Source organism: Streptomyces sp. NPDC050674, from assembly GCF_040654575.1.
Taxonomy (GTDB): Bacteria; Actinomycetota; Actinomycetes; order Streptomycetales; family Streptomycetaceae; genus Streptomyces.
In genome coordinates this window covers 1-55294 of the sequence record NZ_JBFAIG010000013.1, presented here as the reverse complement: position 1 = coordinate 55294, position 55294 = coordinate 1, and the positions used below count along the sequence as shown (strand labels likewise).

Here is a 55294-nt window from a genome sequence, read left to right as displayed (position 1 = left end):
AGTACGGTCCCGGACTGGTGCTTCATCGCCAGACTGCCACCAGAACGCCCGTGAAGGACGGCGATCCACCAAGATATGCATATATCTGTCGCTCGAAGCGGTGAACTCTGCGACGCGAGACCGTATTTGGGTGGCTCGGAAGGAGTAAGGAGGAGCCCATGCAGCACGGTCCCGCGGTACGCCGCCGCAAACTGGGCGCCGAACTGCGTGCGCTGCGCACCTCTGCGGGGCTCACGAGCGGTGAGGCGGCCCGGCTGGTGGGCTGGCACCAGTCCAAGGTCAGCCGGATCGAGACGGGCACGAGCGGGGTGAAACCGGCCGATGTTCGGTTACTCCTCGACGCCTACGGCGTAGCCGACACCCAACTGCGCGACCTGCTGCTGGTGTTGGCCGGCGGCGACGCGAGCGACGGACGCCATCACTGGTGGCACGCCTACCGTGGGGTGCTGCCGCCGACCTACCGGGACTTCATCAGCCTGGAGTCGCAGGCCGGCACGATGCGCACGCTGGAGACCACGGTGGTCCCGGGCCTGCTCCAGACGCCCGAGTACGCGCGCGCGGTGACGCGGGCGGCGGTGGAGGGGCTCGCGGAGGACCGGGTCGACGCGCTGGTCGAGGTGCGCCTGGCCCGGCAGGACGTGCTGCGCGCGAACCCCCCGCTGGAACTGAGCGCCGTCCTGGACGAGGCGGTGCTGCGCCGGGAGGTGGGCGGACCCGGGGTCATGACCCGCCAGCTGGAGCGGCTGGTCGAGGCCGCCCGGCTGCCCCAAGTGCGCCTCCAGGTCCTGCCGTTCGCCGCCGGGGCGCACATCGGCGTCACCGGCCCTTTCGTTATCTTCTCATTTTCGAGCACTTCTGATCTGGATGTGGTTGTTCTCGACCACTTGACGAGTAGCCTCTACCTCGAACGGAAAGAAGACCTCCAGGCCTATACGGAGGCCTTCAACGCCCTTCAGATCCACGCCCTTTCGCCCGAGGACTCGTTGGATTTCATCGCCGGGACAGCCACCGGCGCGTAAGGAGGCACCATGCGTGCACTGCCTCGTCACGTCCCCTCAAGCAGCGAACTGCACGGTGTGCGGTGGTTGCGCAGCAGCTACAGCACCGGCGCGAACAACTGCGTCGAGACCGCGTGTCCGGACGCCCCGCCGTGGGCCGGACTGCTCGCCGTGCGCGACTCCAAGGACCCGGCCGGACCCGCGTTGCTCTTCTCGCCGGAGAGCTGGACGGCGTTCACGGCCGGGATGGACCGAATCTGACCGCGTTCGATCGATACGTCATCGTGCGACGCACGGCCGTGTCACGCCGACTCATGGCCGCGTCTCGCCGATCAGCCGTACCGCGCCTTCGATCTGCTGACCGGTCAGGTCGGCGCGAGCGGTCAGCCTGAGCCGTGAGATGCCGTCGGGCACGGAGGGAGGACGGAAACACCCCACGGCCAGGCCCGCCGCGCGGCACCGTGCCGCCCAGTTCACCGCGTCCTGCGCGGAGGGCGCGCGCACCGAGACCACCGCGGCGTCCGGACGTACGGCCTCCAGGCCCGCGGCGGTCAGGCGTGCGTGCAGTTCGGCCGCCACCGCACGGGCCCGCGCCGCCCGTTCCGGTTCCCGGCGCAGCAGCCGGAGGGCCGACAGGGCCGCCCCCGCCGCGGCCGGGGCGAGTCCGGTGTCGAAGATGAACGTCCGGGCCGCGTTGACCAGGTGCTCGACCACCCGGGCGGGGCCGAGGACGGCTCCGCCCTGGCTGCCGAGCGACTTGGACAGCGTGACCGTCGCGACGACGTCCCCGGCGCCCGCGAGTCCGGCCGCGTGCGGAGCTCCGCGGCCGCCGTCGCCCAGGACGCCCAGGCCGTGGGCGTCGTCGACGACCAGCCCGGCACCGCGTTCCCGGCATGCCTGCGCCAGCGCGGCGAGGGGGGCCGCGTCGCCGTCGACCGAGAAGACCGTGTCGGACACGGCGATCGCGGTGCCCTCGTGCGTCGACAGGGCCTTGCGCACGGCGTCGGGTTCGGCGTGCGCCACGACCTGGGTGGTGCCCCGGGCCAGTCGGCAGCCGTCGATGAGCGAGGCGTGGTTGCCCGCGTCGGAGACGATCAGCGAGCCGTGCGGCGCCAGCGCGGTGACGGCGGCGAGGTTGGCGGCGTACCCGGAGGAGAAGACGAGGGCGGCCTCGAAGCCGCAGAATTCGGCCAGTTCCCGTTCGAGTTCCGTGTGCAGTTCGGTGGTGCCGGTGACCAGCCGGGAGCCGGTCGAGCCGGCGCCCCAGGTCCGCGCGGCCCGGGCCGCGCCCTCGGTGACCTCGGGATGGCGGGCCAGCCCCAGGTAGTCGTTGCTCGCCAGGTCGAGGAGCGGTGAGGCGGCCGGACGGGGGCGCAGAGTCCGTACGAGTCCGGCGCGGGCACGCAGCTCCGCCTGCTCGTCGATCCAGCCGAACGCCATGGGTGGTCCTCCGGGGGAATTTGTAGGCAGTGCACAGACACTAGCGGGACGACCAGCAGGTCAGTGTGTGGCAATACCCACACCTCGAAGCGACTCTGTTGTACGAAGTCTCCTTTGCCCCGGGCGCCTCCGTAGGACAGGATCGGCTTCCATGGACCTGCTGAACACGCTGGTGGACAAGGGGCTTCGGCGCGAGCTGCCGACCCGCGACGAGGCACTGGCCGTCCTCGCGACGTCCGACGACGACCTGCTCGATGTGGTGGCCGCGGCCGGAAAGGTGCGGCGGCACTGGTTCGGCCGACGGGTGAAACTGAACTATCTCGTCAATCTCAAGTCCGGCCTGTGCCCCGAGGACTGCTCGTACTGTTCGCAGCGGCTGGGCTCGACGGCCGGGATTCTGAAGTACACCTGGCTGAAGCCCGACCAGGCGTCCGACGCGGCGGCGGCCGGGGTGGCCGGAGGGGCCAAGCGGGTGTGCCTGGTGGCCAGCGGGCGCGGTCCGACGGACCGGGACGTGGACCGGGTCTCCGAGACGATCAAGGCGATCAAGGAGAACAACGAGGGCGTCGAGGTGTGCGCCTGCCTCGGGCTGCTCTCCGACGGCCAGGCCGAGCGGCTGCGCGAGGCGGGCGCCGACGCCTACAACCACAACCTCAACACGTCGGAGGCGACGTACGGGGAGATCACCACGACGCACACCTACAAGGACCGCGTCGACACCGTGCACAAGGCGCACGCGGCCGGTCTGTCCGCCTGCTCCGGGCTGATCGCCGGCATGGGCGAGACGGACGAGGACCTCGTGGACGTGGTCTTCTCGCTGCGTGAGCTGGACCCGGACTCGGTTCCGGTCAACTTCCTGATCCCGTTCGAGGGCACCCCGCTCGGCAAGGAGTGGAACCTGACCCCGCAGCGGTGCCTGAGGATCCTGGCGATGACGCGGTTCGTCTGCCCGGACGTCGAGGTGCGCATCGCCGGCGGGCGCGAGGTCCATCTGCGCACCATGCAGCCGCTCGCCCTGCACCTGGCCAACTCGATCTTCCTCGGGGACTACCTCACCAGTGAGGGCCAGGCCGGCAAGGCCGATCTGGAGATGATCGCGGACGCCGGGTTCGAGGTGGAGGGAACCGGCCAGGTGACCCTTCCGGAACACCGGGCCGCCGGGGGCTGCCACGACGGGGGCGGCGTCTGCGGTTCCGGCGGCACAGGCTGCGGCTCCACCGAGGAGGAGCCGCAGGTCGCCGATGCCCGGACCGGCGCAGAACCGCGGACCGACCTGGTCGCCGTGCGCCGCCGGGGCGCCGGGACGGACCTCGCGCCCAATGCCTGAGCCGGCGGTCGCCGAGCTGCTGGAGCTCGACCGGCGGCACGTGTGGCATCCGTACGGCCCGATGCCCGGACGACAGGAACCGCTCGTCGTGGAGTCGGCGAGCGGGGTGCGGCTGCGGCTCGCCGACGGCTCGGGAGAGCTGATCGACGGGATGTCGTCCTGGTGGTCGGCGATCCACGGCTACAACCACCCGGTGCTCAACGAGGCCGCGCGCGAGCAGCTCGGGCGGATGAGCCACGTGATGTTCGGCGGGCTCACCCATGAGCCCGCCGTGCGCCTGGCGAAGCTCCTTGTCGACATGTCGCCCGATGGTCTGGAGCACGTCTTCCTCGCCGACTCCGGGTCGGTGTCGGTCGAGGTCGCGGTCAAGATGTGCCTTCAGTACTGGCGTTCGCTGGGCCGCCCCGGCAAGCAGCGGCTGCTCACCTGGCGCGGCGGCTACCACGGCGACACCTGGCAGCCGATGTCCGTGTGCGACCCCGAGGGCGGGATGCACGACCTGTGGACCGGGGTGCTGCCACGCCAGGTGTTCGCCGACCCGCCCCCCGCGGAGTACGACGAGGCGTACGCCGGGCACCTGCGGTCGCTGATCGAGCGGCACGCCGGCGAACTGGCCGCGGTGATCGTCGAACCGGTGGTGCAGGGCGCGGGCGGGATGCGGTTCCACTCCCCCGCGTATCTGCGGGTGCTGCGCGAGGCGTGCGACGCGCACGACGTGCTGCTGGTGTTCGACGAGATCGCGACCGGGTTCGGCCGTACGGGCGCGATGTTCGCGGCGGAGCACGCGGGGGTGACTCCCGACGTGATGTGCGTGGGCAAGGCGCTGACCGGCGGTTACCTGACCATGGCGGCGGCGCTGTGCACCGCGCGGGTGGCCGACGGCATCTCGCGGGGCGAGGTGCCGGTGCTCGCGCACGGCCCCACCTTCATGGGCAACCCGCTGGCGGCCGCCGTGGCCTGCGCCTCGATCGAGCTGCTGCTCGGGCAGGACTGGAAGGCGGAGGTCCAGCGGATCGAGGCGGGGCTGCGGGACGGGCTCGCGGCGGCCGCGGACCTGCCGGGGGTGAAGGACGTACGGGTCCTCGGCGCCATCGGGGTGGTGCAGCTGGACCACTCCGTGGACATGCGGGCGGCGACGGAGGCGGCCGTGCGCGAGGGCGTGTGGCTGCGGCCGTTCCGCGATCTGATCTACACCATGCCGCCGTACGTCACGGGCGACACGGACCTGGCGCGGATCGCGCGGGCCGTGTGCGCGGCGGCACGAGAGGGATGACATGCCGGTACTGGTGATCACGGGCACGGGCACGGAGGTCGGCAAGACGGTCGTGACCGCCGCCGTCGCCGCGACGGCGCTGGCGGCGGGCCGTTCGGTGGCCGTGCTGAAGGCCGCCCAGACGGGCGTACGGCCGGACGAGCCGGGGGACGCGGCCGAGGTGGCGCGCCTGGCGGGTCCGGTGACGACGGCCGAACTGGCCCGCTTTCCCGAGCCGCTGGCCCCGGCCACCGCGGCACGCCGGGCCGGCCGGGCCCCGGTGCATCCGCACGAGGTCGCGGAGGCCGCCGCCAAGCTGGCCACCGAGCACGACCTGGTGCTGGTCGAAGGGGCGGGCGGACTGCTCGTGCGCTTCGACGCGGCCGGAGGGACCCTGGCGGACGCGGCCCGGCTGCTGTCGGCGCCGGTGCTGGTCGTGGTGGCGGCCGGGCTCGGCACGCTGAACACGACGGAGCTGACGGCCCGGGAACTGCGCTCCCGGGGGCTGGACCCGGCCGGTCTCGTCATCGGGAGCTGGCCCGAGGCGCCGGATCTAGCGGCGCGCTGCAATCTGGCGGACCTGCCGGACGTGGCCGGAGCGCCGCTGCTGGGCTCTGTTCCGGCGGGTTCGGGCGCCCTGGAGCCCATCGCCTTCCGCACGGCGGCGCCGCAATGGCTGGCGCCCCGGCTGGACGGTTCCTGGGACGCCGAGGCCTTCCGGGTACGGCAGGCGCCCGAGGCGTTCTAGGGACCCGGCGGACGGGCGGTGCAACCGGCGCGGACGTGATCGCGTGGTGAACCATGTACGTGATCGCCTCCGAAGGGACCATCTTGCACACGAACGGATTACGCCCGTCCCGCCGCACGGCCCTCACGATGGGCGCGGCCGCCGCCCTCTCGCTGGGCGGCGGCACGGCACACGCCTCGACCGCCACCGGCGGGACGACCGCGCGGCTGCGGCAGCTGGAGCGGGAGCACACCGCCCGGCTGGGTGTGTACGCCCGCAATCTGCGCACGGGCCGGACAGTGGTGTACCGGGCCGACGAACGCTTCCCGATGGCCTCGGTGTTCAAGACGCTGGCCGCCGCGGCCGTCCTGCGCGACCTCGACCGCGACGGCGAGTTCCTGGCCCGGCGCGTCCACTACACCGAGGCCTACGTCGGAAGGTCCGGGTTCTCACCGGTCACCGAGAAGCACGTGGCAACCGGCATGACCGTCGGCGAGCTGTGCGACGCCACCATCCGCTTCAGCGACAACACCGCCGGCAACCTGCTTCTGAAGGAGCTGGGCGGGCCGACCGCCGTCACGCGTTTCTGCCGCTCGGTCGGTGACCGGGTCACCCGCCTCGACCGGTGGGAGCCCGAGCTCAACTCGGCGGAGCCGTGGCGGCCGACCGACACGACCTCCCCGCGTGCCGTCGGCACGACCTACGCCCGGCTGGTGCTCGGCACCGCACTGAAGCCGCGGGACCGGGCGCGGCTGACGGACTGGCTGCTGCGCAACACGACCAGCGTCGACAGGTTCCGCAAGGGCCTGCCCGCCGACTGGCTGCTCGCCGACAAGACCGGCGGCGGACGGTACGGCAGCAACAACGACGTGGGCATCACCTGGCCGCCGGACGGCCCGCCGATCGTGCTGTCCGTCCTGACCACCCAGCCGGAGGAGGACGCCGAGGCCGACAACGCGCTGGTGGCCCGGACGGCGGCGCTGCTGGCGGCCGAACTCGCCTAGCGTGACCGACCGCGGCGAGTCCTCGTGGGACGGCCCGTAGAGGGCTGATGGTCCAGGAGGAACCGACGGCGCGGCCCGTGGCAGGTGAGCCGGGCCCCGCCCGGTGCCGGGAAGAGGGGCCGCGGTGACACGGGTGGTGGCGCCGGACGTGGCCGTGAGCGACCACGTCCGGCGCCCGGCCGTGTACGTCCTCGCGGGCGGCAGGGGTGCGCCGGGCTCGTCGCGGGGAGAATCGTGGTAGGCCCCGCACCGTCAGGGAGGTCCCCATGCCGCTGCGCTCCGGAAAGGTGCCACGGGACGCCGTGCACCATCCGCTGTTCGCCCGCTGCTACGCCCGGGCCAGTGTGGCCGCCGAGACCCGGATGGGCATGGGCCGGATGCGCGGGAGACTGCTCGGTGGGCTGTCCGGGCGGGTGATCGAGATCGGCGCGGGCAACGGGCTGAACTTCGCCCACTACCCGGGCACCGTCGCGGAGGTCGTGGCGATCGAACCGGAGCGGCGGCTGCGGCAGCTGGCCGTGGAGGCCGCGCTGCGCGCCGAGGTGCCCGTGGACGTGGCGCCGGGTGCGGCCGAGGCGCTGCCGGTCAAGAGCGACGCCTTCGACGCGGCCGTGCTGTCGCTGGTGCTGTGCAGTGTGCGGGACGTGCCGCGGGCGCTCGCGGAGCTGCGGCGGGTGCTGCGGCCGGGCGGCGAGGTGCGGTTCTTCGAGCACGGCCGGGGCGGCGGCCGGGTGATGGGCTGCACGCAGCACGCCCTGGACCGGACGGTGTGGCCGCTGCTGAGCGGGGGCTGCCATGTGGCGCGTGATCCGGTGCGGGCGCTGCGGGACGCCGGGTTCGAACTCGGCCCCTACCGGCGGGTGCTGATGCCGGCTGAAGGGCCCAAGCTGCCCACCTCGTACTGCGTGCTCGGGACGGCCTGGCGTCCGGTCGGCGCGTGATCACGGGCTTCCCGCGCCGGCGCCGGTGAGGCGGGGCTCCGACGCGCGGAGGATACCGAGTGTGGGCCGGGTCACATTACCCTCGGGCAGGGTCGGAGTGCCCTGACGTCCACCCCGAGGAGACGGCCTTGCCCACACCTGCTGCGGAGCACGCACCCGGCCTCGCGCCGGCCGACGGGATCGCGGCGCGCGCCCGCGGTCTGACCAAGGCGTACGGCTCGGGCGAGACGACCGTGCTCGCGCTCGATGCCGTGGACGTGGACGTCGTCCGCGGCCGGTTCACCGCCGTGATGGGCCCCTCGGGCTCCGGGAAGTCCACGCTGATGCACTGCCTGGCGGGCCTCGACACCGTCTCCGCCGGACAGGTGTGGCTGGGTGACACGGAGATCACGGGGCTGAAGGAGCGCGAGCTGACACGGTTGCGCCGCGACCGGATCGGGTTCATGTTCCAGTCGTTCAACCTCATCCCGACCCTGAACGCCCTGGAGAACATCACCCTGCCCATGGACATCGCGGGCCGCGAGCCCGACCGGAAGTGGCTGGACCAGGTGATCGACACCCTGGGTCTGCGGGACCGGCTCGGGCACCGCCCCGCGCAGCTCTCCGGCGGACAGCAGCAGCGCGTGGCCTGCGCGCGGGCCCTGGCCTCCCGGCCCGAGCTGATCTTCGCGGACGAACCGACCGGCAACCTGGACTCGCGTGCCGGCCTGGAGGTGCTCGGCTTCCTGCGCGAGGCGGTCGACCGGCTCGGGCAGACCGTCGTCATGGTCACCCACGACCCGGGCGCCGCCGCGCACTCGGACCTGGTGCTCTTCCTCGGGGACGGCCGGATCGTGGACGAGATGCGGCGCCCGACGGCAGAGGCGGTACTGGAACGGATGAAGAGGTTCGACGTGGTCCGCACCCGGTACGAGGACGTCCCGGCCCCACCCGAGGAGAACTGAGCCCGTGCTGAAGGCGACGCTGAGGAGCTTCCTCGCGCACAAGGGGCGGCTGCTGCTCTCCGCGCTCGCCGTCCTGCTGTCCGTCGCGTTCGTCACGGGGAGCCTGATCTTCTCGGACACCGTCAGCCGCACCTTCGACCGGCTGTTCGCCTCCACCGCGGCCGATGTCACGGTCAGCCCGAAGGAAGGCCTCGACGAGGCGGTGCCCTCCGGCCGGACGGCCACCCTGCCGGCCGCGCTCGCCGACCGGGTCCGGCGGGTCGACGGGGTCGCGGCGGCCCGCGCCGACGTCAAGGTGAACGGCCTCACCGTCGTCGACGAGGAGAACCGGCCGGTGGGCCCGACCACCGGCGCGCCGACGCTCGGCCGCGCCTGGAACCCGCACGGGCGCAGCCCCGTCAGGCTGACCTCGGGCCACGCCCCGCACGGCCCCGCCGAGGCGCTGCTCGACTCCGAGACCGCCGGCCGCAAGGACGTGCGCGTCGGCGACGCGCTCACCGTCATCGCGCCTCCCGGGTCGTTCCGGGTCCGGGTGGTCGGCATCGTCACGTTCACCACCACCAACCCAGGCTCCGCTCTGGTGTACTTCGACACCCCCACCGCGCAGACGAGGCTGCTCGGCCGGCCGGGGAGCGCCACCGCCATCTCGGTCGACGCGGCGCGGGGCGTCGACGACGAGCGGCTCAAGCAGCGTGTGGCGGCCGCGCTCGGAGCGCACACCTACGAGTTCAGGACGGCCGGCGAGCAGGCCGAGTCGGATGTGGAACAGCTGGGCGGGTTCCTCGACGTCATCAAGTACGTGATGCTCGGCTTCGCCGGGATCGCCGTGCTGGTGGGCGTGTTCCTGATCGTCAACACGTTCTCCATGCTCATCGCCCAGCGCACCCGGGAGCTGGGGCTGCTGCGCGCGCTCGGCGCCGACCGGCGCCAGGTCCGGCGCTCGGTGCTCACCGAGGCCCTGCTGCTCGGCCTGGTCGGCTCCACGCTGGGGCTCGCCGCGGGCATCGGGCTCGCGGCCGGACTGATCGGGCTGATGGGCCTGCTCGGCATGAACATCGACGCCGACGAGATGGAGATCCGCTGGGTGACCCCGGTGGCGGCGTACGCCGTCGGGCTCGGTGTCACCTTCGTCGCCGCGTACCTCCCGGCGCGGCGGGCGGCGGGTGTCTCGCCGATGGCCGCCCTCTCGGACGCCGAGGTCGCCGGGGTGGGGCGGCCGTTGCGGGTGCGCGCGGTGGCGGGCGGGATCACCGGCGCGGCCGGTGCGGCGGCGCTCGTGGGCTGCGCGCTGGCGGAGCGGACGGCGTCGGCGGCGTCCCTGCTGGGGCTCGGGGTGGTGCTCACCCTGATCGCGACGGTGATCGCCGGGCCGTTGCTGGTGCGGCCGGTGATCCGGGTCCTCGGCGCGGCGTTTCCCGCGCTGTTCGGTTCGATCGGCCGGATGAGCCAGCGCAACGCCCTGCGCAATCCCCGTCGTACCGGGGCCACCGCCGCGGCCCTGATGGTGGGGATCGCCCTGGTCGCGGGGATGTCGGTGGCGAGCGAGTCGATGACGGCGTCGTTCGACCGGCAGATCGACAAGACGCTGGGCGCCGACTTCGTCCTCCAGAACGGCAACTTCCAGCCGTTCCCGCGCGAGGTCACCGACAAGGTGCGCGGCACGCAGGGGGTGGGCCTCGTCGTGCGGGGACGGTTCACCCCGGTCGCGGTGCGGCTCCCGGACGGTGACCGGGTGGAGACGACCGCCGCGGGCTACGATCCGCGGCTCGACGAGGTCGCCAACATCACCTACGCGCAAGGGGACACCGCGGCCGCCCTCGCGAGCGGGCACCTCGCCATGGACCGGGACTTCGCACGCGACCACGGCGTGCGGGTGGGCGGTACGGTCCCGGTGGAGTTCCAGGGCGGACGCTCGGCCCGGCTGACGGTCGGCGCGCTCACCGACCAGGACGCCGCCGAGGGGTTCGGCACCCAGGGCGGGCTGTACTTCGGGCTGGACACCCTGGAGCGGTACGCGCCGGGCGGGCAGGACTCCGCGCTGTACGTCAACGGCTCGGGCGGTACGGGCGACGACGAGTTGCGCGCGCGCCTGGAGGCGACCCTGGACCCGTATCCGCAGGTACAGGTGCGGGACCTGGCCGACTACAAGCGGCTGGTCCACGACCAGATCGCCGTGCTGCTGTACCTGGTGTACGCGCTGCTGGGGCTGGCGATCATCATCGCGGTGCTGGGCGTGGTGAACACCCTCGCGCTGTCGGTCGTCGAGCGCACCCGGGAGATCGGGCTGCTGCGGGCCATCGGGCTGGCCCGGCGCCAGTTGCGGCGGATGATCCGGCTGGAGTCGGTGGTGATCGCCGTGTTCGGGGCGGTCCTCGGGCTGGTGCTGGGCCTGGTGTGGGGGGTGTGCACGCAGCAGGTGCTGGCGCTCCAGGGCATGACGGCGCTGGCCGTGCCGTGGCCGACGATCGCGCTGGTGGTGGTCGGTTCGGCGGTGGTCGGGGTGGTGGCGGCGCTGCTTCCGGCGCTGCGCGCCTCCCGTATGAACGTGCTGGCGGCCATCGCGCACGAGTGATGTCCGGATGGTGAAACGGTCTGACGCGGTTCGGCACGAGTGATGTGATCAAGAGATGACCGATCTGCGCATCCGGGCCGCGACGCCCGAGGACCTCGACGCCGTGCTGGCCTTCTGGAAGGCGGCGGCCGAGGGCACGAGCATCAGTGACGACCGCGGCGGGGTGGAGCGGCTGGTCGCGCGTGACCCCGAAGCCTTGCTGCTGGCGGAGCTCGGCGACGAGCTGGTGGGCACGGTGATCGCCGGGTTCGACGGCTGGCGCTGCCACCTGTACCGGCTGGCCGTGCACCCGGAGCGGCGCCGCCGGGGCATCGCGTCCGCGCTGCTCGCCGCCGCGGAGGAGCGCTTCGTACGGCTCGGCGGGCGGCGCGCGGACGCGATGGTGCTCACCCGCAACGAGACCGCGCACCGGGCGTGGGACGCCTCCGGTTACGGGCCCGAGGAGCAGTGGCGGCGCTGGGTGAAGCCGCTCGCCGGCCAGGGGGCGCATCCGGCCTCGTGATCGACCCGGAAAGGACTTTGCCCATCCTTTACTCTTGATGGGCCACTCGGTCCTGCATGAAAGGTTGTGAGCGTCCGCCCATGGGCGAGCCTCCCCGTGCGCGACACCGCGCGTTCCGTCCCGTCCTGGACAACCATGGAACGGGGGTGAACCGATGACCGAAGTGCTTCTCCTCCTGGCGGCGATCCTGCTCTCGCTCGCCTGCGGCGCCTTCGTGGCGGCCGAGTTCTCGCTGACCACGGTCGAGCGCGCCGAGCTGGAGCGGGCCGTCGAGCGCGGCGAGCGGGGTGCGCAGGGCGCCCTGAAGGCCGTACGGAATCTGACGTTCCAGCTTTCCGGCGCGCAGCTCGGCATCACGGTCACCAACCTGGTGGTCGGCATGCTCGCCGAGCCGTCGATCGCCGCCCTGATCGCCGGGCCGCTGGAGGGCCTCGGCATCTCGCGCTCGGCGTCGCACAGCGTCGCGCTGGTGCTGGGCACGGCGGTGTCGACGGTGTTCCTGATGGTGGTGGGCGAGCTGGTGCCGAAGAACTGGGCCATCTCCTCGCCGCTCGCGGTCGCCAAGACCGTGGGCAACGCGCAGCGCGGGTTCAGCGCCGCGTTCCGGCCCTTCATCACCCATCTCAACAACACGGCGAACCGGGTCGTGCGGCGGATCGGTGTCGAGCCCGCCGAGGAACTGGCCTCGGCGCGCGGTCCCCAGGAGCTGGCGGCCCTGGCCCGGCACTCCGCGAAGGAGGGCGCCCTGGAGGCCGACACCGCCGAGTTGTTCGTACGGACGCTGAACCTCGCCGACCTGACCGCGGAGAACGTGATGACGCCCCGGGTGCAGGTCGTCGCGCTGGAGGTGCAGGCGACCCTGGAGGACGTGGCGAACGCGACCCGGGCGACCGGTCTGTCCCGGTTCCCCGTCTACCGCGGGACCCTCGACTCGGTCGTCGGAACGGCCCACGTCAAGGACGTACTGGCGGTGCCGGCCGAGCGCCGGACCCGGATCTACGTCTCCGAGCTGATGCGCGAGCCGCTGCTGGTCCCGGAGACGCTCACCGTCGACCGGCTCCTGGACCGGCTCTCCGGCAAGCGCACGATGGCCGTCGTGATCGACGAGTACGGCGGCACGGCGGGTGTCGCCACCCTGGAGGACATCGTGGAGGAGGTCGTCGGCGAGGTCCGTGACGAACACGACCCGCACGAGACCCCGGACCTCGCCCCGGCCGGCACCGACGAGGCCGGACACCCGCTGTACTCGGCCGACGGCTCCGCGCGCGTGGATCACCTGGAGCGCGTCGGACTGCGCGCGCCGGACGGGCCCTACGAGACGCTCGCCGGGCTGGTGGCCACCGTGCTCGGCCGGATACCGGCCGCCGGTGACACCCTCGAGGTCGCCGGCTGGCACCTGGAGGTCCTCGACGCGACGGGCCGCCGCGCCGCCCGGGTCCGGCTGCGCGCCCCCCTCGACGACCACAGGCCCGAGGAGAAGGGGGTGGAGCTGTGACCGCCGTCCAGCTGCTGATCGGACTGGCGACGCTGGTCGTCAACGCCTTCTTCGTGGGCGCCGAGTTCGCGCTGATCTCGGTACGCCGCAGCCAGATCGAGCCCCACGTCGACCGGGGCGACCGGCGCGCGAAGAGCGTGCTGTGGGGTCTGGAGCACGTGTCCGCGCTGATGGCCGCGGCCCAGCTCGGCATCACTCTGTGCACGCTGGTGCTGGGCGTGGTGGCCGAGCCGGCGATCGCGCATCTGCTGGAGCCGGTGTTCCACGCGGTGGGCGTGCCCGAGGGCGCGGGGCACGCGGTGTCGTTCGTGATCGCGCTGGCCCTGGCGACCTATCTGCACATGCTGCTCGGCGAGATGGTGCCGAAGAACATCGCGCTGGCCGAGCCGGTGCGCAGCGCCCTGGCGCTCGGTCCGCCCCTGGTGGCGCTGTCCCGGGCGCTGCGCCCGGTGATCTTCACGGTGAACGCCTTCGCCAACGCCCTGCTGAAGCTGCTGCGGGTGGAAGCCCGGGAGGAGGTCACCGCCTCCTACTCGGACGCGGAGATCGCGCAGATCGTGAAGGACTCCAGCGAGGCCGGCCTGATCGACGACCGGGCCCAGGAGCGGCTGCGCGACGCGCTGGAGCTCGGCCGCCGTCCGGTGCGGGACGTGGTGCTGCCGCTGGAGCGCGTGGTGTACGCGAGCGTGGGGATCACCCCGGAGGGGCTGGAGCGGCTGTCGGCGGAGTCCGGGTTCTCCCGCTTCCCGGTGGTGGACGAGGGCCGGCGGATCGTGGGCTACCTCCATGTGAAGGACGCCCTGGACGCCGTCGGACGGAACGTGCCGTTCCGGCTGCGTGACATGCGGCCCATCGCGCGCGTGGTGGAGCGCACCCCGCTGGACGACGTCCTGACGGCGATGCGGGGCAGCCGGACGCACCTCGCCGCCGTCCTCGGGGCCGACGGGCGGATGGCCGGGCTGGTGACCATGGAGGACGTGCTGCGGGAGCTGTTCGGCCAGCGGGCGTGAAGGACTGGTCCGGAGGGGACCGACCGACTGCTGGGTATGTGCACGGGATACCCTTTCCGTCGCCATGCAGAAGAACCCCACCTACAGCAGCCTTGTCGCCGTCGGCGACTCCTTCACCGAGGGCATGTCGGATCTGATGCCCGACGGCACCTACCGGGGCTGGGCCGACCTGCTCGCCGCGCGGATGGCGGCCCTCACACCCGGCTTCCGGTACGCCAACCTCGCGGTGCGCGGCAAGCTGATCCGGCAGATCGTCGACGAACAGGTCGACGTCGCGGCGGCCATGGGCGCCGACGTGATCACCCTGGTCGGCGGCCTCAACGACACCCTGCGGCCCAAGTGCGACATGGGCCGGGTGCGCGGGCTGCTGGAGGAGGCCGTGGAGAAGCTGGCCCCCGCGTGCCGGCAGCTGGTCCTGATGCGCAGCCCGGGCCGGCAGGGTCCCGTCCTGGAGCGGTTCCGGCCGCGCATGGAGGAGCTGTTCGCCTGCGTCGACGAGCTGGCCGCCCGGCACGGCGCGATCGTCGTCGACCTGTACGGCGCGCCCTCCCTCAGCGACCCGCGGATGTGGGACGTGGACCGGCTGCACCTGACGGCCGAGGGCCACCGCCGGGTCGCGGAGGCGGTGTGGCAGACGCTGGGCTACGACCCCGAGGACGCCGACTGGCACACGCCGATGCCCGCGGCGCCGCCGCCGGGCTGGGTCATGCGCCGTGTGGCGGACGCGCGCTTCGCCCGGCAGCACCTGCTGCCGTGGATAGGCCGCCGCCTGACGGGCCGCTCCTCGGGCGACGGCCTGCCCCCGAAGCGGCCGGAGCTGCTGCCGTACGAGGACCTGGCGTAGCCGCAGGTGGAGACGGCCCCGGCGCTTTCGTAGGTTCCGACAAGGACACCCGCGGCGCTGGCCTGCACGAATCGCCAGTAGAATCCGTGCACGTGACTTCCGCTCCCGCCAAGCCCCGCATCCCGAACGTCCTCGCCGGACGCTACGCCTCCGCCGAGCTCGCCACGCTCTGGTCGCCCGAGCAGAAGGTGAAGCTGGAGCGGCAGCTCTGGCTCGCCGTGCTGCGGGCCCAGAAGGACCTCGGGATCGAGGTGCCGGACGCGGCGCTCGCCGATTACGAGCGTGTCCTCGACACCGTCGACCTGGCCTCGATCGCCGAGCGCGAGAAGGTCACGCGGCACGACGTGAAGGCGCGGATCGAGGAGTTCAACGACCTCGCCGGGCACGAGCACGTGCACAAGGGCATGACCTCCCGCGACCTCACCGAGAACGTCGAGCAGCTCCAGATCCGCCTCTCGCTGGAACTGGTGCGCGACCGCACGGTCGCCGTCCTGGCCCGGCTCGGCAAGCTCGCCGGCGAGTACGGCGAGCTCGTCATGGCCGGCCGTTCGCACAACGTGGCCGCCCAGGCCACCACCCTGGGCAAGCGTTTTGCCACCGCCGCCGACGAGCTGCTGGTCGCCTTCGGCCGCGTCGAGGAGCTGCTGGGCCGCTACCCGCTGCGCGGCATCAAGGGCCCGGTCGGCACCGCTCAGGACATGCTGGACCTGCTGGGCGGGGACGCGGCCAAGCTCGCGGACCTGGAGCAGCGGATCGCGACGCACCTGGGCTTCTCGCAGGCCTTCACCTCGGTCGGCCAGGTCTACCCGCGCTCGCTGGACTACGAGGTCGTCACCGCGCTGGTGCAGCTGGCGTCGGCCCCGTCGTCGCTGGCCAAGACGATCCGACTGATGGCCGGGCACGAGCTGGTCACCGAGGGCTTCAAGCCCGGCCAGGTCGGCTCCTCGGCGATGCCGCACAAGATGAACACCCGCTCCTGCGAGCGCGTCAACGGCCTGATGGTGATCCTGCGCGGCTACGCCTCGATGACCGGCGAGCTGGCGGGCGACCAGTGGAACGAGGGCGACGTGTCCTGCTCGGTGGTGCGCCGGGTCGCGCTGCCGGACGCGTTCTTCGCGCTGGACGGCCTGTTGGAGACGTTCCTGACGGTGCTCGACGAGTTCGGCGCGTTCCCGGCGGTCGTCGCCCGGGAGCTGGACCGCTACCTGCCGTTCCTCGCCACCACCAAGGTGCTGATGGGCGCCGTGCGCGCGGGCGTCGGCAGGGAGCTGGCGCACGAGGCGATCAAGGAGAACGCCGTCGCCTCCGCGCTCGCCATGCGTGAGCGGGGCGCCGAGCGCAACGAGCTGCTGGACAAGCTGGCGGCCGACGCGCGCATCCCGCTGGACCGTGACCGGCTGGACGCGCTGATGGCCGACAAGCTGTCCTTCACCGGTGCAGCGGGCGACCAGGTCGCCGCCGTCGTGGCCCGGGTCGAGGAGATCGTCAAGCAGCACCCCCAGGCCGCGGGCTACACGCCCGGGGCGATCCTCTGACACGCCGACGGGGTAGCCGACGGTGCCGCGTTTCACGCCCGAGGAGCTTCAGGCCGCCCGCGACCGCGTCGTGCCCGACGTGGTCGCGGAGGGGCTGCGTGTGCTGTTCTGCGGGATCAACCCCGGGCTGATGACGGCCGCGACGGGCCATCACTTTGCCCGCCCGGGCAACCGCTTCTGGCCGGCGCTGCACCGGTCCGGATTCACACCGCGGCTGCTGAAGCCGGCCGAGCAGCGGGAGTTGCTGTCGTACGGGCTCGGCATCACCAATGTCGTCGCGCGGGCCTCGGCCCGGGCCGACGAGCTGAGCGCCGAGGAGTACCGGGAGGGCGGGCGACTGCTCGCGGCGAAGGTGGAACAGCTGCGTCCGCGCTGGCTGGCCGTGGTGGGAGTGACCGCCTACCGCGCCGCGTTCGACGACCGCAAGGCGCGGGTGGGACCCCAGGCGCGGACGATCGGGGACACGCGCGTGTGGGTGCTGCCCAATCCGAGCGGACTGAACGCGCACTGGACGCTGGAGACGATGGCGCAGGAGTTCGGGCGGCTGCGGGAAGCCGCCGAGGACTGATCCGCTACGGCGGGTCCGTCTCCGTGACCAGGGCCAGCAGCTGGACCTCCCGCGCCGGGTCCCGGTCGGCGACCGCCACGGCGACCCAGCGGCCCGTGCCCTCCACCTCCCACAGGTGCGCGACGCCCGCCCGGGCGCTCAGCTCGGCCCACGGCGCGGGTATCTCCTCCCGCTCGGTGCGCAGCAGAACGGTCCGCAGGTTGTACGGGTCGGTGTCGCCCCAGCGGGAGGCGAGGAGCTCGTAGACGGCGTCCCGGTCCTTCTCGTACTGGTCGATCGTCACCGCGCGGGCCGCCGGGTCGTCGGTCGCGGCCTCTAACACCGCGAGGTGGTGACCGGGTCCCGAGACGCCGACGTCCGACGGGCCGTGCTCCGCCGGAAAGGGGCGGTAGCACAGCTCGTCGATGAGCGCGATGTGCTGTGCGATGTTCATGGGTCCAGTAAACCGCCCGCCACTGACAGTTGGCGGGGCATCATCCGGCCCTCCGTCAGGCGTCCCTGCGGCGCACGCTCCAGGCTCCCGCCAGCAGGGCGGCGGCCGTCCACAGCGCGGTCACCGCCAGCCCCGACCAGGGGCCGAGGGTGCCCTCGGGGGTCTGTCTCAGCACCAGTTGCCCCGCCTTGTCGGGCAGGAAGTCGGCGACCGTGCCCGTCGCGTCGCCGATCACGAACGACACGACGAGGACGAACGGCACCAGCAGGGCGAGAGTCGCCACGCCGCTGCGCAGCAGGGCGGCGATCCCGGCGGCGAACAACGCCATCAGCATGAGGTAGACGCCGCAGCCCACGACACCGCGCACCTGCTCACCGGCGCCGAGTCCGCCGGCCGCGGCGCCGAGGCCCGCCCGGCCGGCGAGGAGCGCGGCGAGGGCGGTCACCAGCCCCACGAGGAGCGCCGGTACGGCGACGACGGCCGCCTTGGCCGCGAACCACCGGCCGCGCCGCGGCACCGCGGCCAGCGTCAGCCGCAGCGCCCCCGGGTGGAATTCCGACGACACGGCCATGGCCCCGAAGGCGATGGCCGCGATCTGGCCCGGCAGAACACCGGACAGGGCCATGAACAGCGGATCGAACCCCGGGTCGGAGGCGTCGGAGACCCCGGCGATCGCGGAGAAGGCCGTGGTGGCCGCGAACAGGGCCAGCAGCGCGCCCGGCAGCGAGCGCAGCGTGCGGATCTTCAGCCACTCGGAGCGCAGCAGGGGGGTGAAGTGCATGGTCAGGCCTCCTGGGGCTGTGCGGCGAACTCGGTCTCGGCACCGGTGAGGTCGAAATAGGCCTGCTCCAAGGTGCCCTCCTGGGCGGCCAGTTCCAGGACCGGGACGCCGGCGGCCGAGGTGATGCGACCGATGTCGTCCACGCGGGCGTCGTGCACGCTCCAGTGCCCGTCCGCGTGTTCCTCGGCGGCGTGGCCGTGCCGGGCGAGGACCGACCGAAGGGCGACGGGGTCGCTCGTGCGGATCCGTACGCGGGGCTGCACGCGCGCGTGGATGAAGTCCCGCATCGGGGTGTCGGCGAGCAGCCGGCCCCGGCCGAGGACGACGAGGTGGTCGGCGAAGGACGCGGTCTCGTTCATCAGGTGGCTGGAGACCAGGACCGTGCGGCCCTCGCCGGCGAGCCGCCGCAGCAACGTCCGGATCCACACGATGCCTTCGGGGTCCAGGCCGTTGGACGGCTCGTCGAGCATGACCACCTCGGGGTCGCCCAGCAGGGCGGCGGCGATGCCGAGCCGCTGGCGCATGCCCAGGGAGTACGTCCGCACACGGCGCCGGGCCACCGACGCCAGTCCCGTCTCCTCCAGCAGCTCGTCGACCCGTCGCTCCGGGACGCGGTTGCTCGCCGCCAGGACACGGAGGTGGTCGCGGGCGGTGCGGGAGCCGTGCGCGGCCTGGGCGTCGAGCAGGGCGCCCACGTGGCGCAGGGGTTCACGGAGCACCGGGTAGGGGCGGCCGCCGATCGTGGCCGAACCGGAGGTCGGCCGGTCGAGGCCGAGCACCAGCCGCATGGTGGTGGACTTCCCGGCGCCGTTCGGGCCGAGGAAGCCCGTGACGCGGCCGGGCAGCACGCGGAAGGTGAGCCGGTCCACGGCTCGCCGGCTGCCGAACTCCTTGGTGAGGTCCTGGACGTCGATGCTGGTCATGGCAGCAGCGTGGCCGACGGACCGGACCGCGGGCCTCCCCCCGCGGTGGCGGTCGTCTCCCCCGTGCGGGGGAGGCTCGCCGCCGGTGGGGGCTGGCACGATGACGCCATGGTCCGCATGCTGCGTCCCTTCACCCGGGCGGTGACGTACACCCGGTGGCTGCACCTCGCCATGGCCATCGTGTGGCCCGCCCTGTGGCTGTTCATCGACGAGGCGTGGTGGACCGTGGGCTCGGCGACCGTGCTGCTCGCTCTCGCGGGCCTCGTCCCCGCCATGCGGGTGGTGGAAGGACTCCAGGCCCGGCTGCTGCTGACCGGCCATCGGGACGGCGGCGAGGGCCCGGAAATCGTGGTCGCCTCCTCGTCCACCTGGGGCGACCGGGGGCGGATGGTGGTGTGGCTTCAGGCGCGGTTGTTCCTCGGGGTCCTGGTGACCCAACTGTGCGTGCAGCTCCTCCTGCTCACGCTGGACCTGGTGTCGACGTCGTTCGGCGATGAGCGCGCGGGCGACGCCTGGCTCGCCGTGGAAGGCCCTCACCGGTGGCACGCCCTGCTCGCGCCCCTGCCCCTGGCCGTGGCGGCCGGTGTCGTGGTCGGTTCGGGGCACCTCATCACCCGCATCGCCCTGCGTCTGCTCGGCCCCTCCCCCGACGAGCGGCTCGCCGCACTGGAGGAGCGCACGGAGCAGCTCCTCGAACGCACCCGTATCGCCCGCGAGTTGCACGACTCCATCGGTCACGCGCTCACCGTCGCCGTCGTGCAGGCGGGAGCCGCCCGGGCGGCGGGCGATCCCGCCTTCACCGAGCGCGCCCTCAGCGCCATCGAGGAGACGGGCCGGGCGGCGCTGGAGGACCTGGAGCGGGTGCTCGGCGTCCTGCGCGAGTCGGAGAAGCCGGTGAGCGCCCGGCCGACCCTCGCGGACGCCGACCGCCTGCTGGAGTCGGCCCGGGCGGCGGGGGCGAAGGTCGACGCCGAGGTGAGCGGCCCGGTGGAGAGCGTGCCCGGACCGGTCTCCCGGGAGGGCTACCGGATCCTCCAGGAGTCGCTGACCAACGTCCTGCGGCACGCCGGGGCGGTCCCGGTGCGCGTCCGGGTGCAGGTGGCCGGCGACTCGGTCGTCCTCGCGGTACGCAATCCGCTGCCGGCCGGGACGTCCGGTTCCGGGCGCGGCAGCGGCCTGCGCGGCATACGGGAGCGCGCGGCGCTGCTGGGCGGGCGGGCCAGGACCGGACCCGACGCGGGCGACTGGCAGGTTCATGCCGAACTGCCGTTGAGTTGATCTACGCTGGTCCGATGCCGGTCACCGTTCTCCTCGTCGACGACGAGCCCCTCGTGCGCGCGGGGCTTCGGGCCGTGCTGGAGGCACAGCCCGACATCGAGGTCGTCGGTGAGGCAGCGGACGGGGCGGCGGTGATCCCGCTCGTGCGGCGGCTGCGGCCGGACGTGGTCGCCATGGACGTCCGGATGCCGCTGATGGACGGCATCGAAGCCACCCGGGCGCTGCTGCGGACGGTCGACGAGCCGCCCCGGATCCTCGTGGTGACGACCTTCGAGAACGACGAGTACGTGTACGAAGCGCTGCGGGCGGGAGCCGACGGGTTCCTCCTCAAGCGGGCCCGGCCCGCCGAGATCGTGCACGCGGTGCGGCTGATCGCCGAGGGCGAGTCACTGCTGTTCCCGGCCTCGGTGCGGCAGCTCGCCGCCGAGTACGGCGACACCGGCGGCAACCGCGCGGCCCGGGCCGTGCTGGAGCGGGCCCGGCTGACCGAGCGTGAGGCCGAGGTGCTGCGCCTGATGGCGCGGGGTCTGTCGAACGCGGAGATCGCCGCCCGGCTGGTCGTGGGGACCGAGACCGTGAAGTCGCATGTCAGCTCGGTGCTGGCGAAGGTGGGGGCGCGTGATCGCACCCAGGCGGTGATCGTGGCGTACGAGTCGGGCTTCGTGGCGCCCGGCTGAGCGCCGAGGACCGGTGCCCCGCCCCTCGCCGGGGTGTGCCGTGCCGAAGTACGATCCGGCCATCACGCGCACGACCTGGGAGGACGGACGGTGGGGCGGCTGACCGGCGGGGACCCCTCGCTGCTGCGAAGGATCAACTCCGCGGTGGTGCTGCACGCGCTGCGTGCCACGGACTGCGCGACGCTGACCGAGATCACCCGGGTGACGGGGCTGTCCCGGCCGACGGTCGAGGGTGTCGTCGAAGGGCTCATCGAGGCCGGGCTCGTCGTGGAGAAAGCGGCCGAGGAGGGCGCTGCCCGGCGGCAGGGGCGTCCGGCGCGGCGGTTCCGTTTCCGGGCGGAGGCCGGGCATCTGCTGGGGCTGGAGATCGGGGCGCACCGGGTGGCCGCGCTGCTGTCCGACCTGGACGGCCGGGTCATCGGCGCCCAGGCCAAGGAGGTTCCCGAGACGGCGGGGGCGGACGAGCGGCTGGAGCGCCTGCGCGGGGCCGTCGCCGAGCTGCTGCGGCGGGCCGGGGTCGCGCGCGGTTCGCTGCGGGCCGTGGGTGTGGCGACGCCCGGGATCGTCGAGGCCGACGGCACGGTACGGCTGGGTACGGCGCTGCCGGGGTGGACGGGGCTGCGGCTGGGCGAGCGGCTGAGCCGGTCGTTCAAGTGCCCGGTGCTGGTCGAGAACGACGCCAACGCCGCGGTGGTCGCCGAGCACTGGAAGGGCGCGGCCACCGAGTCGGAGGACGTGGTGTTCGTGCTGGCGGGGCTCAGTCCGGGCGCCGGTTCGCTGATCGGGGGGCGGCTGCACCGGGGCTACGGCGGAGCGGCCGGCGAGATCGGCGCGCTGCATCTGCTGGGCCGGGGGGTGACGCCCGAGACCCTGCTCTCGACCACGGACGAGCCTTTGCACCCGCTCGACGAGCAGGCCGTCGCCGAGGTCTTCGCACAGGCCCGCGACGGCGACCGGCAGGCCCGGGCGGCCGTCGACCGCTTCCTCCAGCGCCTGGTCCACGACGTGGCGGCCCTCGTCCTCGCCCTGGACCCGGAGCTGGTCGTCATCGGCGGCTGGGCGGCGGGCCTGGACGGCGTCCTGGCCCCCCTCCGCGAGGAACTCGCCCGCTACTGCCTGCGCCCCCCGAAGGTGACCCTCTCGGGTCTGGGGGACGCGGCGGTGGCCACCGGCGCCCTGCGCCTGGCCCTGGACCACGTGGAGGAGCAGCTGTTCACGGTGGAACCGCGCTCCCTTTAAGGGCGCCGGGAACCACGCGATCGGCCACACCGGACGCGTGGCCCCGGTGAAGCGGGCCGTGACGCCAGGGACGGGCGCGCCGGGCAGCGCTCCCCATCGCGCCGCGCCGCCTCAGGACGACCTCCCCGGGCGGCGCCACCCACCGCACCTCACGGCCTCGGGTCAGGACGCCTGCTTCTGGGGTCCGGCGTGGATCTCCACACCCCCCGAGTCACCGAAGGTGAGCCGGCAGGTGTCGGCGCGATACGTCGCCACCGACAAGGCCGCCGTCCGGCCCCCGGCGACGAACCGCGTGGTCACCACCAGCACGGGCGCCCCGGGCAGCCGGTCCAGCTCCTTCGCCTCGTCGGCTCCGGCGGACCCGAGCTCCACCGCGTTCTCCTGCCGCTCCAGGTCAAGCCGCTGCAACTCGCGCAGCACCGCACGGGCGCGGGCCGCTCCGGACGGCGCGTCGATGCCGGAGAGGTCGGGCACCGAGGGCTGCGGGATGTAGAGCAGCTCCGCGGCCACCGGCCGGCCGTGCGAGACGCGGGAGCGGCGCACGATGTGCACGGACTCCTCCTTGCCGGTCCCCAGCGTCTCGGCGACGGCCGCCGGGGGCGCCGCCGCCGTGCAGTCGACGGGCTGCCAGGCGTCCTCGGGACCGCCCGGCCAGGTGTGCGGTCCGGTGCCGAGGGAGACGCCCACGCGCGGCGGCGCGACGGTCGTACCCACCCCCCGGCGGCGCTGGAGCCTGCCCTCGAGTTCGAGCTGCTCCAGGGCCTGGCGGAGCGTGGCGCGGGCGACGCCGAAGCGGGCCGCGAGGTCGCGCTCGTTCGGAAGGATCTCCCCCACCGAGAACTCCGAGTCGAGCGCCTGACTGAGCACGGTCTTGAGATGCCAGTACTTCGGTTCCTGCACCGATTCCAGCTGCGTGGTCCCCACCCTGTCCTCCGCAATCGCCGTGGTCGGCAGCGTTTCAGCGCCTTGTTTATTAAAGGTTGTTGCACTTCTCTGCGACCATAGGGCGGCCCTGATCCTTGGTCAAGACCAATGGCCGGGAACGTTCACGGCCCCGCAACAAGGCCTCCCGAGCGGGTCCGGGAGGTCCGGTCACCCGGCGGCCAGCGACCGCAGTTTGTCGGGGTTGCGGATGATGTAGACGGCTTGGACGCGGCCGTCGGCGACGTCGACCTGGAAGACGGAGTCGGGCTTGCCGTCGGAAAGGATCAGCGCGGCCGGGCCCGCGTTGAGTTCCACGAACCGCACGGACAGCCCGGGGAGGCTCTTCTGAGCGACGCCGACCAGGAAGCGGCCCACCTTGTCGGCGGACTCCAGCACCCGCAGCGGCGCCTGCGCCTTGCCGCCGCTGTCGCCGACCAGCCGGACCTCCGGGGCGAGCAGCGCCATCAGCCCTTCGAGGTCACCCTCGGCAGCGGCGGCGAGGAACCGTTCGGTGACGTTCCGGCGCTGGGCGGGGTCGACCTCGTAGCGCGGGCGCCGCTCGTCGACGTGCCTGCGGGCCCGCCCCGCCAGCTGGCGCACCGCCGGTTCACCGCGGTCGAGCATGGCGGCGATGTCGGCGTGGGGGAAGCCGAAGGCCTCGCGCAGCACGAACACGGCCCGCTCCAGCGGTGACAGCGACTCCAGGACGACGAGGACGGCGAGCGAGACGGAGTCGGCGAGCACGGCCCGCTCGGCGGTGTCGGGCACCGTGTCGCCGAAGTCGGTGACGTAGGGCTCGGGCAGCCAGGGGCCGACGTACGTCTCGCCGCGGGCCTTGATCTGGCGCAGGCGGTCGATGGCGAGCCGGGTGGTGATCCGCACGAGGTAGCCGCGTGGTTCGCGCACGTCGTCGCGGGCCGCGCCGGACCAGCGCAGCCAGGCCTCCTGGACCACGTCCTCCGCGTCGGCCACGCGGCCCAGCATGCGGTAGGCGACGCCCAGCAGGACCGGGCGGTGTGCTTCGAACACGTCGGTCGCGGTCTCGGTGGTCACGGCTCCATCCCAGCCCACCACTGCGGCCCTGTCCAGGCGGAACCGCCCCTTCCCGGACAGAATGGCCGACAGGGCGCCGGTGACCGGCGCACGGCTGCGGAGGTGGCGATGCGGTACGCGGTGCTGGGCACGGGACAGGTCGGACGCACGCTCGGCGGGCGGCTGGTGGAGCTGGGGCACGAGGTGCGGCTCGGCTCGCGCACGCGGGACAACACCGCCGCCGTGCAGTGGGCGGCCGCCGCCGGGCCGCGGGCGGGTGTGGGGACGTTCGCCGAGGCGGCCGGGTTCGGCGAGGTCGTGGTGAACGCGGTCGGCGGGCGGGTGGCCCTCACCGTGCTGGAGGCGGCCGGGGCGGAGAACGTCGAGGGGAAGGTCCTCGTGGACGTCTCCAATCCACTGGCGTTCGAGGAGGGGGAGCCGCGGCTGTCCCCGGTCGGGTCGGACAGCGTGGGTGAGCAGATCCAGCGGGCGTTTCCCCGGGCGCGCGTGGTGAAGACGCTCAACACGGTCAACTGCCGGGTGATGGTGGAACCGGACCGTGTGCCGGGCGAGCACAACGTCTTCGTGTGCGGGGACGACCCGGGCGCCAAAGAGCGGGTGACGGCACTGCTCGGGGAGTTCGGCTGGCCGGCGGACCGGGTGCTCGACCTCGGCGGCATCCGGGCGGCCCGCGCCGTGGAGATGTGGCTGCCCCTGTGGGTCGGCCTGTTCCAGAAGTTCGGGCACGGCGAGTTCAACCTGGAGCTGCGCCGGGCCCGTTGAGCGGCGCGGCGCCGTGCGGCCCGGGACACCATGGGGCTACCGGTGAGTAGCAATTGCTGACAAGCTGTCTACGGCGTCCGTCAGCGAGCACAGCCGAGGAGCACCCCATGTCCGCCAGCGTCTCCTTCAAAGTCGCCTCCCCGCGGGGCGAGCAGAGCGTGACCCTGTCCTACACCCGCCGGGGCAGCGGCGAGCCGCTGCTCCTGCTGCACGGGATCGGCCACCACCGGCAGGCGTGGGAACCGGTGATCCCGGCGCTCGCGGCCGAGCGCGACGTGATCGCCGTGGACCTGCCCGGCTGCGGTGAGTCACCGGCCCTGCCGGACGGCATGGCGCACGACCTGCCCACGATGAGCACGGTCCTCACGGCACTGTGCGAGGCGCTGGAGATCGAACGGCCGCACGTCGCCGGCAACTCCCTGGGCGGCCTGCTGGCGCTGGACCTGGCCCGGACGCAACGCGTCCGCTCGGTCACCGCCCTGTCCCCCGCCGGGTTCTGGAACGACGCCGAGCGCCGCTACGCCTTCACGGTGCTGGCGACGATGCGGCAGATCGCCCGGCGCATGCCGCCGCCCCTGGTGGAACGGCTGGCCCGCCCGGCCCTGGGCCGCACCCTGCTGACGAGCACCATCTACGCCCGCCCGGGCCGCCGTTCCCCCGAGGCCGTGGTCGCCGAGACGCTGGCACTGGCCCGGGCCCAGGGGTTCTCCGAGACGCTCCGCTCCGGCCGGACCGTGCGGTTCACCCACGACATCGTGGGCACGCCGGTCACGGTGGCGTGGGGCAACCGGGACCGGCTGCTCATCCCCCGCCAGGGCGTGCGCGCCAAGGGCGTCATCCCCGGGGCCCGGCTGGTGCGCCTGCCCGGCTGCGGGCACGTCCCGATGAACGACGACCCGGCGCTGGTGGCCCGGGTCCTGCTCGACGGCAGCCGCTGAGCCGCCCAGGGGGCGGCGCTGCGTCTAAGGTCTGCCCCCATGAGGTCACCGCAGAGCGCCCCGGGCGAGGGCGAGGCGTCCGCCGCCTGGGAACTGCTGCTCCCCGCCGCGTCCGCACCGGCACGCACCCGGGGCCGGTCCCTCCAGGCGGCACTGCGTGAGGCGGTCCGCTCGGGCCGCCTCGCCCCGGGCACTCGGCTGCCCTCGAGCCGGGACCTCGCCGCCGACCTCGGGGTGTCGCGCGGTCTGGTCACGGAGGCGTACGAGCAGCTGACGGCGGAGGGTTATCTGCGCAGCGGCCGGGGCGCCGGGACCTGGGTGGGCGCGGCGGTCCGGGCCGCGCAGCCGCGGGCGCACGACCTCGCTCCCCGGTCGCCCGGCTCGCGGGCGGACTTCGTGCCCGGGACACCGGACCCGGCCCTCTTCCCCCGTGCGGCGTGGGCCGCGGCGCACCGCGGTGTGCTGGCCGAACTGCCCCACCAGGAGCTCGGGTATCCCGATCCGCGCGGACTCCCGCGGTTGCGTACCGCACTGGCCGAACTGCTCGCCCGGCGGCGGGGCGTGGTGGCCGACCCCGAGCGGATCGTGGTCGTCTCGGGGGTGACCCAGGCGACGACCCTGCTCGGTTTCGCGCTGCACGCGCGCGGGATGACCACGGTGGGCGTGGAGAACCCGGGCAGCCCCCAGCACGACGCGCTGTACGGCGCGGCCGGAGTCACCGCCGTACCGCTGCCGGTGGACGAGGAGGGGGTCACCCCGAAGTCTCTGTGGGCGTCGGGCGTACGGGCCGTGGTGACCACTCCGGCCCACCAGTTCCCCACCGGCATCGCCTACTCGGCCCGGCGCCGTGCCGCGTTGCTGGACTGGGCGCGGTCCGTCGACGGCATCGTCCTGGAGGACGACTACGACGGCGACTTCCGCTACGACCGCGCACCCGTCGGCGCGCTCCAGGGCCTCGACCCGGACCACGTGGCCTACACGGGCTCGGTCAGCAAGTCCCTCGCCCCGGGCCTGCGGCTGGGCTGGCTCCTGGTGCCGGAGTCCTGGGCGCAGGAGATCGTCGAGCGCAAACGCGCCATGGATCTCGGCCACCCGGCCCTGGACCAGGCGCTGTTCGCGCGTTTCCTGGAGCGCGGCGACTACGACCGCCAGCTGCGCCGCTGCCAGCGCGCCTACCGCGAGCGGCGTGACGCGCTGGTCGCCGCCCTGGACACGCACTTCCCCGGCGCGCAGGTGTCCGGGATCGCCGCCGGCCTGCATGTGATCGTCACGCTGCCGGCGCGGTCCGGACCCGAGGAGCGCTTCCTCGCACGGGTGGCGGCGGCGGGGGTTGCGGTGCGCCCGCTGTCGGCGTACCGCCACCCCGGCACCGGGTCCGGGGAAACCGAGAGGATCCGGCTCGTCCTGGGCTATGCCCATGTGTCCCCGGCGCGGATCGCCGAGGGCGTGCGCCTGATGGCGGAGGCCGCGGCCGGGTGAGGCGGCCGGTTCGCCGGTTCCCTCGCCCCGCGGCCGGTTGTTCACTTGGGGTTCGTGTGCGCGCCGCGGCGGGCCAGTAGGAGTGGCTGTGCACACTTGGCCGGATCCCGTCCCTGGAGGCGCATCCATGTCCCACCGTCCGTTGCCCGGGCGCCGTAGCGTCCTGCGTGGCTCCCTCGCCGCGTCGGCGGCCCTGTCCTTGCCCACCGCTCTCGGCGCGGCACCCGCCTTCGCACGCTCGGGGCGCCCGACGGCGGGGTGGGGTGTGCAGGCGGGAGACGTGACCTGCGACTCCGGGCTGGTGTGGGTGCGCTCCGACCGGCCGGCCCGGATGGTCGTCGAGACCTCGGCCACCGAGTCGTTCCGCAACGCCCGCAGATGGCACGGCCCGCTGCTGGGCCCGGGCACCGACTTCACCGGCACGACCCGGCTGCGCGGCCTGCCGTCCGGCGAGCAGATCCACTACCGCGTGCTGCTCGCCGACCCGGACGACCCGCGCCGCACCGGCGAACCGGTCAGCGGCACCTTCCGGACCGCGTCCGCCAAGCGCCGCGACGGCGTGCGGTTCGTCTGGTCCGGCGACCTGGCCGGGCAGGGCTGGGGCATCAACCCGGAGTTCGGCGGCTACACGATCTACAACGCGATGGCCGCCCTCGACCCGGACTTCTTCCTGTGCAGCGGCGACAACATCTACGCCGACGGCCCGATCACCCAGGCCGTGTCCCTGCCCGACGGCCGGACCTGGCGGAACATCACCACCGAGGAGAAGGCGAAGGTCGCCGAGACGCTCGGGGAGTTCCGCGGCAACTTCCGCTACAACCTGCTCGACGAGAACCTGCGCGCCTTCAACGCCCGGGTCCCGTCCATCATCCAGTGGGACGACCACGAGGTCACCAACAACTGGTACCCGGGTGAGATCCTCACCGACGCCCGCTACACCGAGAAGCGCGTCGACGTGCTCGCCGCCCGCGCCCGCCGGGCCTTCTCGGAGTACTTCCCGATCTCCACGCTGCGCCGCCCCGACGGCCGCGTCTACCGCGTGCAGCACCACGGGCCGCTGCTGGACGTCTTCGTCCTGGACATGCGCACCTACCGCAACGCCAACTCGCCGGACGACCAGCCGGCCGACCCGCAGGGCATCCTCGGCCGCGAGCAACTCCAGTGGCTCAAGCGCGAGCTGTCCCGCTCCCGGGCCGTGTGGAAGGTGATCGCCTCCGACATGCCGATCGGCCTCGTCGTCCCGGACGCGCCGAACATCGAGGCCGTCGCTCAGGGCGACCCCGGCAAGCCGCTCGGCCGTGAATTGCAGATCGCCGAACTGCTGCGGTTCGTCAAGCACCGCCGGATCACGGGCACGGTGTGGCTGACCGCCGATGTGCACCACACCTCGGCGCAGCACTACCAGCCGTCGAGGGCCGCCTTCACCGACTTCGAGCCGTTCTGGGAGTTCGTCTCGGGCCCGCTCAACGCCGGTGCCTTCCCGGCGAACGCGCTCGACGGCACCTTCGGCCCGGACCGCGTGTTCGTGAAGGCCCCGACGACCGCCAACGTGTCGCCGGCCGGAGGCTTCCAGTTCTTCGGCGAGGTCGACATCGACGGCCACAGCGGGGAGCTGACGGTCCGTCTGCGGGAGCAGGACGGCACCGTGTTGTTCACGCAGGTGCTCCAGCCGGGCCGGGTCGGCCAGTAGTACGGAACGCAACGTTTGAAAGGACGGTAAAGGGGGGAAGCTCCCCCCTTTACCCGGTGGTCACAAAGCGTTCTCGATCGTGCAACACCACTCCGTCACAGTGGGTGCATGACGCGAGACGTGACTTCTGTGCCGCACCACCTCGACGACTGCCGCACCGCCACACCGTGGCAGCGGATCGCGCAGGCGTTCCGGACGTGGCGAACACGCCGCCACGAACACGCCCCGCCGACCGGTGATACCGGGTCCCCGGCGCCACAGGCGGTGCCGGGGGCGAACACCCTGTGGCGGATGCGGACCACGGTCCAGGACGAGCCGGGATCGCTGGCGGCCCTCTGCGCGGCCCTGGCGGGACGGCGCGTCGACATCCTGAGCCTCCAGACGCACCCGCTGGGCGCGGGCACGGTCGACGAGTTCCTGCTGCGGGGCCCGGACGGTCTGCCGGCGTCCGCGATCACCACGGCCGTCGAGTCGGCCGGTGGCGCCGACACCTGGATCGAACGGGCCGACGCGCACGACCTGGTGGACGCGCCGACCCGGGTCCTCGGGCTCGCCGCCCGCACCGCCCTGGACTCGGCGGAACTTCCCCTCGCCCTGCGGCAGTTGCTCGGCCGGTGCACGATCCGCTCCCAGCCCGCTCCGGCCGGCGCCGGCCAGGTGCCGGGCAGCGCGCCGGTGGAAGGCGCCTTGGACGACACGGTGATGCGGCTGCGCGCCCCGGAAGGCGGAGTGATCACCGTGGAGCGGCCGTATCTGCCGTTCACCCCGACCGAGTTCGCCCGGGCCAGGGCCCTGGTGGAACTGGACGCCCGGCTCGGCCCGCGCCTGCCGCACGGCCGGGAGGAGCTCACGCTGGCCGAGGGCAGCGACATCACCGTGCGGCGGGCCGACACGCGCGACCTCGAAGCGGCCAGGGCGATGCACGAGCGGTGCTCGGCGCACACGCTGAAGCAGCGCTATCACGGGCCCGTCGGTGACGCCGACCGGTACCTGACCCACCTGCTCGGGCCGCGCCACGGCCGCACTCTGGCCGTGCAGACCGCCTCCGGCCGGATCGTCGGGCTGGGCCACCTCCTGTGGGACGGGGACGAGACGGAGGTCGCGCTGCTCGTCGAGGACGCGTGGCAGCGGCGGGGTGTCGGGGCGGAGCTGCTCGGGCGGCTGGTCGGGATGGCTGTCGAGGCCGGCTGCTCGAGCGTGTACGCCGTGACGCAGGCGTCCAACACGGGGATGGTCGCCGCGATGCGCGGGCTCGGGCTGCCTCTCGACTACCAGGTCGAGGAAGGGACGCTGGTCATCACGGCGCGGCTGGGTGAGCCCGTGGTGACGGGTGCGGAGGGGCTGGGGAGCGCCTCCGCGTCGTAGGCGCCGTCGTCAGAGGGCGGGTGCGGGTTCACCGTGGCTCGTCGCGCAGTTCCCCGCGCCCCCGAAAGGGCCGGACAGTGCCTGGTCGAGATCGTTCCACAGGTCCTCCACGTCCTCCAGGCCCACCGACATGCGCAGGAGCTGATCGCTGACCCCGGCTCCCCGGCGGTCGTCCGCGTCGACGATGCGGTGGCTGATGGAGGCCGGGTGCTGGATGAGCGTGTCCACGCTGCCCAGGCTCACCGCGGGGGTGATGAGGCCCACCCGGGCGATGACCTCGTGGGGGTCGCCGTGCACCTCGAAGGCGACCATGGCACCGCCGATGCGCGGGTAGTGCACCCGGGCGATCCGCGGGTCGGCGGCCAGACGCCGGACCAGTTCGGCGGCGGTTACGGAGGCCGCCCGGACCCGGACCGGCAGGGTGGACAGGCCGCGCAGCAGCAGATAGCCGGCCAGCGGGTGCAGGACACCGCCCGTGGCGAAGCGCACCTGGCGCAGCCGTCCGGCGAACTCCTCGTCACAGGCGACCACGCCGGCGAGCACGTCGCCGTGCCCGCCGAGGTACTTGGTGGCGCTGTGCAGGATCAGCCGGGCGCCCTGCTCGGCGGGACGCTGCAGAACGGGTGTGGCGAAGGTGTTGTCCACCAGCAGCGGCACCGAACCGCAGGCGTGGGCGACGGCCCGCAGGTCGACCTCGGCGAGGGTCGGGTTGGCCGGGGACTCGACCAGGACCAGGCCGGTGTCCGGGCGCAGCGCGTGGGCGACACCGGCCGGGTCGGTCCAGGTCACCTCCGAGCCGAGCAGTCCGGCGGTCAGCAGATGGTCGCTGCACCCGTAGAGGGGGCGTACGGCCACGACGTGGCGCAGGCCCATCGCGCCGCGGACGAGGAGGACGGCGCTCAGTGCCGCCATGCCGCTGGCGAACGCCACCGCCGCCTCGGTGCCCTCCAGCCGGGCCAGGGCGGTCTCGAAGCGGGCGACGGTCGGGTTGCCGAGCCGCCCGTAGACCGGCGGGCCGTCCGGCTCGGCGCCGGTGGTGGCGAACGCGTCGATGCGGGCCGCCTCGCCGCGGCTGTCATAGGACGGGTAGGTGGTGGACAGGTCGATCGGCGGGGCGTGCAGCCCCTGCCGGGCGAGGTCGTCCCGCCCGGCGTGCACGGCCTCGGTGGCGAGGGCTCGCGGTGCGGTGCGTACGTCGTCGTGGGCGCGCGTGCTCGTTGTGTCCATGTCCATGGTGGGCAAGGGTGAACATGGACCGGGCCTTCGGCGCGCAACCCCGTGTTACGTTCGGCCCATGGCTGAATCCGTCGTACTGGATCCGGTGGATCTCCATCTGCTGCGGCTGTTGCAGAACGACGCCCGGGCGACGTACCGGGATCTCGCCGCGCAGGTCGGGGTGGCGCCGTCGACCTGTCTGGACCGGGTGACGCGGCTGCGCCGCTCGGGCGTGATCCTCGGGCACCGGCTGGAACTGGATCCGGCCAAGCTGGGGCGCGGCCTGGAGGCCTTGTTGTCGGTGCAGGTCAGACCGCACCGGCGGGAGCTGGTGGGGCCGTTCGTGGAGCGGATCCGCGCTCTGCCGGAATCGCGGACGGTCTTCCATCTGACCGGGCCCGACGACTACCTGGTCCATGTCGCCGTCGCCGACATGGCCGATCTCCAGCGGCTGGTGCTGGACGAGTTCACCTCGCGCCGGGAGGTGGCGCGGGTGGAGACCCGGCTGATCTTCCAGCAGTGGGAGTGCGGGCCGCTGCTGCCGCCTTCGCCCACGGCTCAATCCGCGTGACGTGCGCGGTCCCTCGTACGAGGATGGCCGCATGCCTGAGATCAACAGCCAGCTGCCCCGCGAAGTCGCCGACGCCTACGTCGACGAGCTCGTCGCCCTCGATCCGATCACCGGTACCTTCCTCGGCGTCAAGGAGAGTTCGAGCAGGTTGCCGGACACGTCGCCGGAGGGCCAGGAGGCGCTCGCGGAGCTGGCGCGCCGGACGCTGGCCCGGCTGGACGAGGCCGAGCGGCTGCCCGGCGCGGACAGCGACATCGAACGCCGTTGCGCACGGCTGCTGCGCGAGCGGCTCAGCGCCGAACTCGCGGTGCACGAGGCCGACGAGAGCCTGCGGTCCGTCAGCAACCTGAGTTCCATCGCCCACTCGGTGCGGCAGGTGTTCACCGTGACACCGGCGCGGACCGAGGAGGACTGGGCGGCCATCGCGGAGCGGCTGCGCGCGGTCCCCGCCGCGCTGGAGGGCTACCGCCGCTCCCTGGCGCTCGGCCTGGAGCGCAAGCTGTACGGCGGCCCCCGCGCCACGGCCACCTTCCTCCGGCAGCTCGGCGAGTGGGCCGGCGCCGACGAAGGCCACGGCTGGTTCGAGCAGTACGCCGCCGCCGGTCCCGAGGCCCTGCGCCAGGAGCTGGACAGCGCCGCCCGCTCGGCCACCGAGGCCGTCGTGCGCCTGCGTGACTGGATGCGGGACGTGTACGCGCCGGCGATCGAGGGCGCGCCGGACGTGGTGGGCCGGGAGCGCTACGCGCGCTGGGTGCGCTACTTCAACGGCACGGACCTCGACCTGGACGAGGCCTACGCCTACGGCTGGTCCGAGTACCACCGCCTCCTCGGCGAGATGAGGACCGAGGCCGAGAAGATCCTGCCGGGCGCCGCCACCCCGTGGGAGGCGCTGGCCCACCTGGATGCGCAGGGCACCCACATCGAGGGGGTCGACGAGGTCCGCGACTGGCTCCAGAGCCTCATGGACGAGGCGATGGACGCGCTCGACGGCACCCACTTCGACCTGGCCGAGCGGGTGCGCCGGGTGGAGTCGCGCATCGCCCCTCCGGGCAGCGCCGCCGCCCCCTACTACACGCCGCCGTCGGACGACTTCTCACGCCCGGGCTGCACCTGGCTGCCGACCATGGGAGAGACGCGCTTCCCGGTCTACGACCTGGTGTCGACCTGGTATCACGAGGGCGTGCCCGGCCACCACCTCCAGCTGGCCCAGTGGAAGCACGTGGCGCGGGACCTCTCCCGGTACCAGGCGAGCGTCGGCATGGTGAGCGCCAACGCCGAGGGCTGGGCGCTGTACGCGGAGCGGCTGATGGACGAACTGGGCTTCCTGACCGACCCGGAGCGCCGGCTCGGCTACCTGGACGCGCAGATGATGCGGGCCGTGCGCGTCATCATCGACATCGGCATGCACCTGGAGCTGACGATCCCGGACGACTCGCCCTTCCACCCCGGCGAGCGCTGGACGCCCGAGCTGGCGCAGGAGTTCTTCGGCTCGCACAGCAGCCGCCCCGCGGACTTCGTGGAGAGCGAGCTGACCCGCTATCTGTCCATGCCGGGCCAGGCGATCGGCTACAAGCTCGGCGAGCGGGCCTGGCTGCTGGGCCGCGAGAACGCCCGCAAGCGGCACGGCGACGCCTTCGACCCGAAGGCATGGCACATGGCGGCGTTGTCGCAGGGGTCGCTGGGGCTGGACGACCTGGTGGACGAACTGTCGCAGCTGTAGTCCCGGCGCCGGTGGCGCGGCCCCGGGAGGGCTTCCGTCAGCGCGGCGTTCGCAGCTGGAGCCGGACGAGGTCCAGCCAGGTCTCCGGGCCCGGCCGGACCCGTGCGGTGCGGACCGTGTAGGTGCCGGGTTCCAGGGCCACCCGGACCTGGTCGGTGTCCGCGAGGCCCGTCCCGGGCCAGGCCGCGTCGAAGAGGCGCACGGGCCCGGGCACCTTCCAGGACGTCCGCGGTCCCCACTCCGCCTCGGCGGTCGCCGCCGGGACGCTCGCCAGCAGTTCGTCCTCCACGTCACCGGCGCACCACCGGACGAACAGGCCGTGGTCGGGCAGATAGGCGGTCGAGGCGGGCTCGTCGCCCAGGACCAGGGCGGTGCAGTCGCCGACCGGGAGGAGGCCGATCTGGCCGTCCACCTCACAGGCCCGGTCGTAGTCCGAGGCCGTCTCCTCGCCGTCGGCACCCGCCCAGAACGGCAGAACGGTCTCCGGTACCGCTATCAGCGGCCCGCCGCCCGACTCGACCCATTCCACCGCGCCCGGCTCCGCGTATCGCACCATGGCGCAAGAACCTACAGGGTCAACCGGCGGCGCCAGAGCGTGGGTTCAGCAGCCGCAGTCTCCGCCGACGGGGGCCGTCAGGGGGTCCGGGACCCGGCGCTCGGGCCCCTGCCAGGTCTCGAACGTGAAGCCCTCGCGCACCCAGTACTCGAAGCCGCCGAGCATCTCCTTCACCCGGTAGCCGAGCTCGGCGAGGGCGAGGGCCGCGCGGGCGGCGCCGTTGCAGCCGGGGCCCCAGCAGTAGGTCACGACCGGCACCGACCGGTCGAGGAGCCGCGCGGCCTGCTCGGCGACGAGCGCGGTCGGCAGGTGGACCGCGCCAGGGACGTGGCCCTGGTCCCAGGCCTCGGTGGAGCGCGAGTCGACGAGGACGAAGCCGGGGTCGCCTCCGGCGTCGAGCGCGGCGGCGACATCGGACACGTCGGTGTGGAAGGCGAGACCGGCGCGGAAGTGCGCTGCGGCCTCCGCCGGAGCGGCGGGGGCGACGCGCAGGACGGGGTTCACGGTGGTGGTCATGCGACACAAACTACGGCCGGCGCTCCCGCCTCTGAAGGGACGATCCCCGGCGCTGGGCTTGATCCGCCGGGGATTCCCCTGCTATTCCTCGGCGGTGACCGAGTATTCCCCGGACGCCACCGACTGGCGCATCCTCGACATCCTCCAGCGGGATGGCCGGGCCGGTTTCGCCGAGCTGGCCCGCGCCGTGTCCATGTCCGCCAGCGCGGTCACCGAACGGGTGCGCCGCCTGGAGGAGGCAGGGATCATCCAGGGCTACGCGGCCGTGGTCGACCCGGAGCGGCTGGGGCTGCCGATCCTGGCGTTCGTGCGCCTGCGGTACCCGAACGGCAACTACAAGCCCTTCCACGACCTGGTCGCCGTCACGCCCGAGATCCTGGAGGCGCACCATGTCACGGGGGACGACTGTTTCGTCATCAAGGTCACGGCCCGCTCGATGCGTCACCTGGAGGAGGTGTCGGGGAAGATCGGTGCGCTGGGCTCGGTGACGACGAGCGTGGTGTACTCCTCGCCCCTCCCCCGGCGCCCCCTGGGCCGCTGAGTCAGCCCGCGCCGCGCTGCCGCAGCACCGACCCGGACCGGCCCTTGACCACTTCGAGCTGGGCGTGGATCCGCCGCCGCAGGTCGGCGACATGGCTGACGATGCCGACGCTGCGGTCGCGTTCGCGCAGCGAGTCCAGCACGTCGAGGACCTCGTCGAGGGTCTGGTCGTCGAGGCTGCCGAAGCCCTCGTCGATGAAGAGGGTGTCCAGCCGCACCCCGCCCGCCTCGTCGGTGACGACGTCCGCGAGGCCCAGGGCCAGGGCGAGCGAGGCGAAGAACGTCTCACCGCCGGACAGCGTGGCCGTGTCCCGCTCGCGGCCGGTCCAGGCGTCGACGACGTGCAGCCCGAGCCCGCTGCGGCCGCGTCCGGTGCGGTCGTCGGAGTGGACGAGGGTGTAGCGGCCGGAGGACATGCGGCGCAGCCGTACCGTCGCGGCGGCGGCGACCTGCTCCAGCCGGGCCGCCAGCACGTACGACTCCAGGCGCATCCGGCGTTCGTTGTCCGCGGAGGTGCCGGCGGCGAGGCCGGCCATCCGGGCGACGCGGTCGTACTCCCGGCGCAGCGGCGCGATCCGGTGCACGGAGGCGGTCGCCCGGGCGGACAGCCGGTCGAGTTCGGCGCAGCGCCGGCCGGCGGCGTCGTGGGCGGAGGCGGCGTCGCGTACCCGCCGGGCCGCCTCGTCGGCGGCCCGTTGCGCCGCGTCCAGGTCGGCCCGCGGGACCTGCGCAGCCGCGGCCGTGTCGGCCTCGGCGAGGACGGCCCGTACGGCGGCCTCCTCGTGCTGCCAGGCGTCGAGCCGGCGTTGCAGCTCGCGGTGGGCGGCGTTGTCGAGGAGGGCGGCGGCCGCGGCCTGCGGGGTCTCGAAGCCGGCGCGGAAGGCGGCGTCGGCGAGCCGGGCGTCGGCGTCCTTGAGCCGCTGGGCGGTGTCCTCGGCCACGCGGACGGCGTCGGCGGCGTCGCTGAGCAGCACGGTGCGCCGCTCCAGCTGCGCGGCCCGCGCCGCGACGCTGTCCAGGGAGCCCCGCGCCCGCTCCAGTTCCTCCTCCAGAGTGGCCCGTTCCCGGTCCAGGCGCTCCCGGTGACCGACCCGCGAGGCGGCCCGTACCGCGGCCTCCTGCCGGGCGGCGAGGCGCCGTTCGTGTTCCTGCCCGGCCTGCCGCAGGCGCTCCTGCGCGGCGTGCAGCTCGGCGGCGGCGCCACGGGCCCGCTCGTACTGCTCCTCCAGCTCCGCCGCCTGCCGGGCGAGTTCACCGGTGGGCGTGTCACCGGCCTCGGCGGTGGCGGCGGCGAGCGCCTCCCGGACGACGCCGAGCCGCCGTTCGTCCTCGGCGCGCTGTTCCTCGGCGCGCTGGTGGGCGGTGAGGGCGCGCTCCTCCGCCTCACGGTCGACGTGCCCGGCGACCTTGCGGGCGGGGGCGGGGTGTTCGGTGGCGCCGCAGACGGCACAGGGTTCGCCGTCGGTGAGGTGGGCGGCCAGTTCCGCCGCGATGCCGTTCAGGCGCTGTTCCTTGAGGTCGAGCCAGTGCTGCTTGGCCCGCAGCGCCTCGTCCCGCGCGCAGCGCACCCGCTCGACCGCCCGGTCCGTGTCCTGGGCGAGCTGGTCGCGCATGCGGGCGGCCTTCAGCCGCTGCTGGGCGGGCTCGCGCCGTACGGTGAGCTGTTCGGCGAGGGCGGCGGCCTGTTGTGCGGAGTCGACCCGGCTCTGGAGCGCGGTGCGGGTCTCCTCCCAGCCGTCGAGCCAGGCCTGCGCCTCGTGGAGCAGCTCCGTGTCGGCGCGCTCCTGGCGGTCCAGTCCGGTGCGCTCGTCGAGGAGTTCGGCCAGCCGCCGCTCGGCGCGGCGGGCCGCGTCGAGCCCGCCCAGTTCCTCGGCGGCCCGGCGTGCGGCGGCGGCGAGCCCGGCCGCTCCGGCGTCGGTGAAGCTCTCCGGCAGCTGGGCGCGGGCGCGGGCCTCGGCGGCGGTGGCGCGGCGGTGCTCGGCGTCCGCGGCATCGCGCAGCTCCAGGGCGGGCGCGACCGTTTCCGCCTTGCGGGCCCGCTCCATGAGCGCCTGCGCCTCCCGGTAGGCCTCGGCTCCCTGCTCCAGGCGCGCCGCCCTTTCCCGTGCCTGGGTGAACCGGCGCTGGAGCCGGTCCAGTTCGCGGACGTCGTCCAGGACGCGGTCGGCTGCGGCCTGGGCGGACTCGGCGGCGGTGAGCGTGCACGCGGCGACGGTGAGCTGTTCGCGGGCGGTGCTGCGGGCGACGGCGGCCGCGCTCAGCACGGCCTCGGCGAGTCCCGGTTCGCCGGGGGCGAGTTCGGGCAGCTCCATGGCGTCGCCCGCGGCCTGCTGCATGCGGTGGGCGTCGGCCAGCAGCTCGGCGTCCCCGTCCCGCACCCGGGCCTCGGTGACGCGGCGGCGTTCGGCGAGGCGCTTTTCGACGTCGGCGAAGCGGCGGGTGTCGAACAGCCGGCCCAGCAGCTTGCCGCGGGCCTCGGCGTCGGCGCGCAGGAACCGGGCGAAGTCGCCCTGCGGCAACAGCACGACCTGGCAGAACTGCTCACGGCTCATGCCGAGCAGCTGGGTGATCTCCTCACCGATCTCCTGGTGGGAGCGGCTCAGGTCCTTCCATGCGCCGGCCGCCCTGTCGTACTCGCGCAGCCAGGTCTGGGCCTTGTCCAGGGTCGTGCCGGTGCCGCGTTTCTTGGGGCGCTCCCAGGGCGGCTGCCGGGTGACCTCCAGACGGCGTCCGGCGACGGTGAGTTCGAGGGCGACCTCGGTGCGCGTCGCGGGCGCGGCGTGGTCGCTGCGCAGGGCCGTGCCCTGGCCGCCGCCCTGCCGGGCGCCCGGCACCGAGCCGTACAGGGCGTAGCAGACGGCGTCGAGCACGGAGGTCTTGCCCGCGCCGGTGGGGCCGTGCAGCAGGAAGAGACCGGCCGCCGACAGCTCGTCGAAGTCGACGGTCTGGGTGCCCGAAAAGGGCCCGAAGGCGGTGACCGTGAGCCGGTGGAGCCTCACCGGGCCACCTCCCGCACGCTCTCGTCGGCCCGCACCGCGTCGAACGCGTCCCGCAGCACGCCCTGTTCGTGCGGGTCGGGTCCGGCGCCGCGCACATGGGCGACGAAGTCCTCCGCGATCTCCTGGTCGCTGCGGCCGGCCAGGCGCCGGGCGTAGGACACCTCGGACTCCTCCTCGTCGCGGTCGGGGTCGAAGACGAGGCTGAGTGTGTGCGGGAAACGCTCGGTGAGCCGGGCCATCGGGTCGGCCGGGCGGACGGGGTCGGTGAGGGTCGCCTCGACCCACGCGTCCTCGTGCCCTGCCAGGCCGGGGTCGGCGAGCAGGTCCTCCAGCGTGCCCCGGATGCGGGCCAGGGCGCGCGGCACCGGGCAGTCGAGGCGCTCGGCGTCGACGGAGCCGTCGGCGGCCAGGTCGACCAGCCACATGCTCTTGCGGTGGGCGGCCTCGGAGAAGGAGTAGGGCAGGGGGGATCCGGAGTAGCGGACGCGGTCGGTGAGGGTCTGGCAGCCGTGCAGATGCCCGAGCGCCACGTAGTCGACGCCGTCGAACACGCCGGCGGGCACCGCGGCGACGCCGCCGACGGTGATGTCCCGTTCGCTGTCGCTGGGTTCACCGCCGGTGACGAAGGCGTGCGCGAGGACCACGGAGCGGGTGCCGGGGGCGCGGTCGGCGAGGTCGGCGCGGACCCGGTCCATGGCGGCGGCGAGCACGGTTTCGTGCCCGGCCTTCTCCACGCCGAACTCGTCCTTGACCAGAGCCGGTTCGAGGTAGGGCAGGCCGTAGAAGGCGACGTCCCCGTGGGTGTCGGACAGCACCACCGGGGTGCCCGCCGCCGACGGCTCGGTGCGCAGATGGATGCCGGCCCGTCCGATCAGGCCCGCGCCGACGCCGAGACGGCGGGCGGAGTCGTGGTTCCCGGAGATCATCACCGTCGGCACACCGAGGTCGGCGAGGCGGTGCAGGGCGTCGTCGAACAGCTCGACCGCGGCGAGCGGCGGCACCGCCCGGTCGTACACGTCTCCCGACACCAGCACCGCGTCCACGGCCCGCTCCCGCACGGTCGTGACGAGGTGGGCGATGAACTCGGCCTGGGCCCCGAGCATATTGACCCGGTGGAACGCCCGGCCGAGGTGCCAGTCGGAAGTGTGCAGCAGTCTCATGATCCCCCGAGACTAACCGCCGGGTCTGACAGCACGGGCGGTTACTCCCGTATCGACCGTCATCTCCCGCCACGGAAGCGACCCTTATGACCGCTTCGGTCCGGAACGTCAGGCGTCCCCGTACGCCTCGCCGCCCGGCTCGAAGCCGGCCGTGCCGGAGGTCACGTCGGCGAGCCAGGCCCGGAAGGGCTCGACGTCCGCGTCCGGGAGGGCGATCTCGATCGTGACGGCTTCGGCGTAGCGCACGTCCCGGACCTCGCGCCCGGTGGTCCGCAGGTCGTTCTCGAGCCTGCCGGCCCGCTGGTGGTCGACGGTGACCGTGGCGAGCCGGTACCGGCGGCGGGTGCGGGTGCCGAGGGCGTCCAGCGCCTCGCCGACCGCTCCGCCGTAGGCCCGGATGAGTCCACCCGCGCCGAGTTTGACCCCGCCGTAGTAGCGGGTGACGACGGCGACGACGTACCGCATGTCCCGGCGCAGCAGCATCTGGAGCATGGGGACGCCGGCGGTGCCGCCCGGTTCGCCGTCGTCGCTCGCCTTCTGGACGCAGGCGTCCGCGCCGATGACGTAGGCCCAGCAGTTGTGGCTGGCGTCGGCGTGCTCCTTGCGGACCGCGGCGATGAAGTCCTGGGCCTCCCGCTCGGTGGCCGCCGGGGCGAGGGCGCACAGGAAGCGGGAGCGGTTGACCTCGGTCTCGTGCACGCCGGCGGCGGCGACCGTGCGGTATTCGTCCTGCATCCGGCCAGCCTATGCGCGGGCCGGGGACTACTTCTTCGCGCCCCGGGGCACGGTCACGGACGTGAGCAGCGCGGTGCCGGCCTCGAGGGCCCGCCAGGCCGTGCCGCGCCAGGACAGGACGGCGATCGCGCAGGTGGGGAATTTGGTGCGGACCTGCTCCAGGGTGTCGTCGAGGCCGTCGCCGGCGAGGGCCAGGACCAGTTCCTCGAGGCCCGGGTTGTGGCCGATCAGCAGCAGTGTCTCCACCTCGGCGGGCGCCTCGTGCACGACGGCCAGCAGGCCCGACGGGCCGGCGGCGTAGAGCCGGCGGTCGTACCGGACCGGCGGGGGTGTGCCCCACTCGGCGGCGGCCAGGTCCCAGGTGCCGCGGGCGCGCAGGGCGGTGGAGCACAGTGCGAGGTCCGGCAGGAGATCGGCGTCGGCCAGGGCCCGCCCGGCCGCGGGGGCGTCCCGGCGGCCGCGCGGGGCGAGGGGTCGTTCGTGGTCGGCGACGTCCAGGGGCCAGGCGGACTTGGCGTGCCGGAGCACGATGAGGCGGCGCAGCGGGCCCGCTCCGGCTCGTTCGATCATGACGGTGCTCCCAGGTCGCGGGTGAGATCGAGGCCGAGGAGGCGGTCGGCGTAGGCGTAGGTCTCGAAGCGGGCGCCGTCGGCCAGGTCCGGCCGGGTCTCGACCTGGCGCAGCACGTCCAGCACCCGGGGCAGGTCCAGGTCGTCTTCCCAGGCGTCGCGCAGCCTCCCGCGCACGTCGTCGGGGATCGGCCGCGAGGGCTGCCGCGCCCAGCGGGCGACCGCGGTGCGCCAGCGGGCGAGGGTGGCGCGGGCGCCGTCGACGTCGGCCGCCTCCGGCCGGGCGGGGGCGCTGTGGTGCCGGGTGAGCAGGGCGAGGCGCAGGGCGGCGGGGTCGCCGTGTCCGGGCGGGTCCGTCTGGACCGGCGCGACGGTGATCAGTACCCCGTCGGGCGGCGCCCCGCCCTGGGCGGCGACGTGGAGGGCCTGGGACTCGCCCAGGCTTGCGCCGACGTCGGGGCTGTCCTCGAAGGGGCGGATGTTCAGGGTCGCGGCCCGCGCGCGCAGTTCCGCCTGGCGGTGGCCGCCGGTCAGCAGTGCCCACACCGGCGTGCCGCCCAGTTCCAGGGTCCTGACGAGCAGGTCCCCGACGAGCAGCACCCGAAGGTTCGTGGTGTCGGAACCGGGCGCGTGCACCTCGACACGGGTCAGGCCCCGGCGGGCCGGGGCGGCGTCGACCGGCTGGCCGGTCCGGGCGTCGGTGATGCGCAGCACGAGGTGAGCGTAGGCGGGAAGGCCGTCGCACGCGGGCAGGTTCGGGGTTTCCCGGCCGCCGTGGCGGGATCACCGCGCCCGGGGCGGGTCCGGCCGCTCGTCACGGGACAGGGTGCCCAGGAACCGCACGTGCGGCCGCCCCTCGGGGCCTTCGCGGCTGACGGCGGCGCGCACTCCGTACACGTCGGCGATGAGTTCCGCGGTGAGGACGTCTCCCGGAGTGCCCCCGGCCACGGCCCGTCCCTCGTGCAGCACCACGACCCGGTCGCAGTACATCGCCGCCAGGTTGAGGTCGTGCAGGGCGACGACGGTGGTGACCGGCAGGCCGGTGACGAGGGTGAGCAGATCGAGCTGGTGGTGGATGTCGAGGTGGTTGGTGGGCTCGTCGAGGAGGAGCTCACGGGGTTCCTGGGCGAGCGCCCGGGCGATCTGCGCGCGCTGGCGTTCGCCGCCCGAGAGAGTGTGCCAGGACCGGCCGGAGCAGTCGGCGAGGCCCGCGCGCTCCAGGGCGGCGCGCACCGCCCGCTCGTCGTCCGCCGAGGCCGGTGTCCAGGCTCGGCGGTGCGGGATCCGGCCCAGCCGTACGACGTCCTCGACCGTGAACTCGACCTGGGTGTCGGACTGCTGCTCGACCACGGCGAGGCGCCGGGCGACCGTGCGGCGGGGCAGCTCACCGAGCGGTGTGCCGTCGAGCGTGACGACTCCGCAGGTCGGGGCGAGCAGCCCGGCCAGCAGGCGCAGCAGCGTGGACTTGCCGGAGCCGTTGGGGCCGAGGACACCGACGGTGGAGCCGGTCTCCGGTGCGAGGACCACGCCGTCCAGGATGAGGCGCCCGTCGGTGCGGCGGCCGACCCGGTCGGCCCGCAGGCCCGCGTCCGGTGACGCCGTGGTGCCGCTCATCCGGACCTCCGTGTCCGGTACAGCACCGCCACGAAGGCCGGCACCCCGATCAGCGACGTCACGACCCCCACCGGGATCTCCTGCGGGTCCAGGACGGTGCGGGCCAGGGTGTCGACCCACACCAGGAACACCGCCCCGGCGAGGCCGGTGACCGGCAGGAGCCGGGCGTGCCCGGGCCCGGTCAGGGCGCGGGCGGCGTGCGGCAGGACCAGCCCGACGAAGCCGATCGCCCCGGCCGAGCTGACCAGCGCCGCCGTGAGCAGGGCGGTGACGCACAGCAGCACCAGACGGGTGCGGGCGACGGACACCCCGAGCGCGGCCGCCGCGTCCTGCCCGAAGGCGAAGGCGTCGAGGGTACGGGCGTACGCCAGGCACACCACCAGCGCCACGGCCAGCACGGCCAGGCACAGCCACACGTCGGTCCAGCCGGCGCCGCCGAGCGAGCCGAGGAGCCAGAACAGCACGCCGCGGGTCGTCTCGGCGTCGGCGGCGGTCAGCACGACGAAGGAGGTGAGCGCCGAGAAGAGCTGCATGGCTGCGACGCCCGCGAGGACGACCCGGTCGGTGGTGCCGCCGAGGGTGTGACTGAGCAGCAGCACCAGGGCGAACGACACCAGGGCGCCGAGAAACGCGCCCGCCGGGACCGGGAGGGCACCGCCGCCCACGCCGAGCACGACGACCAGGACCGCTCCGGTGGAGGCGCCGGAGGACACCCCGAGCACGAAGGGGTCGGCCAGCGGGTTGCGCAGCAGCGACTGCATCACCGCCCCGCACACGGCCAGTCCGGCCCCGCACACGGCCGCGAGCAGGGTGCGCGGCAGCCTCAGTTGCCAGACGATCCCGTCCCGGATCGGCGTCAGCCGCGAACTGCCGAGACCGAGATGGGCGGCGACCACGGACCACACGTCGGCGACCCGTATGTCGGCGGGACCGATGGTGACGGCCACGGCGAGGGAGGCCATGAGCGCGACCGCCCCGGCCGCCGCCGGCGCGAGACCGGCCCCGCGCCGGGGCCGCGCCCCGGCGCCCGGCACATCGCGGGTGGTCACTTCACCAGCCCGAACCGGCGCAGCCCCGCGGCCACCCGCTCCACGCCCTCGACGGTGCGGATGGTGGGGTTCATGGCCTGCCCGCTGAGCAGCACGTACCGCTTGTGCCGGACGGCGTCCATGTTCTTGGTGACCGGGTTGGACTCCAGGAAGGCGATCTTCCTGGCGGCCGACTCGGCGGTCTGCGATCTGCGGGTCAGGTCGCCGATGACGAGGACGTCGGGGTCGCGGTCGGCGACTGTCTCCCAGTTGACCTGCGGCCATTCCTGGTGGGTGTCGCCGAAGGCGTTCTTGGCGCCGAGGGCGCGGGTGATGATGCCGGGCGCTCCGCAGCAGCCGGCCATGTAGGGCGACTCGGAGTTGGCGAACCAGTACAGGAGGGTGACGCCGGAGGCGTCGATGCCGGCCGTGGCCTTCTTCATGCGCCGCTGGAGGGAGGCGACGAGTGCGTCGCCGCGTCCCTTCACCCCGAACACGGTCGCGAGGTCCCGGACCTCGCCGTAGACGGTGTCGATGTCCAGGGCGGTGTCGCGTGCGCCGTCGCCGCCGCCCGAGTTGTCCTTGCCGACGCAGTCGGACGGGGAGACGTAGGTGGGGACGCCGAGCTTCTCGAACTGCTCGCGGGTGGCGACGCCGCCCTTGCCGAGGGTGGAGACGAAGGAGGCGGCGACGAAGTCGGGGTCGGCGGCCAGGACGCGTTCGAAGGACGGGTTGTTCTCGGCGATGCGGGGCACCTTCGCCTCGGCCTTCTCCAGCCCCTTCATCACGGGGTCGGTCCAGGTGGCGGTGCCCGCGAGGCGGTCGGCCAGACCGAGCGAGAGCAGGATCTCGGTGGTGCCCTGGTTGAGGGACACGGCGTGCCGCGGGGCGGCCGTGACGCGGACCTCGTGGCCGCAGTCGGAGAGCGTGACGGCGGCCTTCGCCGTCGTGGGACCGGAGGCACCGCAGCCGGTCAGGAGCAGGGAACCGGCCGTCAGCAGGACGGCGGCACGGGCGGGTCGGGCGAGGGGCACGGGAACCAGTCCTCAGGCGTCGAGGGCCCATTCGCGGAGCCCGGTCGTACGGTGCTCCCCCGCCGCGCACGGCCGCGGGGGCCGCCAGCAGGTCTTCGGACTCGGGTTCCTCCGGATCGGGGCGCCTTCCCGGACGTCCGCGAGGGAGTCCAGTGGCCGAGGCCCCGCCCGTCCCCCTCACCGCTGCGCGTCAGTTCCGGATTCGCACCGGATTCCCTGACCCACGTACATGGGTTCGACTGGCCTCGGCAAGCTATCACGCGGGCCCGCCCGGGAATCATCGCCCGCCCGGAGCCGTTGCCCCGACAGCAGTTCGTCCACGACATTCCGAGGAGGCCGCCGGTGTACGGCGACGAGGCAACGGTCCGCAGGATCCTCACCGAGCTCGGCGACACCTGGGCCGTGGTGGGCCTGTCGTCGAACCGTCAGCGGGCGGCGTACGGCGTCGCCGCGACGCTCCAGCGCTTCGGCAAGCGCGTGGTGCCGGTGCATCCGAAGGCCGAGACGGTGCACGGGGAGCAGGGGTACGCGAGCCTGACGGACATCCCCTTCGACGTGGACGTCGTCGACGTGTTCGTGAACAGCGACCTCGCCGGTGCCGTCGCGGACGAGGCGGTCGCCAAGGGCGCGAAGGGCGTCTGGTTCCAGCTCGGCGTCATCGACGAGACGGCGTACGACCGGACGCGTGCGGCGGGTCTGGAGATGGTGATGGACCGCTGCCCGGCGATCGAGATCCCACGGCTGTCTCATGGCCGTGTACAGGATTCTTGAAGCGTTTCCCACGAAACACCCGCACCCGGTCAAGGCTGCACAACGCGTCTTCTGCGGCCGGTCGGCCGGTTCCTAACCTGAGGCCTCTTGCTCGCCGAACTCCCCGAGTTCATCTCCGAGAGGCCTTGTATTCATGGAAAGAGACGGCCTGCGCCGGGACGTCGGGCTGATCGGGCTCATGTGGGCCTCGGTCGGTTCCATCATCGGCTCGGGCTGGTTGTACGGCGCCGAGAAGGCCGTCGTGGCGGCCGGTCCCGCGGCGATCCTGTCCTGGCTCATCGGCGCGGTGGCGATCGTGCTGCTGGCCCTGGTGCACGCCGAGCTGGGCGGCATGTTCCCGGTCGCGGGCGGCACGGCCCGTTATCCGCACTACGCCTTCGGCGGGCTGGCCGGGATGTCGTTCGGCTGGTTCTCCTGGCTCCAGGCGGCGACCGTGGCACCGATCGAGGTCGAGGCCATGATCGGCTACGCCGGGCACTGGCACTGGGCGCAGGGGCTCCAGCACGCGAAGGACGGCACGCTCACGACGAGCGGTTTCGTTGTCGCCGTCGTGCTGATGGCCGTGTTCGTCGTCGTCAACTTCCTCGGCGTGCGCGTCCTGGCGCACACCAACAGCGCCGCCACCTGGTGGAAGGTGGCGGTGCCGCTGGCCGCGATCTTCATCATCGCGGCCGGCAACTTCCACCCGGGCAACTTCACCGAGCACGGCTTCGCCCCGTTCGGCGCCCATGGCGTGCTGAGCGCCGTCAGTTCCAGCGGCATCATCTTCGCCCTGCTGGGCTTCGAGCAGGCGATCCAGCTGGCGGGCGAGAGCCGTGACCCGCGACGGGACCTGCCCCGTGCGACGATCGGCTCGGTCGTCATCGGCGCGGGCATCTACGTCCTGCTCCAGGTCGTCTTCATCGCCGCCCTGCCGCTGAGCTCCTTCGCGCACGGCTGGACCAAGCTCGACTACCCCGGCATCAGCGGTCCGTGGGCGGGGCTCGCGACCCTGGTGGGACTCGGCTGGCTGAGCGTGGTGCTGTACCTGGACGCGGTGGTCTCCCCCGGCGGCACCGGCCTGATCTACACGACGGCCACGTCCCGCGTCTCCTACGGCCTGGCCCGCAACGGCTACGCGCCGAAGCTCTTCGCCCGCACCGACGCGCGCGGCGTGCCGTGGTTCGGGCTGATCGTGTCGTTCGTGACGGGCGTGGTCTGTTTCCTGCCGTTCCCGAGCTGGCAGCAGCTGGTCGGCTTCATCACCTCGGCGAGCGTGCTGATGTACGCGGGCGCCCCGCTGGCCTACGGCGTCTTCGCCGACCGGCTGCCGCACCGGGAACGCCCCTACCGCCTGCCCGGCGGCACGGTCGTGTCACCCCTGTCGTTCGTGGTGGCCAACCTCATCATCTACTGGTCCACCTGGGACACGCTGTGGCGGCTCGGCGTGGCCATCGTCCTCGGCTACGTCCTGCTCGGAGGCTACGCCTGGTACGCCACCCGCAAGGGCCTGCCGGACGCGCCCCGCCTGGACTGGAAGGCCGCCCAGTGGCTGCCCGTCTACCTGCTGGGCATGGGCGTCATCTCCTGGCAGGGCGGTTTCGGCGGCCAGGGGCACCTCACGCTGTGGTGGGACATGCTGGTCGTGGCCGTGTTCTCGCTGGCGATCTACTACTGGGCCCGGGCCTCGGCCTCCCTGCCCGCGGAGATAGAGCGGAGCATCGAGGAGGTGGCCGTCACGGAGGTGCCGGTGCACTGAGACCGGCCTCCATAATGTGCGCATGACCCACCCCCTTCCGCCCGTGAACTCCGGCGCCCCACAACGTTTCCCGGTCGTTGTCGTGGGCGCCGGTCCGGCGGGCCTGACCGTCGGGAACATCCTGCGGGCCGCGTCCGTGGACTGTCTGGTGCTGGAGACGGAGACCCGGGAGTTCATCGAACGGCGCCCCCGGGCCGGGGTCATCGAGGAGTGGGCCGTACGCGGTCTGGAAAAGCGCGGCCTCGCCCGCAACCTCCTGGACCGCGCCGAGCTGCACACCGCGTGCGAGTTCCGCTTCGACGGCGAGCGGTACCGGTTCCCCTACGGAGAGCTGACGGGAAGTCACCACTTCGTCTATCCGCAGCCATTGCTGGTGACGGACCTGGTGCGGGAGTACGCCGGCGTCCGGGGCGGCGCGATCCGCTTCGGGGTCCGGGACGTGCGCGTCCACGACCTCGACACCGACCGGCCGTGGGTGTCGTACACCTGCCCCGAGACGGGCGAGGGCCAGGTCGCGCACTGCGACTTCGTCGCCGGCTGCGACGGGGCACGCGGGGTGACCCGGGCCTCGCTGCCGCCGGAGCGGGTGCGGATCGCGCGGCACGACTACGGCATCGGCTGGCTCGCCCTGCTCGCCGAGGCGCCGCCGTCCGCCGACTGCGTGCTGTTCGGCTGCCACCCGCGCGGGTTCGCCGGGCAGATGCCCCGCAGCCCGGAGGTGACCCGCTACTACCTCCAGTGCCCGCCGGGTGACGACCCGGAGAACTGGCCGCACGAGCGCGTGTGGGCCGAACTCCGGGAGCGGCTCGGAGCGGCCGGGGTGCCGCCGCCGGCCGAGGGGCGGCTGATCGACAAGCGCGTGCTGGACATGCACGACTACGTGGTCGAGCCGATGGTGCACGGCCGGCTCTTCCTCGCCGGTGACGCGGCCCATCTGGTCGCCCCCATCGCCGCCAAGGGCATGAACCTCGCCCTGCACGACGCCTTCCTGCTCGGCGACGCGCTGGCCGCCCGGCTGACCACCGGTGACGGCAGCGGGCTCGACGGCTACGCGCAGGCGTGCCTGCGACGCGTGTGGGACTACCAGGAGTTCTCGCAGTGGCTGTCCGAGGTGTACCACGGCGCGGCGACGGGCGACCCGTTCCGCGCGGGCACCACGCTCGCCCGGCTGCGTCGCCTGTTCACCTCGCCCGCGGCGGCCGCCGCCTTCGCCGAGCAGTACCTGGGGACCGCGGCGCGGTACTGACGTCGTGCGGCTCAGTCGTGCGGCGCGGTACGGGCTCAGTCGTGCGGGGGCCGGTCGCTGAGGCGGTGGTCGGCCACGTTCAGCGCCTCGTCCACGAGCCGTCGCAGATGGCCGTCGCGCAGGGAGTAGACCACCCGGCGGCCCTCCTTGCGTGTGTTCACCAGGCCCGCGAGGCGCAGCCGTGCCAGGTGCTGGCTGACGGCCGGTCTGGCCGCACCGCACGCCTCCGTGAGGGTGGTGACGTCGGCCTCTCCCCCGGCCAGCGCGTGCAGCAGCGCGAGTCTGGTCCGGTCCCCCAGCAGGGCCAGCAGTTCGGCGGCGAGTGCGAGCTGCTCCTCGCCGGGGCTGCGCGGATGCGCATCATGTGCAGCTGACAGGTGCATGCGTGCGCTCATACGCACATAATGGCGCCACAGCCCGGGTACGTCCATTCCCAGCACTCCGGAAGGGGACCCACGTGAGCGACCGGCACGAGCACTCCCACCCGCACGACCACGGCCACGATCACGACCACGGCCACGGCCACGGCCACCGGCAGGGGCTTCGCCACCGGATGCGCCACCTGCTGACCCCGCACTCCCACGAGACGGCCGACAAGGTCGACCCCGCGCTGGAGTCCTCGGCGCGCGGGATGCGGGCGCTGTGGGTCTCGCTCGCCGTTCTCGGCGTGACGGCGCTGGCCCAGGCGGTCGTGGTGGCCGTCTCCGGGTCGGTCGCGCTGCTCGGGGACACGGTGCACAACACCGCAGACGCGCTGACGGCCGTTCCGCTGGGGATCGCCTTCGTGGTGGGCCGGCGCGCGGCCACCCGCCGCTTCACCTACGGCTACGGACGGGCCGAGGATCTGGCCGGCCTGGTGATCGTGCTGACGATCGCCGCGTCCGCGGTCTTCGCCGGCTGGACCGCCGTGGACCGGCTGCTGGATCCGCGCCCGGTGCAGCACGTGCCGGCGGTCGCCGTGGCCGCTCTCGTCGGCTTCGCCGGCAACGAGTGGGTGGCCCGCTACCGCATCCGTGTCGGCCGCTCGATCGGCTCGGCCGCTCTCGTCGCCGACGGACTGCACGCCCGCACCGACGGTTTCACCTCGCTGGCCGTGCTGCTGGGCGCCGGGGGCTCGGCTCTGGGATGGCAACTCGCGGACCCGATCGTCGGGCTGGCCATCACGGCGGCGATCGCCCTGGTGCTGCGGGACGCGGCGCGGGAGGTGTTCCGCCGGGTGATGGACGCCGTCGACCCGGCCCTGGTGGAGCGGGCCGAGCGGGCTCTGGCCGAGGTGCCCGGGGTACGCGGGGTGGGTGAGCTGCGGCTGCGCTGGATCGGTCACCGGCTGCGCGCCGAGGTGGCGGTGGTGGTGGACGGCGACTCGACGGTGCGCGAGGCACATCGCGTCGCCGTGGAAGCCGAGCACGCACTGCTGCACGCGGTACCGCGGCTGACCGCGGCCCTGGTCCACGCGGACCCGGAGCCGGCGCCGGGCGAGAGCGATCCGCATCTGCCGCTGGCCCACCACGTCGCGCATTGAGGTCCTGCCCGCGAACCGGGGGGTGGTCCACACGGCGGGGCCCGGGTCAGCAGACCCCGAGCCCCTCCAGCACCGCGGCACCGGGCAGTTCGGCGAACGCCTTGCCCGGGACCAGCAGCTTGCCGCGCCGCCGGCCGCTGCCGACCAGGACGTACGGCAGGTCGACGACGGCCGCGTCCACCAGGACGGGCCAGCCGTCCGGTAGTCCGAGCGGGGTGATGCCGCCGTACTCCATGCCGGTCTCGCCGGTGGCCGTGTCCACGGAGGCGAAGGAGGCCTTGCGGGCGCCGAGCCGGCGGCGCACGACGCCGTTCACGTCGACGCGGGTCGTGGAGAGCACGACGCACGCGGCGAGCGTGGACTCGCCGCCCCGCTTGCCCGAGACGACCACGCAGTTGGCCGACCGCTCCAGCAGCTCATGCCCGTAGTGCTCGACGAAGGTGGCGGTGTCGGCCCACTCCGGGTCGGTGTCGACGTAGACGATCTGCTCGGCGGGGACGCTGCCCCGCCAGTGGCGTACGGCTTCGGCCACCGGGGTGGTGAGTTCCCCGAGGCAGTCAAGGGCCGGGCGGGCGTCGTCGAAGTGCCCGATGGGTGCGCGCATGGGCGCACGGTAGCAACGGCGGGGCGGTGGCGGGCCGGGCGTCTCAGGTCACGGGTGGCACCGAGACGGCCATGACCATCTCCATGGGCGCCTCACCGGTGTTGCCGTAGACGTGCGGGACGTTGGCCTCGAAGTGGACGCTGGCCCCGGCGGGCACGCGGTGCTCGACACCGTCGACGGTGAGGGTCAGTTCACCCGCCGTGACGTGCAGCAGCTCGGTCGTGCCGGCGGGGTGGGGGTCGGAAGGGCTGCTCTCGCCGGGCATGAGCCGCCAGTCCCACATCTCCAGCGGTCCGGGCGCCTCGGTGCCCGCGAGGAGCCGGTTGTAGCTGCCGGCGTCGGTGTGCCACAGCCGTACGGCCTGCTCGGCCGGGACGATGCGGACGTTCGGGCCCTGCTCGTAGTCGAGCAGGGTGGTGATGCTGATGCCGAGAGCGTCGCCGATCTTGACGACGGTGCCGAGGCTGGGGTTGGTGCGGGCCTGCTCGATCTGGATGAGCATGCCGCGGCTGACACCCGCCCGGGCGGCGAGCACGTCCAGGGTGAAGCCGCGCACGGCGCGCCAGTGCTTGACGCTCCGCGCCAGGGACTGGGTCAGCAGGTCGAGGTCCGACACGTTCCGTCCAATATTCTGTATGACACAGTGCAACCTGCCGCACTATGGTGTGGTTGACCTGATCGTTCACTGCACTGTACTGCGAGGTATCCGTCCCATGACAGCGCTCTTCGCCCTGGCCACCAGCCTGCTGTGGGGGCTGGCCGACTTCGGCGGCGGCCTGCTGACCCGGCGCACGCCCGCGCTCACGGTGGTCGTGCTCTCGCAGTCGATCGCGGTGGCCGTGCTGGGCGTGGTCGTGGTGGCGACCGGCGGCTGGAGCGAGGCGGGACCGCAGCTGTGGTGCGCCGTCGCGGCCGGGCTGGTCGGGCCCGTGGCGATGCTCGCCTTCTACAAGGCGCTCGCGCTGGGCCCGATGGGCGTGGTCTCCCCGCTGGGGTCGATCGGCGTGGCCGTACCGGTCGGGGTGGGCCTCGTGCTGGGCGAACGCCCCGGCCTGCTGCAGTTCCTCGGCATCCTGGTCGCCGTCGCCGGGGTGTGCCTGGCCGGTGGCCCGCAGTTCCGCGGGGCCCCGGTGCAGCGCCAGGCCATCGCCCTGACCCTGCTCGCGGCGTTCGGCTTCGGCGCGGTGATGGCCCTGATCGCCGAGGCGTCGTCGACCCTCACGGGACTGTTCCTCGCCCTGTTCGTGCAGCGGGTGACGAACGTCGCCGCGGGTGGAGCGGCGCTGTACGTCTCGGTGCGCCGCGGGTCGCCCGCGCTCCCGGCGGGCGGCTTCCCCTGGCGGTCCCTGCCCGCCCTCGCCTTCGTCGGCCTCGCGGACGTCGCCGCGAACGGCACGTACTCCATCGCCGCGCAGCACGGCCCGGTGACGGTCGCCGCCGTGCTGGCCTCCCTGTACCCGGTGGTGACGGCCGTGGCCGCACGCGGTGTCCTGCGCGAACGGCTCCAGGCGATTCAGGCCGCGGGAGCGGGCCTGGCCCTGGTCGGCACGGTGCTGCTGGCGTCGGGCTGATCCCGTCCGGGCCGTCGTCCCCGGGGCGCCCGCCGGTGTCGGGACCGGCGGTTCAGGAACCCGGCTCCAGCTCCGCGAGTCCCGCCGCGGCCTCCTCGTCCAGCTCGGCGAGCCGGGCCGCCGTCTCCTCGTCCAGGCCCGACAGCGCGCTCAGCTGCTCGGGCGTGACGCCCTCCGGTATCGGAACCGGCGCCGGGGTGCGCAACGGGGGCTGCCAGCCGTCGGCCGGGGTCCAGCGTCGTACGACGCGGGCCGGGGCGCCCGCGACGACGGCGTGGTCGGGGACCGTGCCCCGGACGACCGCGCCCGCGGCCACCACCACGTTCCGCCCGATCCGGGCGCCCGGCAGGATCACCGCTCCCGTGCCGATCCAGCAGCCGGGCCCGATCTCCACCGGTTCCATCCGCGGCCACTGCCTGCCGATCGGCTGGTGCGGGTCGTCGTAGGAGTGGTTCGTGGACGTGACGTAGACGTAGGGGCCGAAGTAGCAGTCGCTGCCGATCGTGACCGTGGTGTCGGCGATGACGTGACTGCCGCGGCCCAGGACGACACCGTCGCCGACGCGCAGGATCGGGTCCGGGCCGAGGTCGAGGTCGGGCATGAGGCCGGCGGTGAGGGTGACCTGCTCGCCGATGATGCAGTGGGAGCCGAGGTGGATCCACGGTTCGCCGAAGACCGTGCCGAGCGGGAAGGCGAGCCTGGTACCTGTTCCTATCGCGCCGAACCGGTACCGGCCGGGGTGCTCGGCGGTGACGGAGGCCGTCCGCTGCATCCAGGCCCAGCCCGCGTGGACGGCGCGCTGCGTGAGGCCCCGCCGCCAGGATGAGAACGTGTTCTTGCGCTTCGGCACCCGCTCACCGTACTCAGCGGGCGCTCACCGGGCGGCGTGGGATGCCTGTGATCTTCGCCCCACCGGGTGGCGTACGGTGTGCGCGTTGTCCACGAGGCTTGGGAGGCGGACATGGGTCGGCAGGCGATGATCACGGGCATCGGCGGCAGGGAGCCGGAGATCGACGGGACGGCGTTCGTGGCGCCCACGGCTTCGGTGATCGGAGGCGTGACCCTGGGGGCGGGGGCGAGCGTCTGGTACGGAGCCGTGGTGCGCGGCGACGTCGAGACGATCTCCGTGGGAGCGAGCAGCAACGTGCAGGACAACTGCACCCTCCACGCCGACCCGGGCTTCCCCGTGCGGATCGGTGAGCGGGTGAGCGTCGGGCACAACGCGGTGGTGCACGGGGCGACCGTCGAGGACGACTGTCTGATCGGCATGGGGGCGACGGTGCTGAACGGCGCCGTCATCGGGGCCGGATCACTCGTCGCCGCACAGGCCCTGGTCCCGCAGGGCATGGTCGTACCACCCGGGTCGCTGGTGGCGGGAGTCCCCGCGAAGGTCCGGCGGGAGCTGTCGGAGGAGGAGCGGCAGGGGGTCACCCTCAACGGCACGATGTACGCCGAGCTGGCGAAGGCGCACCGCGACCTTCACGCGTGACGGGGGGCGGGTCTACTCCGCTGCGGCCACGGGCTGGGCCTGCTCCGCCTGGTGGACCTGCTGGGCCTTCTTCGCCTTGCGCTTGATCACCAGCATGGACGTGAGGCCCACCAGGACCGCCGCGACCAGGCCCAGCCACGAGAAGCGCTTCAGCCAGGACTCCGCGACGATGCCGACGTAGTAGATGACGGCGGTCGTGCCGCCCGCCCAGAGGATGCCGCCGAGGACGTTGGCGATGAGGAACTTCCAGTACGGCATGCGCAGCACGCCCGCGAGGGGGCCGGCGAAGATGCGCAGCAGGGCGACGAAGCGGCCGAAGAAGACGGCCCACATGCCCCACTTCTCGAAGGAGCGCTCGGCGGTGGCGATGTGGCCCTCGCTGAAGTGCTTGGGGAACTTGTTTCCGAGCCAGGCCAGCAGGGGCCGTCCGCCCTTGCGGCCGATGGCGTAGCCGATCGAGTCGCCGATGATCGCGCCGGCCGTGGCGCTGGCGCCGAGGACGACGGGGTCGATCTCACCGTGCTGGGAGGCGAGCAGCGCCGAGGAGACCAGGATGATCTCGCCCGGCAGCGGGATGCCCAGGCTTTCCAGGCCGATGACCAGCCCCACCAGTGCGTAGACGGCGACGGCGGGTACGGTTTCGAGCCACTCCTGGACGTGCAACGCCGGTTCCTTTCCCTGAGCTTGCCCGCGGGCTTCCCTGCGTGCCCCCGGAAGCCTACCGGCTCTTAGGACGTCCGCGGCGGCTCAGGCGTTCCAGCTCCACTCGGCGACCTCGGGCAGATCGGTGCCGTGCTCCCGGATCCAGGCGTGGTGGCGGGTGCGGGCGTCGGCCATCCGCTGGCGTACGGCCGTGGCCCGCACCGCGAGGCCCGGGACCCGGTCGATGACGTCCATGACCAGGCGGTAGCGGTCGAGGTCGTTGCGGACGACCATGTCGAACGGCGTGGTCGTGGTGCCGGCCTCCTTGTAGCCGCGCACGTGCAGGTGGCCGTGGCCGGTGCGGCGGTAGGCGAGGCGGTGGATGAGCCACGGATAGCCGTGGTAGGCGAAGATCACCGGCTTGTCGGCGGTGAACAGGCCGTCGTACTCGAAGTCGCTCATGCCGTGCGGGTGCTCCCCCTGGGGCAGCAGCCGGGCCAGGTCGACGACGTTGACGACCCGCACGGACAGCTCGGGCAGGTGGCGGCGCAGCAGGTGCGCGGCGGCCAGGGTCTCCTGGGTGGGGACGTCCCCGGCGCAGGCCAGGACCACGTCGGGCTCGCCGCCGTCCTCGGTGCCGGCCCATTCCCAGATGCCTGCGCCGCGGGCGCAGTGCACGCGGGCCTCGTCCATGGAGAGCCAGTCGAAGCAGGGCTGCTTCCCGGCGACGATCACGTTGACGTAGTCGCGGCT

Annotated in this window: 54 protein-coding genes, 1 pseudogene and 1 riboswitch; of the genes and pseudogenes, 32 read left to right on the top strand and 23 right to left on the bottom strand. The window is 73.4% G+C overall.

Going from position 1 to position 55294, the window contains the following annotated elements; all coding sequences use genetic code 11:
- Positions 1 to 158 precede the first annotated feature (158 nt).
- Complete coding sequence (locus AB0I06_RS21960) at positions 159 to 1019, top strand: helix-turn-helix transcriptional regulator (protein ID WP_363120513.1); 861 nt, start codon at positions 159 to 161, stop codon at positions 1017 to 1019.
- 9 nt (positions 1020 to 1028) lie between these two features.
- Positions 1029 to 1259 carry a DUF397 domain-containing protein gene (locus tag AB0I06_RS21955; RefSeq protein WP_363120512.1) on the top strand — a complete coding sequence of 77 codons (231 nt, stop codon included), beginning with the start codon at positions 1029 to 1031 and terminating at the stop codon, positions 1257 to 1259.
- Between the two features lie 51 nt (positions 1260 to 1310).
- On the opposite strand, the gene AB0I06_RS21950 is transcribed toward AB0I06_RS21955, so the two are convergent.
- Complete coding sequence (locus AB0I06_RS21950) at positions 1311 to 2438, bottom strand: 8-amino-7-oxononanoate synthase (RefSeq protein WP_363120511.1); 1128 nt, start codon at positions 2436 to 2438, stop codon at positions 1311 to 1313.
- A 151-nt stretch (positions 2439 to 2589) separates the two neighbouring features.
- Between AB0I06_RS21950 and bioB the strand changes: the two genes are divergently transcribed.
- From bioB to mug, 13 genes are all read left to right on the top strand, one after another.
- Positions 2590 to 3765: a biotin synthase BioB gene (bioB, locus tag AB0I06_RS21945; RefSeq protein ID WP_363120510.1), complete on the top strand. Its 1176-nt coding sequence runs from the start codon at positions 2590 to 2592 to the stop codon at positions 3763 to 3765.
- Entirely contained in the window at positions 3758 to 5038 is a 1281-nt protein-coding gene (locus AB0I06_RS21940) for an adenosylmethionine--8-amino-7-oxononanoate transaminase (RefSeq protein WP_363120509.1), read from the top strand. Before bioB ends, AB0I06_RS21940 begins: the two co-directional genes overlap by 8 nt.
- 1 nt (position 5039) lies before the next feature.
- Positions 5040 to 5765 carry a dethiobiotin synthase gene (bioD, locus tag AB0I06_RS21935; protein WP_363120508.1) on the top strand — a complete coding sequence of 242 codons (726 nt, stop codon included), beginning with the start codon at positions 5040 to 5042 and terminating at the stop codon, positions 5763 to 5765.
- A 53-nt stretch (positions 5766 to 5818) separates the two neighbouring features.
- Complete coding sequence (gene bla, locus AB0I06_RS21930; protein ID WP_363120507.1) at positions 5819 to 6748, top strand: class A beta-lactamase; 930 nt, start codon at positions 5819 to 5821, stop codon at positions 6746 to 6748.
- A 266-nt stretch (positions 6749 to 7014) separates the two neighbouring features.
- Positions 7015 to 7689, top strand: coding sequence for a class I SAM-dependent methyltransferase (locus tag AB0I06_RS21925; protein ID WP_363120506.1), 675 nt, complete (start codon positions 7015 to 7017; stop codon positions 7687 to 7689).
- Between the two features lie 128 nt (positions 7690 to 7817).
- Positions 7818 to 8633 carry an ABC transporter ATP-binding protein gene (locus AB0I06_RS21920; RefSeq protein ID WP_363120505.1) on the top strand — a complete coding sequence of 272 codons (816 nt, stop codon included), beginning with the start codon at positions 7818 to 7820 and terminating at the stop codon, positions 8631 to 8633.
- A 4-nt stretch (positions 8634 to 8637) separates the two neighbouring features.
- Positions 8638 to 11205, top strand: a complete 2568-nt coding sequence (locus tag AB0I06_RS21915) for an FtsX-like permease family protein (protein WP_363120504.1) — start codon at positions 8638 to 8640, stop codon at positions 11203 to 11205.
- A gap of 55 nt (positions 11206 to 11260) precedes the next feature.
- Complete coding sequence (locus tag AB0I06_RS21910; protein ID WP_363120503.1) at positions 11261 to 11707, top strand: GNAT family N-acetyltransferase; 447 nt, start codon at positions 11261 to 11263, stop codon at positions 11705 to 11707.
- A gap of 154 nt (positions 11708 to 11861) precedes the next feature.
- On the top strand, positions 11862 to 13202 hold the full coding sequence (locus tag AB0I06_RS21905; RefSeq protein WP_363120502.1) for a hemolysin family protein: 1341 nt from the start codon (positions 11862 to 11864) through the stop codon (positions 13200 to 13202).
- Positions 13199 to 14212, top strand: a complete 1014-nt coding sequence (locus tag AB0I06_RS21900; RefSeq protein WP_363120501.1) for a hemolysin family protein — start codon at positions 13199 to 13201, stop codon at positions 14210 to 14212. Before AB0I06_RS21905 ends, AB0I06_RS21900 begins: the two co-directional genes overlap by 4 nt.
- Positions 14213 to 14276: 64 nt before the next feature.
- Positions 14277 to 15056, top strand: coding sequence for an SGNH/GDSL hydrolase family protein (locus tag AB0I06_RS21895; protein WP_363120500.1), 780 nt, complete (start codon positions 14277 to 14279; stop codon positions 15054 to 15056).
- 92 nt (positions 15057 to 15148) lie between these two features.
- Positions 15149 to 16591 (top strand): adenylosuccinate lyase, encoded by a 1443-nt coding sequence (gene purB, locus AB0I06_RS21890; RefSeq protein WP_363120499.1) that lies wholly within the window; start codon positions 15149 to 15151, stop codon positions 16589 to 16591.
- A gap of 22 nt (positions 16592 to 16613) precedes the next feature.
- Positions 16614 to 17159: a G/U mismatch-specific DNA glycosylase gene (gene mug, locus AB0I06_RS21885; protein WP_363120498.1), complete on the top strand. Its 546-nt coding sequence runs from the start codon at positions 16614 to 16616 to the stop codon at positions 17157 to 17159.
- Between the two features lie 4 nt (positions 17160 to 17163).
- Here mug and AB0I06_RS21880 read toward each other — a convergent pair whose 3' ends face one another.
- Genes AB0I06_RS21880 through AB0I06_RS21870 form a run of 3 tightly spaced genes read right to left on the bottom strand, consistent with a single transcriptional unit; the run spans position 17164 to position 19296 of the window.
- Positions 17164 to 17592, bottom strand: a complete 429-nt coding sequence (locus tag AB0I06_RS21880; protein WP_363120497.1) for a hypothetical protein — start codon at positions 17590 to 17592, stop codon at positions 17164 to 17166.
- A gap of 55 nt (positions 17593 to 17647) precedes the next feature.
- Positions 17648 to 18373 (bottom strand): ABC transporter permease, encoded by a 726-nt coding sequence (locus AB0I06_RS21875; RefSeq protein WP_363120496.1) that lies wholly within the window; start codon positions 18371 to 18373, stop codon positions 17648 to 17650.
- A gap of 2 nt (positions 18374 to 18375) precedes the next feature.
- The gene (locus AB0I06_RS21870; protein ID WP_363120495.1) at positions 18376 to 19296 is read right to left on the bottom strand and encodes an ATP-binding cassette domain-containing protein; all 921 of its coding nucleotides are present in this window, start codon (positions 19294 to 19296) and stop codon (positions 18376 to 18378) included.
- Positions 19297 to 19404: 108 nt separating this feature from the next.
- On the opposite strand from AB0I06_RS21870, the gene AB0I06_RS21865 reads away from it, so the two are divergent.
- From AB0I06_RS21865 to AB0I06_RS21855, 3 genes are all read left to right on the top strand, one after another.
- A complete protein-coding gene (locus AB0I06_RS21865; protein WP_363120664.1) occupies positions 19405 to 20574 on the top strand; it encodes a histidine kinase in 1170 nt (389 codons plus the stop codon).
- A 14-nt stretch (positions 20575 to 20588) separates the two neighbouring features.
- Entirely contained in the window at positions 20589 to 21251 is a 663-nt protein-coding gene (locus AB0I06_RS21860) for a response regulator transcription factor (protein WP_363120494.1), read from the top strand.
- Positions 21252 to 21341: 90 nt separating this feature from the next.
- A complete protein-coding gene (locus tag AB0I06_RS21855) occupies positions 21342 to 22490 on the top strand; it encodes an ROK family transcriptional regulator (RefSeq protein ID WP_363120493.1) in 1149 nt (382 codons plus the stop codon).
- Positions 22491 to 22652: 162 nt separating this feature from the next.
- Here the strand turns inward: AB0I06_RS21855 and AB0I06_RS21850 are convergent, their stop codons facing one another.
- Both AB0I06_RS21850 and AB0I06_RS21845 read right to left on the bottom strand, forming a co-directional pair.
- Positions 22653 to 23414, bottom strand: coding sequence for a GntR family transcriptional regulator (locus AB0I06_RS21850; RefSeq protein WP_363120492.1), 762 nt, complete (start codon positions 23412 to 23414; stop codon positions 22653 to 22655).
- Positions 23415 to 23582: 168 nt separating this feature from the next.
- On the bottom strand, positions 23583 to 24467 hold the full coding sequence (locus tag AB0I06_RS21845; protein ID WP_363120491.1) for an RNA polymerase sigma-70 factor: 885 nt from the start codon (positions 24465 to 24467) through the stop codon (positions 23583 to 23585).
- Positions 24468 to 24575: 108 nt separating this feature from the next.
- Here AB0I06_RS21845 and AB0I06_RS21840 point away from each other — a divergent pair, with 108 nt between their 5' ends.
- From AB0I06_RS21840 to AB0I06_RS21820, 5 genes are all read left to right on the top strand, one after another.
- Positions 24576 to 25229 (top strand): NAD(P)-binding domain-containing protein, encoded by a 654-nt coding sequence (locus AB0I06_RS21840; RefSeq protein ID WP_363120490.1) that lies wholly within the window; start codon positions 24576 to 24578, stop codon positions 25227 to 25229.
- A gap of 107 nt (positions 25230 to 25336) precedes the next feature.
- Positions 25337 to 26167, top strand: coding sequence for an alpha/beta fold hydrolase (locus AB0I06_RS21835; RefSeq protein ID WP_363120489.1), 831 nt, complete (start codon positions 25337 to 25339; stop codon positions 26165 to 26167).
- Between the two features lie 39 nt (positions 26168 to 26206).
- Positions 26207 to 27646 carry a PLP-dependent aminotransferase family protein gene (locus AB0I06_RS21830; protein WP_363120488.1) on the top strand — a complete coding sequence of 480 codons (1440 nt, stop codon included), beginning with the start codon at positions 26207 to 26209 and terminating at the stop codon, positions 27644 to 27646.
- 127 nt (positions 27647 to 27773) lie between these two features.
- A complete protein-coding gene (locus AB0I06_RS21825) occupies positions 27774 to 29336 on the top strand; it encodes an alkaline phosphatase D family protein (protein ID WP_363120487.1) in 1563 nt (520 codons plus the stop codon).
- 108 nt (positions 29337 to 29444) lie between these two features.
- The gene (locus AB0I06_RS21820) at positions 29445 to 30701 is read left to right on the top strand and encodes a GNAT family N-acetyltransferase (RefSeq protein ID WP_363120486.1); all 1257 of its coding nucleotides are present in this window, start codon (positions 29445 to 29447) and stop codon (positions 30699 to 30701) included.
- A gap of 9 nt (positions 30702 to 30710) precedes the next feature.
- Here AB0I06_RS21820 and AB0I06_RS21815 read toward each other — a convergent pair whose 3' ends face one another.
- Positions 30711 to 31928 (bottom strand): PLP-dependent transferase, encoded by a 1218-nt coding sequence (locus AB0I06_RS21815; RefSeq protein WP_363120663.1) that lies wholly within the window; start codon positions 31926 to 31928, stop codon positions 30711 to 30713.
- 67 nt (positions 31929 to 31995) lie between these two features.
- On the opposite strand from AB0I06_RS21815, the gene AB0I06_RS21810 reads away from it, so the two are divergent.
- Together AB0I06_RS21810 and AB0I06_RS21805 are read left to right on the top strand one after the other, a co-directional pair.
- Entirely contained in the window at positions 31996 to 32487 is a 492-nt protein-coding gene (locus AB0I06_RS21810) for an Lrp/AsnC family transcriptional regulator (RefSeq protein ID WP_363120485.1), read from the top strand.
- Between the two features lie 31 nt (positions 32488 to 32518).
- The gene (locus AB0I06_RS21805; protein WP_363120484.1) at positions 32519 to 34207 is read left to right on the top strand and encodes a DUF885 domain-containing protein; all 1689 of its coding nucleotides are present in this window, start codon (positions 32519 to 32521) and stop codon (positions 34205 to 34207) included.
- A 37-nt stretch (positions 34208 to 34244) separates the two neighbouring features.
- On the opposite strand, the gene AB0I06_RS21800 is transcribed toward AB0I06_RS21805, so the two are convergent.
- Positions 34245 to 34763 (bottom strand): immunity 21 family protein, encoded by a 519-nt coding sequence (locus AB0I06_RS21800; protein WP_363120483.1) that lies wholly within the window; start codon positions 34761 to 34763, stop codon positions 34245 to 34247.
- 45 nt (positions 34764 to 34808) lie between these two features.
- The gene (locus tag AB0I06_RS21795) at positions 34809 to 35279 is read right to left on the bottom strand and encodes a rhodanese-like domain-containing protein (protein ID WP_363120482.1); all 471 of its coding nucleotides are present in this window, start codon (positions 35277 to 35279) and stop codon (positions 34809 to 34811) included.
- 94 nt (positions 35280 to 35373) lie between these two features.
- Here AB0I06_RS21795 and AB0I06_RS21790 point away from each other — a divergent pair, with 94 nt between their 5' ends.
- Positions 35374 to 35820: an Lrp/AsnC family transcriptional regulator gene (locus AB0I06_RS21790; protein WP_363120481.1), complete on the top strand. Its 447-nt coding sequence runs from the start codon at positions 35374 to 35376 to the stop codon at positions 35818 to 35820.
- A 1-nt stretch (position 35821) separates the two neighbouring features.
- Here AB0I06_RS21790 and AB0I06_RS21785 read toward each other — a convergent pair whose 3' ends face one another.
- The 8 genes from AB0I06_RS21785 to AB0I06_RS21750 all read right to left on the bottom strand — a co-directional run bounded on the left by AB0I06_RS21785 (position 35822) and on the right by AB0I06_RS21750 (position 44958).
- Positions 35822 to 38818, bottom strand: a complete 2997-nt coding sequence (locus AB0I06_RS21785; protein WP_363120480.1) for an SMC family ATPase — start codon at positions 38816 to 38818, stop codon at positions 35822 to 35824.
- Positions 38815 to 39978, bottom strand: a complete 1164-nt coding sequence (locus tag AB0I06_RS21780; RefSeq protein WP_363120479.1) for an exonuclease SbcCD subunit D — start codon at positions 39976 to 39978, stop codon at positions 38815 to 38817. Before AB0I06_RS21780 ends, AB0I06_RS21785 begins: the two co-directional genes overlap by 4 nt.
- A gap of 108 nt (positions 39979 to 40086) precedes the next feature.
- Positions 40087 to 40713 carry a YigZ family protein gene (locus AB0I06_RS21775; RefSeq protein ID WP_363120478.1) on the bottom strand — a complete coding sequence of 209 codons (627 nt, stop codon included), beginning with the start codon at positions 40711 to 40713 and terminating at the stop codon, positions 40087 to 40089.
- Positions 40714 to 40740: 27 nt separating this feature from the next.
- Positions 40741 to 41283: a histidine phosphatase family protein gene (locus tag AB0I06_RS21770; RefSeq protein WP_363120477.1), complete on the bottom strand. Its 543-nt coding sequence runs from the start codon at positions 41281 to 41283 to the stop codon at positions 40741 to 40743.
- The gene (locus tag AB0I06_RS21765; protein WP_363120476.1) at positions 41280 to 41996 is read right to left on the bottom strand and encodes a hypothetical protein; all 717 of its coding nucleotides are present in this window, start codon (positions 41994 to 41996) and stop codon (positions 41280 to 41282) included. The genes AB0I06_RS21770 and AB0I06_RS21765 overlap by 4 nt, the downstream gene beginning before the upstream one ends.
- 69 nt (positions 41997 to 42065) lie before the next feature.
- Positions 42066 to 42896, bottom strand: a complete 831-nt coding sequence (locus AB0I06_RS21760) for an ABC transporter ATP-binding protein (RefSeq protein WP_363120475.1) — start codon at positions 42894 to 42896, stop codon at positions 42066 to 42068.
- Positions 42893 to 43858 (bottom strand): iron chelate uptake ABC transporter family permease subunit, encoded by a 966-nt coding sequence (locus tag AB0I06_RS21755; protein WP_363120662.1) that lies wholly within the window; start codon positions 43856 to 43858, stop codon positions 42893 to 42895. Before AB0I06_RS21755 ends, AB0I06_RS21760 begins: the two co-directional genes overlap by 4 nt.
- An 83-nt stretch (positions 43859 to 43941) precedes the next feature.
- Positions 43942 to 44958, bottom strand: coding sequence for an ABC transporter substrate-binding protein (locus tag AB0I06_RS21750; RefSeq protein WP_363120474.1), 1017 nt, complete (start codon positions 44956 to 44958; stop codon positions 43942 to 43944).
- A gap of 68 nt (positions 44959 to 45026) precedes the next feature.
- Positions 45027 to 45217, bottom strand: a riboswitch (cobalamin riboswitch).
- Positions 45218 to 45300: 83 nt separating this feature from the next.
- On the opposite strand from AB0I06_RS21750, the gene AB0I06_RS21745 reads away from it, so the two are divergent.
- The 3 genes from AB0I06_RS21745 to AB0I06_RS21735 all read left to right on the top strand — a co-directional run bounded on the left by AB0I06_RS21745 (position 45301) and on the right by AB0I06_RS21735 (position 48713).
- The gene (locus AB0I06_RS21745) at positions 45301 to 45729 is read left to right on the top strand and encodes a CoA-binding protein (protein WP_363120473.1); all 429 of its coding nucleotides are present in this window, start codon (positions 45301 to 45303) and stop codon (positions 45727 to 45729) included.
- Positions 45730 to 45862: 133 nt separating this feature from the next.
- Positions 45863 to 47467 (top strand): APC family permease, encoded by a 1605-nt coding sequence (locus AB0I06_RS21740; RefSeq protein ID WP_363120472.1) that lies wholly within the window; start codon positions 45863 to 45865, stop codon positions 47465 to 47467.
- Positions 47468 to 47489: 22 nt separating this feature from the next.
- On the top strand, positions 47490 to 48713 hold the full coding sequence (locus AB0I06_RS21735; RefSeq protein ID WP_363120471.1) for a 4-hydroxybenzoate 3-monooxygenase: 1224 nt from the start codon (positions 47490 to 47492) through the stop codon (positions 48711 to 48713).
- Positions 48714 to 48748: 35 nt separating this feature from the next.
- On the opposite strand, the gene AB0I06_RS21730 is transcribed toward AB0I06_RS21735, so the two are convergent.
- Entirely contained in the window at positions 48749 to 49108 is a 360-nt protein-coding gene (locus AB0I06_RS21730) for a metalloregulator ArsR/SmtB family transcription factor (protein ID WP_363120470.1), read from the bottom strand.
- Between the two features lie 62 nt (positions 49109 to 49170).
- Here AB0I06_RS21730 and AB0I06_RS21725 point away from each other — a divergent pair, with 62 nt between their 5' ends.
- Complete coding sequence (locus AB0I06_RS21725; RefSeq protein WP_363120469.1) at positions 49171 to 50235, top strand: cation diffusion facilitator family transporter; 1065 nt, start codon at positions 49171 to 49173, stop codon at positions 50233 to 50235.
- Between the two features lie 46 nt (positions 50236 to 50281).
- On the opposite strand, the gene AB0I06_RS21720 is transcribed toward AB0I06_RS21725, so the two are convergent.
- Positions 50282 to 50839, bottom strand: a complete 558-nt coding sequence (locus tag AB0I06_RS21720) for a YbaK/EbsC family protein (RefSeq protein WP_363120468.1) — start codon at positions 50837 to 50839, stop codon at positions 50282 to 50284.
- Between the two features lie 43 nt (positions 50840 to 50882).
- Entirely contained in the window at positions 50883 to 51455 is a 573-nt protein-coding gene (locus AB0I06_RS21715) for an XRE family transcriptional regulator (protein WP_363120467.1), read from the bottom strand.
- A gap of 97 nt (positions 51456 to 51552) precedes the next feature.
- Here AB0I06_RS21715 and AB0I06_RS21710 point away from each other — a divergent pair, with 97 nt between their 5' ends.
- Positions 51553 to 52410 (top strand): DMT family transporter, encoded by an 858-nt coding sequence (locus tag AB0I06_RS21710; protein WP_363120466.1) that lies wholly within the window; start codon positions 51553 to 51555, stop codon positions 52408 to 52410.
- 52 nt (positions 52411 to 52462) lie between these two features.
- Here the strand turns inward: AB0I06_RS21710 and AB0I06_RS21705 are convergent, their stop codons facing one another.
- Positions 52463 to 53260, bottom strand: coding sequence for an acyltransferase (locus AB0I06_RS21705; RefSeq protein WP_363120465.1), 798 nt, complete (start codon positions 53258 to 53260; stop codon positions 52463 to 52465).
- Between the two features lie 111 nt (positions 53261 to 53371).
- Here AB0I06_RS21705 and AB0I06_RS21700 point away from each other — a divergent pair, with 111 nt between their 5' ends.
- Positions 53372 to 53899 (top strand): gamma carbonic anhydrase family protein, encoded by a 528-nt coding sequence (locus tag AB0I06_RS21700; protein ID WP_363120464.1) that lies wholly within the window; start codon positions 53372 to 53374, stop codon positions 53897 to 53899.
- A gap of 12 nt (positions 53900 to 53911) precedes the next feature.
- Here AB0I06_RS21700 and AB0I06_RS21695 read toward each other — a convergent pair whose 3' ends face one another.
- Positions 53912 to 54562: a DedA family protein gene (locus tag AB0I06_RS21695; protein WP_363120463.1), complete on the bottom strand. Its 651-nt coding sequence runs from the start codon at positions 54560 to 54562 to the stop codon at positions 53912 to 53914.
- A gap of 84 nt (positions 54563 to 54646) precedes the next feature.
- A pseudogene (locus AB0I06_RS21690) lies at positions 54647 to 55294 on the bottom strand (phosphoketolase); the annotation flags it as partial.

Bases quoted from the DNA above. Each gene is read 5' to 3' on its own strand.
- AB0I06_RS21815 (WP_363120663.1), bottom strand. From the start codon at position 31,928: ATGGACACAACGAGCACGCGCGCCCACGACGACGTACGCACCGCACCG.
- bioD (WP_363120508.1), top strand. From the start codon at position 5,040: ATGCCGGTACTGGTGATCACGGGCACGGGCACGGAGGTCGGCAAGACG.
- AB0I06_RS21925 (WP_363120506.1), top strand. From the start codon at position 7,015: ATGCCGCTGCGCTCCGGAAAGGTGCCACGGGACGCCGTGCACCATCCG.
- AB0I06_RS21830 (WP_363120488.1), top strand. From the start codon at position 26,207: ATGAGGTCACCGCAGAGCGCCCCGGGCGAGGGCGAGGCGTCCGCCGCC.
- AB0I06_RS21950 (WP_363120511.1), bottom strand. From the start codon at position 2,438: ATGGCGTTCGGCTGGATCGACGAGCAGGCGGAGCTGCGTGCCCGCGCC.
- AB0I06_RS21875 (WP_363120496.1), bottom strand. From the start codon at position 18,373: ATGCACTTCACCCCCCTGCTGCGCTCCGAGTGGCTGAAGATCCGCACG.
- bioB (WP_363120510.1), top strand. From the start codon at position 2,590: ATGGACCTGCTGAACACGCTGGTGGACAAGGGGCTTCGGCGCGAGCTG.
- AB0I06_RS21810 (WP_363120485.1), top strand. From the start codon at position 31,996: ATGGCTGAATCCGTCGTACTGGATCCGGTGGATCTCCATCTGCTGCGG.
- AB0I06_RS21940 (WP_363120509.1), top strand. From the start codon at position 3,758: ATGCCTGAGCCGGCGGTCGCCGAGCTGCTGGAGCTCGACCGGCGGCAC.
- AB0I06_RS21700 (WP_363120464.1), top strand. From the start codon at position 53,372: ATGGGTCGGCAGGCGATGATCACGGGCATCGGCGGCAGGGAGCCGGAG.
- AB0I06_RS21910 (WP_363120503.1), top strand. From the start codon at position 11,261: ATGACCGATCTGCGCATCCGGGCCGCGACGCCCGAGGACCTCGACGCC.
- AB0I06_RS21735 (WP_363120471.1), top strand. From the start codon at position 47,490: ATGACCCACCCCCTTCCGCCCGTGAACTCCGGCGCCCCACAACGTTTC.
- AB0I06_RS21780 (WP_363120479.1), bottom strand. From the start codon at position 39,978: ATGAGACTGCTGCACACTTCCGACTGGCACCTCGGCCGGGCGTTCCAC.
- AB0I06_RS21770 (WP_363120477.1), bottom strand. From the start codon at position 41,283: ATGATCGAACGAGCCGGAGCGGGCCCGCTGCGCCGCCTCATCGTGCTC.
- AB0I06_RS21740 (WP_363120472.1), top strand. From the start codon at position 45,863: ATGGAAAGAGACGGCCTGCGCCGGGACGTCGGGCTGATCGGGCTCATG.
- AB0I06_RS21870 (WP_363120495.1), bottom strand. From the start codon at position 19,296: ATGACCAGCATCGACGTCCAGGACCTCACCAAGGAGTTCGGCAGCCGG.
- AB0I06_RS21960 (WP_363120513.1), top strand. From the start codon at position 159: ATGCAGCACGGTCCCGCGGTACGCCGCCGCAAACTGGGCGCCGAACTG.
- AB0I06_RS21805 (WP_363120484.1), top strand. From the start codon at position 32,519: ATGCCTGAGATCAACAGCCAGCTGCCCCGCGAAGTCGCCGACGCCTAC.
- bla (WP_363120507.1), top strand. From the start codon at position 5,819: ATGTACGTGATCGCCTCCGAAGGGACCATCTTGCACACGAACGGATTA.
- AB0I06_RS21905 (WP_363120502.1), top strand. From the start codon at position 11,862: ATGACCGAAGTGCTTCTCCTCCTGGCGGCGATCCTGCTCTCGCTCGCC.
- AB0I06_RS21865 (WP_363120664.1), top strand. From the start codon at position 19,405: ATGGTCCGCATGCTGCGTCCCTTCACCCGGGCGGTGACGTACACCCGG.
- AB0I06_RS21860 (WP_363120494.1), top strand. From the start codon at position 20,589: ATGCCGGTCACCGTTCTCCTCGTCGACGACGAGCCCCTCGTGCGCGCG.
- AB0I06_RS21710 (WP_363120466.1), top strand. From the start codon at position 51,553: ATGACAGCGCTCTTCGCCCTGGCCACCAGCCTGCTGTGGGGGCTGGCC.
- AB0I06_RS21880 (WP_363120497.1), bottom strand. From the start codon at position 17,592: ATGAACATCGCACAGCACATCGCGCTCATCGACGAGCTGTGCTACCGC.
- AB0I06_RS21730 (WP_363120470.1), bottom strand. From the start codon at position 49,108: ATGAGCGCACGCATGCACCTGTCAGCTGCACATGATGCGCATCCGCGC.
- AB0I06_RS21755 (WP_363120662.1), bottom strand. From the start codon at position 43,858: ATGGCCTCCCTCGCCGTGGCCGTCACCATCGGTCCCGCCGACATACGG.
- AB0I06_RS21775 (WP_363120478.1), bottom strand. From the start codon at position 40,713: ATGCAGGACGAATACCGCACGGTCGCCGCCGCCGGCGTGCACGAGACC.
- AB0I06_RS21825 (WP_363120487.1), top strand. From the start codon at position 27,774: ATGTCCCACCGTCCGTTGCCCGGGCGCCGTAGCGTCCTGCGTGGCTCC.
- AB0I06_RS21800 (WP_363120483.1), bottom strand. From the start codon at position 34,763: ATGGTGCGATACGCGGAGCCGGGCGCGGTGGAATGGGTCGAGTCGGGC.
- AB0I06_RS21760 (WP_363120475.1), bottom strand. From the start codon at position 42,896: ATGAGCGGCACCACGGCGTCACCGGACGCGGGCCTGCGGGCCGACCGG.
- AB0I06_RS21895 (WP_363120500.1), top strand. From the start codon at position 14,277: ATGCAGAAGAACCCCACCTACAGCAGCCTTGTCGCCGTCGGCGACTCC.
- AB0I06_RS21820 (WP_363120486.1), top strand. From the start codon at position 29,445: ATGACGCGAGACGTGACTTCTGTGCCGCACCACCTCGACGACTGCCGC.
- AB0I06_RS21840 (WP_363120490.1), top strand. From the start codon at position 24,576: ATGCGGTACGCGGTGCTGGGCACGGGACAGGTCGGACGCACGCTCGGC.
- AB0I06_RS21835 (WP_363120489.1), top strand. From the start codon at position 25,337: ATGTCCGCCAGCGTCTCCTTCAAAGTCGCCTCCCCGCGGGGCGAGCAG.
- AB0I06_RS21720 (WP_363120468.1), bottom strand. From the start codon at position 50,839: ATGCGCGCACCCATCGGGCACTTCGACGACGCCCGCCCGGCCCTTGAC.
- AB0I06_RS21955 (WP_363120512.1), top strand. From the start codon at position 1,029: ATGCGTGCACTGCCTCGTCACGTCCCCTCAAGCAGCGAACTGCACGGT.
- AB0I06_RS21795 (WP_363120482.1), bottom strand. From the start codon at position 35,279: ATGACCACCACCGTGAACCCCGTCCTGCGCGTCGCCCCCGCCGCTCCG.